This is a genomic window from Thermus igniterrae ATCC 700962, from assembly GCF_000376265.1.
GTDB lineage: Bacteria > Deinococcota > Deinococci > Deinococcales > Thermaceae > Thermus > Thermus igniterrae.
Genome location: NZ_AQWU01000068.1, coordinates 1 through 54,170, shown reverse-complemented (window position 1 = coordinate 54,170; position 54,170 = coordinate 1). Strand labels below are relative to the sequence as shown.

53 protein-coding genes, 1 tRNA gene and 1 pseudogene (1 of these 55 running past the window's edge) are annotated in these 54,170 nt (G+C 70.0%); 31 read left to right on the top strand and 24 right to left on the bottom strand.

Annotated features, from left to right (window positions below; translation table 11 throughout):
* Positions 1-1,238 carry the 5' portion of an ATP-binding protein gene (locus B128_RS0108930; RefSeq protein ID WP_026175147.1) on the bottom strand. 298 nt of this gene lie to the left of the window's left edge, so 1,238 of the gene's 1,536 nt are visible here — the first part of the coding sequence; its start codon is at positions 1,236-1,238; the stop codon falls past the left edge of the window.
* 213 nt (positions 1,239-1,451) lie between these two features.
* Here B128_RS0108930 and B128_RS0108925 point away from each other — a divergent pair, with 213 nt between their 5' ends.
* The 6 genes from B128_RS0108925 to rlmN are packed head-to-tail and all read left to right on the top strand — an operon-like array spanning position 1,452 to position 6,018.
* Positions 1,452-2,786 carry an ammonium transporter gene (locus tag B128_RS0108925; protein ID WP_018111930.1) on the top strand — a complete coding sequence of 445 codons (1,335 nt, stop codon included), beginning with the start codon at positions 1,452-1,454 and terminating at the stop codon, positions 2,784-2,786.
* Positions 2,783-3,133 (top strand): P-II family nitrogen regulator, encoded by a 351-nt coding sequence (locus B128_RS0108920; protein ID WP_018111929.1) that lies wholly within the window; start codon positions 2,783-2,785, stop codon positions 3,131-3,133. The genes B128_RS0108925 and B128_RS0108920 overlap by 4 nt, the downstream gene beginning before the upstream one ends.
* Positions 3,134-3,137: 4 nt before the next feature.
* Positions 3,138-4,040: an HrcA family transcriptional regulator gene (locus B128_RS0108915; protein WP_018111928.1), complete on the top strand. Its 903-nt coding sequence runs from the start codon at positions 3,138-3,140 to the stop codon at positions 4,038-4,040.
* Positions 4,030-4,701, top strand: coding sequence for a molybdenum cofactor biosynthesis protein (locus tag B128_RS0108910; RefSeq protein ID WP_018111927.1), 672 nt, complete (start codon positions 4,030-4,032; stop codon positions 4,699-4,701). Before B128_RS0108915 ends, B128_RS0108910 begins: the two co-directional genes overlap by 11 nt.
* The gene (locus tag B128_RS0108905) at positions 4,698-4,925 is read left to right on the top strand and encodes a hypothetical protein (RefSeq protein WP_018111926.1); all 228 of its coding nucleotides are present in this window, start codon (positions 4,698-4,700) and stop codon (positions 4,923-4,925) included. Before B128_RS0108910 ends, B128_RS0108905 begins: the two co-directional genes overlap by 4 nt.
* Positions 4,926-4,932: 7 nt before the next feature.
* The gene (rlmN, locus tag B128_RS0108900) at positions 4,933-6,018 is read left to right on the top strand and encodes a dual-specificity RNA methyltransferase RlmN (RefSeq protein WP_018111925.1); all 1,086 of its coding nucleotides are present in this window, start codon (positions 4,933-4,935) and stop codon (positions 6,016-6,018) included.
* Here rlmN and B128_RS0108895 read toward each other — a convergent pair.
* Positions 5,987-7,150 carry an acyl-CoA dehydrogenase family protein gene (locus B128_RS0108895; protein ID WP_018111924.1) on the bottom strand — a complete coding sequence of 388 codons (1,164 nt, stop codon included), beginning with the start codon at positions 7,148-7,150 and terminating at the stop codon, positions 5,987-5,989. The two genes, rlmN and B128_RS0108895, sit on opposite strands and share 32 nt — an antisense overlap.
* Positions 7,151-7,254: 104 nt before the next feature.
* On the opposite strand from B128_RS0108895, the gene B128_RS0108890 reads away from it, so the two are divergent.
* Positions 7,255-7,956: a Clp1/GlmU family protein gene (locus B128_RS0108890; protein WP_018111923.1), complete on the top strand. Its 702-nt coding sequence runs from the start codon at positions 7,255-7,257 to the stop codon at positions 7,954-7,956.
* On the opposite strand, the gene leuS is transcribed toward B128_RS0108890, so the two are convergent.
* The 4 genes from leuS to proB form a co-directional block, all read right to left on the bottom strand.
* Complete coding sequence (gene leuS, locus B128_RS0108885; protein WP_018111922.1) at positions 7,934-10,570, bottom strand: leucine--tRNA ligase; 2,637 nt, start codon at positions 10,568-10,570, stop codon at positions 7,934-7,936. The two genes, B128_RS0108890 and leuS, sit on opposite strands and share 23 nt — an antisense overlap.
* A gap of 129 nt (positions 10,571-10,699) precedes the next feature.
* Complete coding sequence (locus tag B128_RS0108880) at positions 10,700-11,482, bottom strand: YhjD/YihY/BrkB family envelope integrity protein (protein ID WP_018111921.1); 783 nt, start codon at positions 11,480-11,482, stop codon at positions 10,700-10,702.
* Positions 11,483-11,494: 12 nt separating this feature from the next.
* Positions 11,495-12,736, bottom strand: coding sequence for a glutamate-5-semialdehyde dehydrogenase (locus B128_RS0108875; RefSeq protein WP_018111920.1), 1,242 nt, complete (start codon positions 12,734-12,736; stop codon positions 11,495-11,497).
* 68 nt (positions 12,737-12,804) lie between these two features.
* Positions 12,805-13,914 (bottom strand): glutamate 5-kinase, encoded by a 1,110-nt coding sequence (proB, locus tag B128_RS0108870; RefSeq protein ID WP_018111919.1) that lies wholly within the window; start codon positions 13,912-13,914, stop codon positions 12,805-12,807.
* Between the two features lie 60 nt (positions 13,915-13,974).
* Here proB and B128_RS12350 point away from each other — a divergent pair, with 60 nt between their 5' ends.
* Positions 13,975-16,095: a M66 family metalloprotease gene (locus B128_RS12350; RefSeq protein WP_018111918.1), complete on the top strand. Its 2,121-nt coding sequence runs from the start codon at positions 13,975-13,977 to the stop codon at positions 16,093-16,095.
* Here the strand turns inward: B128_RS12350 and B128_RS0108860 are convergent.
* Complete coding sequence (locus tag B128_RS0108860; RefSeq protein ID WP_018111917.1) at positions 16,063-16,284, bottom strand: hypothetical protein; 222 nt, start codon at positions 16,282-16,284, stop codon at positions 16,063-16,065. The two genes, B128_RS12350 and B128_RS0108860, sit on opposite strands and share 33 nt — an antisense overlap.
* A gap of 44 nt (positions 16,285-16,328) precedes the next feature.
* Between B128_RS0108860 and B128_RS0108855 the strand changes: the two genes are divergently transcribed.
* Positions 16,329-16,405 (top strand) — tRNA-Arg (locus tag B128_RS0108855).
* A 39-nt stretch (positions 16,406-16,444) separates the two neighbouring features.
* On the opposite strand, the gene B128_RS0108850 is transcribed toward B128_RS0108855, so the two are convergent.
* Entirely contained in the window at positions 16,445-17,668 is a 1,224-nt protein-coding gene (locus tag B128_RS0108850; protein WP_018111916.1) for an MFS transporter, read from the bottom strand.
* A gap of 32 nt (positions 17,669-17,700) precedes the next feature.
* Between B128_RS0108850 and B128_RS0108845 the strand changes: the two genes are divergently transcribed.
* A complete protein-coding gene (locus tag B128_RS0108845) occupies positions 17,701-18,264 on the top strand; it encodes a cob(I)yrinic acid a,c-diamide adenosyltransferase (RefSeq protein WP_018111915.1) in 564 nt (187 codons plus the stop codon).
* 4 nt (positions 18,265-18,268) lie between these two features.
* Here the strand turns inward: B128_RS0108845 and B128_RS0108840 are convergent, their stop codons facing one another.
* Positions 18,269-18,553 (bottom strand): hypothetical protein, encoded by a 285-nt coding sequence (locus tag B128_RS0108840; RefSeq protein WP_018111914.1) that lies wholly within the window; start codon positions 18,551-18,553, stop codon positions 18,269-18,271.
* A gap of 55 nt (positions 18,554-18,608) precedes the next feature.
* Here B128_RS0108840 and B128_RS0108835 point away from each other — a divergent pair, with 55 nt between their 5' ends.
* From B128_RS0108835 to B128_RS0108795, 9 genes are read left to right on the top strand one after another with little or no spacing between them, the layout of a single operon-like run.
* A complete protein-coding gene (locus tag B128_RS0108835) occupies positions 18,609-19,328 on the top strand; it encodes an ATP-binding cassette domain-containing protein (RefSeq protein WP_018111913.1) in 720 nt (239 codons plus the stop codon).
* Positions 19,325-20,503, top strand: coding sequence for an ABC transporter permease (locus B128_RS0108830; protein WP_018111912.1), 1,179 nt, complete (start codon positions 19,325-19,327; stop codon positions 20,501-20,503). Before B128_RS0108835 ends, B128_RS0108830 begins: the two co-directional genes overlap by 4 nt.
* A gap of 10 nt (positions 20,504-20,513) precedes the next feature.
* Positions 20,514-21,377, top strand: a complete 864-nt coding sequence (locus tag B128_RS0108825) for an SPFH domain-containing protein (protein WP_018111911.1) — start codon at positions 20,514-20,516, stop codon at positions 21,375-21,377.
* A gap of 9 nt (positions 21,378-21,386) precedes the next feature.
* Entirely contained in the window at positions 21,387-21,572 is a 186-nt protein-coding gene (locus B128_RS0108820; protein ID WP_018111910.1) for a type II toxin-antitoxin system antitoxin, read from the top strand.
* Positions 21,538-22,047, top strand: coding sequence for a hypothetical protein (locus B128_RS0108815; protein ID WP_018111909.1), 510 nt, complete (start codon positions 21,538-21,540; stop codon positions 22,045-22,047). Before B128_RS0108820 ends, B128_RS0108815 begins: the two co-directional genes overlap by 35 nt.
* Positions 22,044-22,829 carry a CPBP family intramembrane glutamic endopeptidase gene (locus B128_RS0108810; protein ID WP_018111908.1) on the top strand — a complete coding sequence of 262 codons (786 nt, stop codon included), beginning with the start codon at positions 22,044-22,046 and terminating at the stop codon, positions 22,827-22,829. The genes B128_RS0108815 and B128_RS0108810 overlap by 4 nt, the downstream gene beginning before the upstream one ends.
* Positions 22,830-22,838: 9 nt before the next feature.
* Positions 22,839-23,660 carry an RNase adapter RapZ gene (gene rapZ, locus B128_RS0108805; protein WP_018111907.1) on the top strand — a complete coding sequence of 274 codons (822 nt, stop codon included), beginning with the start codon at positions 22,839-22,841 and terminating at the stop codon, positions 23,658-23,660.
* Positions 23,641-24,861 (top strand): gluconeogenesis factor YvcK family protein, encoded by a 1,221-nt coding sequence (locus B128_RS0108800; protein ID WP_018111906.1) that lies wholly within the window; start codon positions 23,641-23,643, stop codon positions 24,859-24,861. Before rapZ ends, B128_RS0108800 begins: the two co-directional genes overlap by 20 nt.
* An 8-nt stretch (positions 24,862-24,869) precedes the next feature.
* Entirely contained in the window at positions 24,870-25,568 is a 699-nt protein-coding gene (locus B128_RS0108795; RefSeq protein ID WP_018111905.1) for a glucodextranase DOMON-like domain-containing protein, read from the top strand.
* Here the strand turns inward: B128_RS0108795 and B128_RS0108790 are convergent.
* The 3 genes from B128_RS0108790 to B128_RS0108780 are packed head-to-tail and all read right to left on the bottom strand — an operon-like array spanning position 25,565 to position 29,100.
* Positions 25,565-25,885 (bottom strand): DUF3208 domain-containing protein, encoded by a 321-nt coding sequence (locus B128_RS0108790; RefSeq protein ID WP_018111904.1) that lies wholly within the window; start codon positions 25,883-25,885, stop codon positions 25,565-25,567. The two genes, B128_RS0108795 and B128_RS0108790, sit on opposite strands and share 4 nt — an antisense overlap.
* 5 nt (positions 25,886-25,890) lie before the next feature.
* Positions 25,891-26,970 carry an alanine racemase gene (alr, locus tag B128_RS0108785; protein WP_018111903.1) on the bottom strand — a complete coding sequence of 360 codons (1,080 nt, stop codon included), beginning with the start codon at positions 26,968-26,970 and terminating at the stop codon, positions 25,891-25,893.
* 12 nt (positions 26,971-26,982) lie between these two features.
* Positions 26,983-29,100: a primosomal protein N' family DNA-binding protein gene (locus B128_RS0108780; protein ID WP_026175145.1), complete on the bottom strand. Its 2,118-nt coding sequence runs from the start codon at positions 29,098-29,100 to the stop codon at positions 26,983-26,985.
* Between the two features lie 20 nt (positions 29,101-29,120).
* On the opposite strand from B128_RS0108780, the gene B128_RS0108775 reads away from it, so the two are divergent.
* From B128_RS0108775 to B128_RS0108755, 5 genes are read left to right on the top strand one after another with little or no spacing between them, the layout of a single operon-like run.
* Positions 29,121-30,170 (top strand): MFS transporter, encoded by a 1,050-nt coding sequence (locus tag B128_RS0108775; protein WP_018111901.1) that lies wholly within the window; start codon positions 29,121-29,123, stop codon positions 30,168-30,170.
* 15 nt (positions 30,171-30,185) lie between these two features.
* Positions 30,186-30,845 carry a DUF5639 domain-containing protein gene (locus B128_RS0108770; protein ID WP_018111900.1) on the top strand — a complete coding sequence of 220 codons (660 nt, stop codon included), beginning with the start codon at positions 30,186-30,188 and terminating at the stop codon, positions 30,843-30,845.
* A gap of 42 nt (positions 30,846-30,887) precedes the next feature.
* Positions 30,888-31,946 carry a phenylalanine--tRNA ligase subunit alpha gene (gene pheS, locus B128_RS0108765; RefSeq protein WP_018111899.1) on the top strand — a complete coding sequence of 353 codons (1,059 nt, stop codon included), beginning with the start codon at positions 30,888-30,890 and terminating at the stop codon, positions 31,944-31,946.
* The gene (gene pheT / locus B128_RS0108760; RefSeq protein WP_018111898.1) at positions 31,943-34,291 is read left to right on the top strand and encodes a phenylalanine--tRNA ligase subunit beta; all 2,349 of its coding nucleotides are present in this window, start codon (positions 31,943-31,945) and stop codon (positions 34,289-34,291) included. The genes pheS and pheT overlap by 4 nt, the downstream gene beginning before the upstream one ends.
* Before the next feature lie 27 nt (positions 34,292-34,318).
* Positions 34,319-34,780, top strand: a complete 462-nt coding sequence (locus tag B128_RS0108755; protein WP_018111897.1) for a hypothetical protein — start codon at positions 34,319-34,321, stop codon at positions 34,778-34,780.
* Here the strand turns inward: B128_RS0108755 and pfkA are convergent.
* The 5 genes from pfkA to B128_RS0108730 form a co-directional block, all read right to left on the bottom strand.
* Positions 34,757-35,725, bottom strand: coding sequence for a 6-phosphofructokinase (pfkA, locus tag B128_RS0108750; protein WP_018111896.1), 969 nt, complete (start codon positions 35,723-35,725; stop codon positions 34,757-34,759). The two genes, B128_RS0108755 and pfkA, sit on opposite strands and share 24 nt — an antisense overlap.
* The gene (gene rsmI / locus B128_RS0108745; protein ID WP_018111895.1) at positions 35,722-36,519 is read right to left on the bottom strand and encodes a 16S rRNA (cytidine(1402)-2'-O)-methyltransferase; all 798 of its coding nucleotides are present in this window, start codon (positions 36,517-36,519) and stop codon (positions 35,722-35,724) included. Before rsmI ends, pfkA begins: the two co-directional genes overlap by 4 nt.
* A gap of 1 nt (position 36,520) precedes the next feature.
* Complete coding sequence (locus tag B128_RS0108740; protein ID WP_018111894.1) at positions 36,521-37,018, bottom strand: TFIIB-type zinc ribbon-containing protein; 498 nt, start codon at positions 37,016-37,018, stop codon at positions 36,521-36,523.
* Between the two features lie 76 nt (positions 37,019-37,094).
* Positions 37,095-37,622 carry an inorganic diphosphatase gene (locus tag B128_RS0108735; protein ID WP_018111893.1) on the bottom strand — a complete coding sequence of 176 codons (528 nt, stop codon included), beginning with the start codon at positions 37,620-37,622 and terminating at the stop codon, positions 37,095-37,097.
* Positions 37,623-37,632: 10 nt separating this feature from the next.
* A complete protein-coding gene (locus tag B128_RS0108730; RefSeq protein ID WP_026175144.1) occupies positions 37,633-38,262 on the bottom strand; it encodes a glycerophosphodiester phosphodiesterase in 630 nt (209 codons plus the stop codon).
* Between the two features lie 20 nt (positions 38,263-38,282).
* Between B128_RS0108730 and B128_RS0108725 the strand changes: the two genes are divergently transcribed.
* Genes B128_RS0108725 through B128_RS0108715 form a run of 3 tightly spaced genes read left to right on the top strand, consistent with a single transcriptional unit; the run spans position 38,283 to position 41,267 of the window.
* The gene (locus B128_RS0108725) at positions 38,283-38,939 is read left to right on the top strand and encodes a YcxB family protein (RefSeq protein WP_026175143.1); all 657 of its coding nucleotides are present in this window, start codon (positions 38,283-38,285) and stop codon (positions 38,937-38,939) included.
* A complete protein-coding gene (locus B128_RS0108720) occupies positions 38,912-39,220 on the top strand; it encodes a ComEA family DNA-binding protein (RefSeq protein ID WP_018111891.1) in 309 nt (102 codons plus the stop codon). The genes B128_RS0108725 and B128_RS0108720 overlap by 28 nt, the downstream gene beginning before the upstream one ends.
* Entirely contained in the window at positions 39,207-41,267 is a 2,061-nt protein-coding gene (locus B128_RS0108715) for a DNA internalization-related competence protein ComEC/Rec2 (RefSeq protein WP_018111890.1), read from the top strand. Before B128_RS0108720 ends, B128_RS0108715 begins: the two co-directional genes overlap by 14 nt.
* Here the strand turns inward: B128_RS0108715 and B128_RS0108710 are convergent.
* Genes B128_RS0108710 through mnmG form a run of 4 tightly spaced genes read right to left on the bottom strand, consistent with a single transcriptional unit; the run spans position 41,255 to position 45,350 of the window.
* Complete coding sequence (locus tag B128_RS0108710; protein ID WP_018111889.1) at positions 41,255-42,064, bottom strand: ParB/RepB/Spo0J family partition protein; 810 nt, start codon at positions 42,062-42,064, stop codon at positions 41,255-41,257. The two genes, B128_RS0108715 and B128_RS0108710, sit on opposite strands and share 13 nt — an antisense overlap.
* Positions 42,048-42,797 carry a chromosome-partitioning ATPase Soj gene (soj, locus tag B128_RS0108705; RefSeq protein ID WP_018111888.1) on the bottom strand — a complete coding sequence of 250 codons (750 nt, stop codon included), beginning with the start codon at positions 42,795-42,797 and terminating at the stop codon, positions 42,048-42,050. Before soj ends, B128_RS0108710 begins: the two co-directional genes overlap by 17 nt.
* Positions 42,791-43,519, bottom strand: a complete 729-nt coding sequence (gene rsmG / locus B128_RS0108700; RefSeq protein ID WP_018111887.1) for a 16S rRNA (guanine(527)-N(7))-methyltransferase RsmG — start codon at positions 43,517-43,519, stop codon at positions 42,791-42,793. The genes soj and rsmG overlap by 7 nt, the downstream gene beginning before the upstream one ends.
* Positions 43,520-43,547: 28 nt before the next feature.
* Positions 43,548-45,350: a tRNA uridine-5-carboxymethylaminomethyl(34) synthesis enzyme MnmG gene (gene mnmG / locus B128_RS0108695; protein WP_281166747.1), complete on the bottom strand. Its 1,803-nt coding sequence runs from the start codon at positions 45,348-45,350 to the stop codon at positions 43,548-43,550.
* Between the two features lie 51 nt (positions 45,351-45,401).
* Between mnmG and dnaA the strand changes: the two genes are divergently transcribed.
* From dnaA to pyk, 4 genes are all read left to right on the top strand, one after another.
* Positions 45,402-46,715, top strand: a complete 1,314-nt coding sequence (gene dnaA / locus B128_RS0108690) for a chromosomal replication initiator protein DnaA (RefSeq protein WP_018111885.1) — start codon at positions 45,402-45,404, stop codon at positions 46,713-46,715.
* Between the two features lie 298 nt (positions 46,716-47,013).
* On the top strand, positions 47,014-48,138 hold the full coding sequence (gene dnaN, locus B128_RS0108685; protein WP_018111884.1) for a DNA polymerase III subunit beta: 1,125 nt from the start codon (positions 47,014-47,016) through the stop codon (positions 48,136-48,138).
* A gap of 46 nt (positions 48,139-48,184) precedes the next feature.
* Positions 48,185-49,453 (top strand): phosphopyruvate hydratase, encoded by a 1,269-nt coding sequence (eno, locus tag B128_RS0108680; protein ID WP_018111883.1) that lies wholly within the window; start codon positions 48,185-48,187, stop codon positions 49,451-49,453.
* Complete coding sequence (gene pyk / locus B128_RS0108675) at positions 49,440-50,864, top strand: pyruvate kinase (RefSeq protein ID WP_018111882.1); 1,425 nt, start codon at positions 49,440-49,442, stop codon at positions 50,862-50,864. Before eno ends, pyk begins: the two co-directional genes overlap by 14 nt.
* On the opposite strand, the gene B128_RS0108670 is transcribed toward pyk, so the two are convergent.
* From B128_RS0108670 to B128_RS12345, 3 genes and pseudogenes are all read right to left on the bottom strand, one after another.
* On the bottom strand, positions 50,861-52,321 hold the full coding sequence (locus tag B128_RS0108670; RefSeq protein ID WP_018111881.1) for a phosphodiester glycosidase family protein: 1,461 nt from the start codon (positions 52,319-52,321) through the stop codon (positions 50,861-50,863). The two genes, pyk and B128_RS0108670, sit on opposite strands and share 4 nt — an antisense overlap.
* 44 nt (positions 52,322-52,365) lie before the next feature.
* Positions 52,366-53,796, bottom strand: coding sequence for an RNA ligase RtcB (rtcB, locus tag B128_RS0108665; RefSeq protein ID WP_026175142.1), 1,431 nt, complete (start codon positions 53,794-53,796; stop codon positions 52,366-52,368).
* A gap of 97 nt (positions 53,797-53,893) precedes the next feature.
* A pseudogene (locus B128_RS12345) lies at positions 53,894-54,170 on the bottom strand (hypothetical protein); the annotation flags it as partial.

Here is a 54,170-nt window from a genome sequence, read left to right as displayed (position 1 = left end):
GAGGCCTCCCCCACCCGGCGGAGGTGGGCCACGGCGATGAGGTGGTCCAGGCTAAAGGCCCCCAGGCGCTCCTGGGCCTCCGCCAGCTCCCGCACGAAGGCCTCGTCCAGCTCGGGGTTGTAGAGGATGAGGGTGAGGGCATCGGGGTAGAGGCGGTACTCCGGGGGCTCCTTGCCGTACTTGAGGAGGAGGCGGTACATCTTGTCCACCCCACTGCCCGCCCGCTCCACGTAGCCCAGGCGGTAGAGGGCCTCCGCCAGCCGGGGGTTGCGCCGCTTGGGGGGATGGCGGAGCACGTTCTCCGGGGTGATGCCCGGGGGGAAGCCCCCGGGGTTGGAGATCTCCAGACGGTCCGGGTGGTGGTGCACCTGGATGGCGTCGGGGCTGGCCCAGTCCCGGTGGACCAGGGCGTTGAGCAGGGCCTCGCGGTAGACCTCGGCGTCAAAATCCCAGACCTCGATGCGGAAAAGCCCCACGGTGAGGTAGCGCACCCGGTTGCGGGCCTGGATCAGGTCCCTAAGCCGTTCCAGGAGGGCGGGGATGGGGCGCAGGAGGTCCTCGCGGAAGCTGTAGCCCTCCGCCCCCTCGTGGAAATAGTAGCTCACCTCCGCCTGGGGCAGGAGGCGCCGCAGGGCCAGGGGGGTGCCCGCCAGCAGAAGCCCCGCCACCGTGGGCCTTTCCTCCCCCTCCACCCGCTCCAGGAGGCCCAGGGCGAAGAGGAGCTCCAGGTCGGGCAGGGCAGCCAGGTTGCTCCCCCGCTCCTCCAGGATGCGCCTAAGGCGCAGGACCTCCAGGGGGTCCAGGTCAGAGAGGCTGGCCGCCGGCAGGACCTGGGCGGTGAGGTCGGGCTCGGGCCGGGCCTCCCCCACCTTGAGCTCGGTGAGGCGTTTCCCGTCCCAGAAGGGCACCCGCCCCGGCCCCAAGGCGATGGCCGCGGGGCTTTGGGGCACGTGCAGGAGGAGCACCTTCCCCTCAGGGCCCTCCACGGTCTCCACGTAGGGCAGGAGGAGGCCCTGGGTGAGCTGGAAGAGGGCGTGGGTGATCTGCAGGGGGTGGATCTCCGCCGCCCCCAGCACCTTCCCCTCGGGGCTCACCCCCAGGAAGAGGGTGCCCCCGCGGTGGTTGGCCAGGCCCACGGCGTGCCGGGCCAGCTCCTCCGGGGAGAGGTCTGGGGGCAGGAAGAGGGTGCGTTCGTCCTGCCCGGCGGAAAGGCGTGCCTTCACTTCCTGCCACGTCACGGGCACCAGTTTACGGAAGCGGGGGTTGGGCACAGGAAAGCAACATTTGCAGATCGTCAAGACTTTTGCTGACATAAAGCAAGCTAACTCCTGACATTAAGCAGACAAATTGGCCATTTACTTGCGGCAAGTAAGGCTATTAATGGCAAGTTGACAAGTAAACTCTTGACATCTTGCACAGGCGGTTCTACCCTGGACGCCAAGGAGGTGGGTATGCGGCAGCTAAGAACCCTTAAAGGCATCGCGGCAGTGGGACTATCGGGGCTGGCCCTGGCGGAGGGGGTAGAGGGGGCGGCCACGGCCTGGATCCTGGTGTCCACGGCCCTGGTCTTCCTGATGACCCCGGCCTTGGCCTTCTTCTACGGGGGGCTGGTGCGCTCCAAGAACGCCCTGAACACCATGATGATGAGCTTCGCCGCCCTGGGCTTCGTGGGGGTGGGCTGGGCCCTCCTGGGCTACAGCCTGGCCTTCGCCGAGGGGAGCGCCTGGATCGGCGGCCTGGCCCACGCCTTCTTGCAGGGGGTGGGCCTCGAGGCCAAGGGCGCCATCCCCCACCTGCTCTTCATGGCCTTCCAGGGCACCTTCGCCATCATCACCGCCGCCCTGCTCACGGGGGCCCTGGTGGAGCGCATGCGCTTCCCCGCCCTGCTCCTCTTCCTCACCCTCTGGGGGCTTCTGGTCTACGCCCCCATCGCCCACTGGGTCTGGGGCGGGGGCTTTCTGGGCCAGCTGGGGGCCCTGGACTTCGCCGGGGGCACGGTGGTGCACATCAACGCCGGGGTGGCGGCCCTGGTGGGAGCCCTGGTCCTGGGGGCCAGGAAGGACTACGGCCGCCAGGCCATCCTGCCCCACAACGTCCCCTTCGTCCTCCTGGGGGCGGCCCTCCTCTGGTTCGGCTGGTTCGGCTTCAACGGGGGTAGCGCCCTGGCCGCAGGGGAAGGGGCGGCCCTGGCCTTCGTGAACACCCTCCTGGCCCCGGCGGCCACCCTGGTGGTCTGGAGCCTCCTGGACCTCCTGCGCACGGGCAAGGCCACGGCGGTGGGCCTGGCCACCGCCATCATCGTGGGCCTGGTGGCCATCACCCCGGCGGCGGGCTTCGTCTCCCCCGTCTCCGCCCTGGTCCTGGGGGCGGTGAGCGCCTTCCCCAGCTACTTCTTCCTCCTTTACCGGCCCCGGACCCGCCTGGACGACAGCCTGGACGTCTTCGGCGCCCACGGCATCGCGGGGATCACCGGGGCCCTCCTCACCGGCCTCCTGGCGGAGGAGGCCTGGGGCGGGGCCAAGGGCCTCCTCTTCGGCAACCCCGCCCAGCTGGGGGTGCAGGCCCTGGCGGTGGCCGTGGCCATGGCCTACTCCGCCCTGGGCACCTTTGTCCTCCTGAAGCTGGTGGGCCTCCTCACCCCCTTGCGGGCGGCGGCCAAGGAGGAGGCCACGGGGCTGGACATCACCCAGCACGGGGAGGAGGCCTACGCCAGCGGCGAGGGGGCCATCCTGGTCCTCTCCGAGAGCACCCCGCCCGCCCTTAAGCCCCTGGGAGGTAAGGCATGAAGCTCATCGTGGCCATCATCCGCCCGGAGAAGCTGAACGAGGTGCTGGAGTCCCTCTTCAAGGCCGAGGTGCGGGGGCTTTCCATCAGCCGGGTCCAGGGGCACGGGGGGGAGACGGAGAAGGTGGAGACCTACCGGGGCACCACGGTGAAGATGGAGCTCCACGAGAAGGTGCGCCTGGAGATCGGGGTCTCCGAGCCCTTCGTCAAGCCCACGGTGGAGGCCATCCTCAAGGCGGCCCGCACCGGGGAGGTGGGGGACGGGAAGGTGTTCGTCATCCCCGTGGAGAAGGTCTACCGCATCCGCACCGGGGAGGAGGACGAGGCCGCGGTCACCCCGGTACAATGAGGGTGTGACGGCCAGGCAGCGGGCCATCCTCCACCGGGTCGTAGAGGAGTACATCCGCACCAAAGCCCCCGTGCCCTCGGCCAGGCTGGCCGAGGGCCTGGGGCTTTCCCCGGCCCTCTGCCGCTACGAGCTCATCGCCCTGGAGGAGATGGGCTACCTCAGCAAGCCCCACGCCTCCGCCGGGCGGGTGCCCACCCGGCAGGGCTACCGCCAGTACTCCCTCTCCCTCCTCCCCCCCAAGCCCCTGCCCGAGTCCACCCGGGAGCGGCTGGAGCGGGCCCTGGAGGGGGCTAGGGAGCCCGAAGCCTTTTTGGTGAAGATGGCCGTGGGCCTTTCCGGCTACCCCGCCCTCCTGCGCCTCAGGCCCCGGAAAACCCCCCGGGTGCTCCAGGTCCACCTCTCCCCCCTGGAGGGGGGTATCCTGGCGGTCTTCGTCCTGGAGGGAGGGCGGGTGAAGGAGGCGCGGCTACCCCTCAGCCTTCCCCCCGAGCGGCTCCGCCAGGCGGAGGAGGCCCTCTCGGGCCCCCTCGAGGCCCTTCCCCCGGCCCCCAGGGGCCTCGAGGACCTCTTTGCCCACCTGGCCCGGGCCCTGGCCGCCGGCCTCTCCCTCACCTACCGCGAGGGTCTGGCCGAGGCCCTCAAGGAGCCCGAGGCCAAGGACCCAGGCTTCCTGGAACGCCTGGTGGGGGTCTACGAGTCCGGCCGGGAGGAGGTCCTCACCCCCCCGGGCCGGGTGGACGTGCGGGTGGGGGAGGTGGAGGGGCTGGCGCAGGTGCAGGCGGGCTTCCAGCGGGGGGAGTGGCTGGGGGAGATCGTCCTCCTGGGCCCCATGCGCATGCGCTACGCCGAGGCCCTCTCCGTGGTCCTGGGCCTCTCCCGGGTCTATACTGGGCAACATGCGGGTTGAGGTGCGGCTTTTTGCCCTCTACCGGGAAAGGGCCGGCCAGGAGCGGCTTTCCCTGGAGCTCCCCGAAGGAGCCCGGGTACGGGAGGCCAAGGAGGCCCTGGAGGGCCTCTTTCCCGGTTTGCGCCTGGAAGGGGGCATGGCGGCGGTGAACCAGGCCCTGGCGGGGGCGGACACCCCCCTGAGGGAGGGGGACGAGGTGGCCTTCCTGCCCCCCGTCTCCGGGGGACAGGACTCCTACGGCCTCACGGAGGGGCCTTTGGACCTCGAGGCCCTGGTGGCCTGGGCCACCGCCCCCGAGTACGGGGCGGTGGTGAGCTTCCTGGGCACCACCCGCAGCCCCAACCGCGGGGAGGAGGTGGCCTTTTTGGAGTACGAGGCCTACCCGGAGATGGCGGAAAAGGTTATGGCGCAAATCCTGGAGGAAATGCGCCAGCGCTGGCCCCTGGGCCGCATCGCCCTCTGGCACCGCCTGGGCCGGGTGGACCCCGGGGAGGCCTCCATCGCCATCGTGGTCTCCGCCCGGCACCGCAAGGAGGCCTTCGCCGCCTGTCAGTACGCCATTGACCGGGTGAAGCAGATCCTCCCCGTGTGGAAGAAGGAGTACCGCAGGGACGGGAGCTTCTGGGTGGAGGGCTTCAGCCCGGAGGAGCACCGGCTTTGACCTCCTTCACCGTCATCGCCGGCCTTCTCCTCCTCTTCCTCTTCGCCCTGCCCCTCCTCCTGGGCTTCCTCTCGGGAAGGGCCTACCGCCAGGGCCGGGGCCGGGTGGCCCTGGGGCTTTTCCTCTTCGGGGGCTTCGTGGGGCTTTGGGCAAGGCCGAGGCCCCTGGGCCTCCTCCTCCTCCTCCTGGGGCTCCTTTGGGGGTATGGGCGCCGGCGGCTATAATGGGGGGATGACCGGCGAGGCCCTGGCCCAAGGGCAGAGCACCACCCGGCCCATCCTGGAGCTTTTCCCCGAGGAGCTTCCCGGGGAGGGGTACCGCAAGGCGCAGATCGCCCACTGGCTCTACGCCCGGGGGGCCCTGGACTTCGCCGAGATGACCGACCTGCCCAAGGCCCTGCGGGAGGCCCTGGCCCGGGAGTGGCGCATCTCGGAGTTCGCCCTGGTGGAGGCCTACCCCAGCCAGGACGGGAGCGTCAAGTACCTCTTTACCCTCCTGGACGGGAAGAAGACCGAGGCCGTCTACATGCCCTACCAGAACCGCAAGACCGTCTGCCTCTCCAGCATGGTGGGCTGCCCCGCGGGGTGCACCTTCTGCGCCACCGGGGCCTTGGGCTTTGGCCGCAACCTCACCGCGGGGGAAATCCTGGCCCAGCTCCTGGCCATCGCCCACCACCAGGGCATCTCCCCGCGGGAGATCCGCAACGTGGTCCTCATGGGCATGGGGGAGCCCCTCCTCAACCTGGGGAACGTCCTAAAAGCCGTGCGCCTCATGCTCCACCCCAAGGCCCTGGCCATGAGCCCGCGGCGCATCACCCTTTCCACCGTGGGCATCCCCCGGGGAATCTACCGCCTGGCGGAGGAGGACCTGGGGGTGCGCCTGGCCCTCTCCCTCCACGCCCCCGACGACGAGACCCGCCGGCGGATCATCCCCACCGCCCACCGCTACCCCATAGCGGAGATCCTCGAGGCCGTGCGCCACTACTACGCCAAGACCAAGCGGCGGGTGACCTTTGAGTACACCCTCCTAAAAGGGGTGAACGACCACCCCTGGCAGGCCCGGCTCCTGGCCAAGCTCCTGAGGGGCATAAGCGCCCACGTGAACCTCATCCCCTTCAACCCCTGGGAGGGGGCGAGGGTGGCGGGCACGCCCAAGGCGGGCATCCTGGCCTTTGCGGAGGAGCTTAAGCGCCTGGGGGTGCCCACCTCCATCCGCTTCAGCCGGGGGCAGGACGTGGGGGCGGCCTGCGGCCAGCTGGCCCTCAAGGCCCCCCCCATCCTCACCCTCACGCCGACTCCAGAAGACGGCGGGCGATGATGAGCTTGAGGATCTCGCTGGTCCCCTCCCCGATGCGGGTGAGGCGGGCATCCCGCCAGTAGCGCTCCACGGGGTAGTCCTTCACGTAGCCGTAGCCCCCAAGGACCTGGATGGCCTCGTCACAGGCCTTGACCGCCACCTCGCTGGCGAAGAGCTTGGCCTGGGCGGCCTCGAGGGCATAGGGGCGGCCCGCATCCCTAAGCTCCGCCGCCTTCAGGTAAAGAAGCCGCGCCGCCTCCAGCTCCGTGGCCGCCTCCGCCAGCTTGAAGGAGACCCCCTGGTACTCGGCGATGGGCCGGCCGAAGGCCTCCCGCCCCTTGGCGTAGGTAAGGGCGAAGTCCAGGGCCGCCCGGCCCAGCCCCACGGCCATGGCGGCGATGCCGATCCGCCCCCCATCCAGCACCCGGAGCACGTCGTAAAAGCCCTTCCCCCGCTCCCCCAAAAGCGCCTCCGCGGGCACGAAGAGGTCCTCCAGGAGGAGCTGGGCGGTGTCGGAGGCGTTGAGGCCCAGCTTCTCCTCCTTCCTGCCCACCTTAAGCCCGCGCTCGGGGCGGAAAAAGGCGAAGGCGGAGATCCCCAGGTGCTTGCGCTCGGGGCCCGGGGGAGGGTCGGTGCGGGCCACCACCACGTAGACCCCGGCCACGCTCCCCTGGGTGATGAACTGCTTGGTGCCGTTGAGGCGGAAGCCCCCGGGGACCTCCTCGGCCTTGGTCTTGAGGGCGGCGGCGTCGGAGCCCGAGCCCGGCTCCGTAAGCCCCCAGGCCCCCAGAGCCTCCCCCGAGGCCAGCTTGGGCAGGAAGGCCTCCTTCTGGGCCTCACTCCCCGCCAGCAGGATGTGCCCCGTGGCCAGGGAGTTGTGGCTGGCCACGGTGAGGGCCAAAGCACCATCGTAGTAGGCGATCTCCTCCACCATGCGGGCAAAAAGCCGGGTGGAAAGCCCTGCCCCCCCATAGGCCTCGGGCACCGTGGCCCCGAAGACGCCGAACTGGGCCAGCTTCCGCACCAGCCCCCAGGGGAAAGCCCCCGTCCGGTCCCGCTCCGCCGCCCCCGGGGCCACCTCCGCCTTCAGAAACTCCCGCAGGGGCCCAAGCACCGCCCGCTCCTCCTGGTTCTCCTCAAACCAAAGGGCCATGGTGGGTTAAGTATAACACTTTCCTGCCCATAAGTAAAAATGCGTTATATCACAGAGCGAGGCCCCGTAGCAGGGGGCCTGGCCCCGGCCGTAAAGTCAGGAGGATGCTCCTCCTGGCCGGCCCTACGGACGTGGGCAAGACCACCCTGGCCCTCCGCCTCCTGGAGAAGGTGGGGGAAGGCTACCTTCTGGACCTGGACCCGGGGCAGGGGGCCCTGCCGGGGGCCTTCACCCTCTTCCACTACCGGCGGGGGGTCCTCACCCCCCTGCGCCGCTACCTCCTGGGGGCCCTCTCCCCCGCCGGGGTGGAGGCGCGGGCGGTGGTGGGGGCCCTGCGCTTAGCCCGCCTCATCCCCCCGGGAAGCCCTACCGTGGCCGATACCGACGGCTACCTGGACCCCGGCTTCCGCCTCCTGCAGGTGGAGGCCTTAGCCCCCACGGAGGTCCTCCTCCTGGGGGCAGAGGCCCTTCACCGGGCCCTGGCCTGGCGGCAGGACCTAAGGGTGCGCCTGGCCCCACCCCTTCCCGGGGCGCGGCGCAAGCGGGCCGCCGAGCGGCGCCAGAACCGCCTGGAAAGGCTTCTGGCCCACCTGCAGGAGGCTAGGCCCCGGGCCCTACCCCTGGAGGAAGGGGGGGCGGCGGAGGGGCTTTACGGCCTCCTGGACGGGGAGGGGTTTTTCCTGGGCTACGGCCGCCTTCTGGCCTGGGAAGCCGGGGAAGGACTCTTCCTCACCCCGGTGCGGGGGGAGGTGGCCAGGGTGGTGCCCACCCGGCTCCGCCTCCCTACCCCCGCACTACCAGGTTGAGGATTTTGCCGGGCACGTAGATTTCCTTGAGGACCTCCTTGCCCTCCAGATGGGCCTGGACGTTGCGCACCTTCTTGGCCTCCGCCAGGGCCACCTCCAGGGGGGCGTCCTTGGGGATGCGGATGGTGCCCCGCACCCGGCCGTTCACCTGGACCGCCACCTCCACCACATCCTCCTCCAGGGCCTTCTCGTCCAGCTCAGGCCAGCCCGCCTCAAAGAGGCTGTCGGGCCAGAACCAGTGCCAAAGCTCCTCGGCGATGTGGGGGGCGAAGGGGAAGAGCATCTGCAGGTAGTAGCGGAGGGCGGTGCGGTACACCGGGGTGACGGATCTTTCCTTGCGGTAGTCGTAGAGGGCGTTCAGGAACTCCATGAGGGCGGCGATGGCGGTGTTGAAGCGCAGGGCCTCGAGGTCCTCCGTCACCTTCTTCAAGGTGGCGTGGAGCTTGCGGTAAAGGGCCAGGTCCGCCCCCTCCAGGGCCTCCGCCTGGAACCGCCCCGAGGTGGCGGCCAGGGCCTCCCGGTCCTCGGCCACCCGGCGCCACACCCGGTTGAGGAAGCGCCAGGCCCCCTGCACCCCCTCCTCAGTCCAGACCATCTCGTTTTCCGGGGGGGCGGCGAAGAGGATGGTGATGCGGGCGATGTCCGCCCCCTCCTCCTTCACGAAGGGCCCCACCATGACCCCGTTGCCCTTGGACTTGCTCATGACCGCGGGCTTCCAGAGGTGGAGGGTGCCGTCGGGGTGGGGCCTGAGCTCGGCCCCCATCTTCTTGAGGGCCTCCAGGGAAAGCTCCCGCTCGGAAATCTCCAGCTGGATGCGGGTGGGCTCGGGCAGGCGCACCACCTCCCCCTCCACCTCCACGGGGCCGAAGTCCGTCCAGGCCATGACCATGCCCTGGGTGAAGAGGCCCCTAAAGGGCTCCTCCACCTCCACCATCCCCAGGTCGTGGAGGAACTTGGTGAAGAAGCGGCTGTAGAGGAGGTGCAAGACCGCGTGCTCCACCCCGCCGATGTACTGGTCCACGGGCATCCAGAAGGCGGCCTTCTCCGGGGCAAAGGGCAGGGCCTCGTTCTTGGGGTCGGTGTAGCGCAGGTAGTACCAGCTGGAGTCAAAGAAGGTGTCCATGGTGTCGGTGTCCCGCCGGGCGGGGCCACCGCACCTGGGGCAGTTGGTCTCGTAAAACTCGGGGTGGGCCTCCAGGGGGCTTTTCCCCTTGGGGCGGATGTCCTCCACGTCCTTCAGGTCGGGGAGGAGGACGGGCAGGTCCTCGTAGGGCACGGGCACCACCCCGCAGGCCGGGCAGTGGACCATGGGGATGGGGGTGCCCCAGTAGCGCTGGCGGCTGATGAGCCAGTCCCGCAAGCGGTAGGTGATGCGCGCCCTACCCAGGCCCCGCTCCTCCAGCCAGGCGATGACCTTGCGCTTCCCCTCCTCGCTGGGGGTGCCGTCAAAGGGGCCGGAGTTCACCATGACCCCCGGGGCCTCGTAGGCGGCCTCCAAGGGCTCGGGCAGGGGGTCGCCGGGGCGCTCAATGACCTTGCGGATGGGCAGGCCGAACTTCTTGGCGAACTCAAAGTCCCGCTGGTCGTGCCCGGGCACCCCCATGATGGCCCCGGTGCCGTAGCCATAGAGCACGTAGTCGGCGGTCCAGATGGGGATGCGCTCCCCGGTGGCCGGGTTCAGGGCGTAGGCCCCCAGGAAGACCCCGGTCTTCTCCCGGCCCTCCGCCTGGCGCTCAATCTCCGTCTTGCGCTTGGCGGCCTCCACGTAGGCCAAGACCTCCTCCCGGCGCTCGGGGGCCGCCAGGGCCAGGGTGAGGGGGTGCTCCGGGGCCAGGACCATGAAGGTGGCCCCGAAGAGGGTGTCGGGGCGGGTGGTGAAGACGGCGATGCGCTCCTCCCTTCCCTCCAGGGGGAAGTGGATCTCCGCCCCCTCGGAGCGCCCAATCCAGGCCCGTTGCATGGCCTTCACCTTCTCGGGCCAGTCCAGGCCCTCGAGGTCCTCCAGGAGGCGGTCGGCGTAGGCGGTGATGCGCAGGTACCACTGCTCCAGCTCCCGCTTCTCCACCGGGGTGTCCTCGTGCCGCCAGCACCGGCCCTCCACCACCTGCTCGTTGGCCAGCACCGTCTGGCACTTGGGGCACCAGTTGACCAGGCCCCGCGCCCGGTAGGCCAGGCCCTTTTCCCACATCTTCAGGAAGATCCACTGGTTGAAGCGGTAGTAGTCGGGCTCGCAGGTGGTCACCTCCCGGTCCCAGTCGTAGAGGATGCCCATGAGCTCCAGGCTCTCCTTGGCCTGGCGGATGTTCTGGTAGGTCCAGTCCCGGGGGTGGAGGCCGAACTTGAGGGCGGCGTTTTCCGCGGGCAGGCCGAAGGCGTCCCAGCCCATGGGGTGGAGGACCTGGTAGCCCTGGACGCGGCGGAAGCGGGCCAGGACGTCCCCCATGGTGTAGTTCTTCAGGTGGCCCATGTGCAGGTCCCCCGAGGGGTAGGGGAACATGACCAGCACGTACTGCTTCCCCTTCTTCCCGGGGACCTCCTGGGCCCGCATGAAGCCCTTCTCCTTCCAGAAGCGTTGCCACTTAGGCTCTATGGCGTGGGGGTTGTACTTTTCCATTCCCGTCCTCCCCAAAAAAGCCCCTTCCCCGAGGGGAAGGGACGGCCAGGCCCCTCCCCGCCTCAGGGGTTTAGCCTGGCCCGGCGCATAAGCCTATCCTACCCCCTTGGGCACCCGGGCGGAAAGGCGTCATTCCTGCAACACCCGGGCCACCACTGCCCCCAGGAGGAGGGCCCAGAGGACCAGGTATAGCCCCAGAAGGACCAGGACGAAGCCCGCCAGGGGGCCATAGAGGAGCTCGTACTGGGAGCGGGGCAGAAGCCTGGGAAGCCCCAAGCGCACCCCCTCAAAGAGGAGGGTGGCCACCCCCGCCCCGGCGCTCAAGGGGAGGAGGGCGCGAAACCGGCCCAGGCCCCCGAAGAAGGCGTAGGTGAGGAGGAAGAGGGAAAAGGCGGCGAAAAGGGGGAGGAAAAACTCCAAGGGGGAGAGGAGGCCTCGCCACTCGGAGGGAAGGAAGCGGAGGAAAAACCCCAGCCCCAGGCCCAAAAGGGCCAGCAGGATGAGCCCCAGGCCCAGGAGAAAGGGCATCAGGAGGCCAAAGAGCCGGTGGCGAAGCCCGGGGGGCCGGCCGAAGATGAGGCCCAGGGCATAGCTCAGGGCGGCGAAGAAGTTGCTCCCTGACCACAGGAGGAGAAGGCCGCTGGCCAGGGTAAGGGGAAAGGCGGAGCGGGTGAGGAAGCGGAGGAGGTCCTCCGCCAGCTCGGGCCGGGCGGGAAAAAGGGACTGGGTGAGGGCCGCCACCCCTTCCAGGAACTCCCCCTGCAGGGCGCCGTTGCCCGCAAGGAGGAGGCCGAAAACCCCCACCAGGAGGAAGAGGAGGGGCATGAGGGAGAGGAGGGCGTAGTAGGCCAAGGCGGCGGCGAAGAAGGGCACGTGGGCCTGGGCGTAGAGGCCAAGGAGCCGCCTAAGCAAGCGCTGCCCCCATCAGGCCCGCTCCTGCCCTTCCCCCAGGGCCACCCACTTTAAGGTGGTGAGCTCCAGAGGCCCCATGGGGCCGTAGGCGTGGAGCTTGGAGGTGCTGATGCCGATCTCCGCCCCCAGGCCCAGCTGGAAGCCGTCGTTGAAGCGGGTAGAGGCGTTCCAGAGGACCAGGCTGGCGTCCACCTCTTCCAGAAAGCGCCAGGCCGCCTTTGGGTCCTCGGTGCAGATGGCCTCGGTGTGGCGGGAGCCGAAGCGGGCGATGTGGTCCAGGGCCTCCTCGAGGCCCGAGACCACCTTCACCCTGAGGATGAGGTCCAGGTACTCCCGGTCCCACTCCTCCTCCTGGGCGGGGACGGCCTCCTTAAGAAGGGGCAGGGCCCGGGGGCAGGCCCTGAGCTCCACCCCCTTGGCCCGCATGGCCGCCTCCAACTGGGGCAAGAAGGCCTCGGCCACCTCCTCGTGGACCAGAAGGGCCTCGAGGGCGTTGCACACCGCCGGACGCTGGGTCTTGCCGTTCAGGGCCAGGCGGAGGGCCATGTTTAGGTCAGCCCGCCGGTCCACGTAGAGGTGGTTTACCCCCTTGGCGTGGGCCAGCACGGGCACGCGGGCCTCCCGCTGCACCAGCCGGATGAGCTCCTCCCCTCCCCGGGGGATGAGGAGGTCCAGAAGCTCCAGCCGGCACATGGCCAGGATGGCCTCCCGGTCCGTGGTGGGCACCAGGGTGACCGCCTCCTCGGGAAGGCCCGCGGACCGCAGGGCCTGGTGCCAGAGGCCCACCAGGGCCTGGTTGGAGCGGAAGGCCTCCTTCCCCCCCCGGAGGAGCATGGCGTTTCCCGCCTTGAGGGCCACGGCCACCGCCTCCACCGTGGCCCCGGGCCTTGCCTCGTAGATGAAGCCGATGAGGCCCAGGGGCACCCGCATCCGCCCCACCCGGAGCCCGTTGGGGCGCCGGCTCAGGGCCTCTATGCGCCCTAAGGGGTCGGGCAGGGCGGCTATTTGCCGCAGGCCCTCGGTGAGGGCCTTCAGGTCCTTTTCCCCCAGGGCCAGCCGGTCCAGCTTGGCCCGGGAAAGCCCCGCTGCCTCCGCCGCCCCCAGGTCCTCGCGGTTGGCAGCCAGCACCTCCTCCCAGCGGGCCTCCAGGAGGTCCGCCATGGCCAACAGGGCCCGGTCCCGCTCCCCCTTGGCGATCTGGGGAAGCCGCGCCCGCGCACCTTCTGCAAGCCTCCTCAGGACATCCTCCGCCATTTCCCCTCTTAACCCCCTTCCCTAAGAAGCATCTTGATGGCGGCCTCTCCCCGGGTACAAGCCGGGGCTCAGGCCTCCTCCTTCAGGGCCAGGTGGTCGCGGTGGACCACCTCCTCCGTGTAGCGGTAGCCCAGGACCTCCTCTATCTCGGCGCTCTTCCGCCCCCGGATGCGCTCAATCTCCTCCGAGGCGTAGTTGGCCAGGCCCACCCCCACCTCCTCCCCCGCCTCGCTGAGGAGGCGCACCGCCTCCCCCCGGCCAAAGCGGCCCCGCACCGCCTTAATCCCCGCGGGGAGGAGGCTTGCCCCCCGCTCCTTAAGGGCCCGCACCGCCCCCGCGTCCAGGACCAGCTCACCCCTGGGACGCAGGAGGCCAAGGAGCCAGGCCTTCTCCCCCCGGTAGCGCCTCTGGGCGTGGAAGTAGGTGCCCAGGGGGGCTCCCGCCAGGGCCTCGAGGAGCACACCAGGCCGCCTTCCGGGAAGGAGCAGGGTGGGGATGCCCACCCGGCCCGCCAGGCGGGCCGCCAGGAGCTTAGAGCGCATTCCCCCGCTACCCAGGGGGTTCCCAGCCCCCGCATGGGCCAAGACCTCCTCCACCCGGGCCACCTCGGGGATGGGGCGGGCGGAGGGGTTTTGCTTGGGGTCGTCCTCGTAGAGGGCGTCCACGTCGGAAAGGAGCACCAAAAGCCCTGCCCCCACCAGGGCGGCCACCCGGGCGGAAAGCTGGTCGTTGTCCCCGAAGCGGATTTCCTGGAAGGCCACGGTGTCGTTCTCGTTGATGACGGGCAGGGCCCCCAGCCGGAGGAGGGCCTCCAGGGTGGCCTTGGCGTTCAGGTAGCGCTCCCGGGCCGCCAGGTCCTCGGCGGTGAGGAGGACCTGGGCCACCTGCAGGCCGTGGTCCAGGAAGACCTCCCGCCAGGCGGCCATGAGGAGGGGCTGGCCCAGGGCGGCCAAGGCCTGCTTCAGGGGCATGTCCTGGGGCCGGGGGAGGCCGGTGGCGGCCATGCCCGCCGCCACCGCCCCTGAGGAGACCAGGACCACCTCCCGCCCCGCCTGCCGCAAGGCCGCCACCTGGCGGGCAATCTCCCCCATGGCCCCCCGGTCCAGGCCAGAAGGCCCTGCCAGAACGGCGCTTCCCACCTTCACCACCAGGCGTTTGGCCGCGAGTCCAGGCCGCATTGAACCTCAGGATAACAGCCTCTCATCCAAGACCCCATGCCACCTGCTAGGGTGGGTGGGATGGCCCGTTTGGCGAACCTCCTCGCCCTGGCCCTGGTTCTCCTCGCCGCTTGCGAACAAGCCTCCCCCAACCAGCCCCCCCGGCTTCTGGTCTTTCAGGCAACCCCCGTGGAAGGGGAAGTTCCCCTCAAGGTGCACTTCACCTGGAACGCCCAAGACCCCGAAGGGGCTCCTCTCACCTGCACCCTCAGGCCAGAAGCAGGGGTCCAGCTACGGCTTTCTCCCTGTGACCAGGGGTATACCTATACCTACGCTAACCCCGGGGAACACACGGTGGGCCTCGAGGTCCAAGACCCCCGGGGGGCCACCGCCCAAAGGCAGATCCAGGTAAGGGTCAGGCCCAAAAGGGACTTCACCCTCGCCCTCAACCCCACCAGCCTCACCGTCCAGCAGGGCGCCCAGGGCACCACCACCCTGACCATCACCCCCCAACACGGCTTCACCGGCACGGTGAACCTCAGCCTGGTGGGGGCCCCCAGCGGAGTAAGCCTCTCCCCCACAAGCCTGAACGTCTCGGGCCCCAGCCCGGTAAACCAGACCCTCACCCTCAGCGTGGGAAGCAGTGTAACCCCCGGCACCTACAACCTTAAGGTGCGGGCCACCGCAGGCAGCCTGGCCAGGGAAGCGGACCTCCCCCTCACCGTGAGCCCCTCCTCTTCGGTGAACCTCCGCATTGCCAAGGCCGAGTGGGGGCAGACGGTTTTGAAGGAGAGCCTGCGCCTGGTGGCGGGCAAGCCTGCCCTCCTGCGGGTGCACCTCCTGGCCAGCCCAACCCCCCTCTCCTTGGGCCAACCCCTCTCGGGGGCGGTCTACCTGAACAGCACCTTCCAGGGCAACCTCACCTTCGCCTGCCCAAGCCCCATCCCCACGGCCACAGACCCCGGGAACCTGGCCACCACCTGCAACGCCACCCTTCCCAAGGAGTGGGTGGCCCCCGGGCTTCGGGTGGAGTTGCGGGCCGACCCGGCCAACCAGGTGGCGGAGACGGATGAGACCGACAACGCCCTTTCCTTAAGCCCCAGCCTGGGGGCGGGCACTGTCCTCCACCTTACCGTGGTCCCCGTAGTGCACCAGGGACAGAACGCTTCCATACCCACCTTTGCCGAGACCCTCTGGCGCATCTGGCCCCTGAAGGAGATTTCCTTCACCCAGCGGGCTCCCTACACCTTCTCGGGCACCCTGAGCAGCAACGACAGCAGTGGCTGGAGCCAGCTTCTGAACGAGCTCCGCCTCCTGCGGCAGCAGGACGGGAGTGGCCGCTACTACTACGGCTTCGTGCGGGTTTCCTACACCTCGGGCATCGCCGGCATCGGCTATATCGGCTTCCCCGTGGCCGTGGGCTGGGACTACCCCCAAAGCGCCCCAACGGTCATGGCCCACGAGCTGGGGCACAACTTCGGCCGGGGACACGCTCCCTGCGGTGTCTCGGGGGATCCCGACTATCCCTACCCCAATGGCCGCATCGGCACCTGGGGCTACGACCTGGCCAGTGGCACCCTCCGCAACCCGGGCCAGTTCTACGACCTCATGAGCTACTGCAACCCCGTCTGGATCTCCGACTACAACTACGAAAAGGCCCAGGCCTTCCTGGAGACGAACCCCCCACGCCCCCAGTCCCTGGCCGAGGAAGGACTCCTCCTTTCGGGGCGCATCCAGGGGGATGAGGTGGTCTTCAACCCACCCCTCCTCACCCGGGCCCTGCCCGAGGGGGAGCCCTCCTTCTACCGCTTGCGGGCAAATGGCCTCGAGGTCCCCGTCTACACCCTCCTGGACTCCGAGGGCACCCTGCACTTCCAGGCCCGGCTACCCAAGGGCACCTGGGGCCAGCTGGCCCTCTTCCGGGGAAACACCCTCTTGAAGGAGTTCTCCCCGCCCCTCCTGCCCCAGGCGGAGCCCCAGGTGGTGCTGAGGGAGGAGAACGGCTTCCTCTGGGTGCGCTGGACGGTCTACCCCTTCCTCTCCCTCTTCCACCTGGCCGGGGACGGCACCCGCACCCCCTTGGGCCTCTGGCACCGGGGTGGGGAAAGCCGCTTCCTCCTAGAGGGCCTGCCCCCTGGGGGGAGTTTTGAGGTCCAGCTCTCCGACGGGCTAAACGTCCTGACCCTGCGCTTCCCCCGCTAGGCGGAAGCGCCCTTCCCGGTAGACCACCCGCCCCTCCCGGCGAAGCCGCACCAGGAGGGCGAAGAGGGTAGCCTTGCCCAGGCGGGGGAAGAGGGGCTTGAGGCGGGCGTGGAGGCCATCCAGGGTCTCTTCCTCCCGAAGGAGCGCCAGGACGTGGGCTTCCAGACGGGCTTCCCGCACGCCCTTCATTATTGACAAGCCCCCCCTGGCCGTGCTACCTTAGGGTTCGGCTTGGGCCCGTAGCTCAGTTGGATAGAGCGGCTGACTACGGATCAGCAGGTCAGGGGTTCGAATCCTCTCGGGCCCGCCAAAGGCCGACACCCTGGGGCTAGCCCCAGGGTTCATTTTTTCAGGAGGCCAGGGCCGCCGGCCGGCGCAGGCCCAGGGAGAGCAAAGCCGCTCCCAAGCCCAGCCCCCCTGCCAGGAGGAAGGCCAGGGTGTAAGTCCCCAGGGCATCCCGGGCCACCCCACCGCCCCAGGCGGCCAGGGCCGCCCCCACCTGATGGGCGGCGAAGATCCAGCCATAGACGGTGCCCACGTTCTGGCGTCCGAAGCTGTCCGCCGTCAGGGCCACCGTGGGGGGTACGGTGGCGATGTAGTCCAGGCCGAAGACCACGGCGAAGAGGAGCATGGCCTCGAGGGTGTCGGCAAAGGGCAGGAAGAGGAGGGAAAGCCCCCTAAGCCCGTAGAAGAGGGCCAGGAGAAGCCGGGGGTCGTACCGGTCCGTCAGGTAGCCGGAAAGCAGGGTGCCCACGAAGTTCAGCCCCCCCACCACCGCCAGGAGGCTCGAGGCCACCGTGGGGGTGAAGCCACAGGAGACGGCATAGGGGATGAAGTGCACCCCCACGATGCCGTTGGAGGTGGCCCCGCAGAGGAAAAAGGTGCCGGCCAGGAGCCAGAAGGTGCGGGTGCGCACCGCCCGCCCCATCACCCCTACCTCCGCCCGAGGGGGCATGGGGGGCATCCCGGCAGGGGCCCCCAGGGGCCTCAGACCCAGCTCCCCGGGGTGGTCTTTCAGGAAGAGGAGGACCGGGATTAGGGCCAGGAGGGAAACCCCGGCCATGAGGGCGCTGGCCTCCCGCCAGCCCGCCCCCGTGGCCCAGGCCACCAGGGCGGGGATGAAGACGAGTTGCCCCGCGGAGGTGGCCGCCCCGAAGACCCCCGTGACCAACCCCCGGTGCCGCACAAACCAGCGGTTGGCCACCGTGGCCCCCAGGACGCTCCCCACCACCCCGGTCCCCACGCCGCCCAGCACCCCCCAGAGGAGGTGGAGCTGCCAGAGTTCCCCCATGAAGGCCCCTAGCCCCAGGCTCAGGGTCATGAGGCTCAGGCCGAAGAGGGTGACGCGCCGGGGACCGTAGCGGTCCATGAGGTGGCCGCTCAAGGGAGCCCCCAAGCCGTAGAGGACCAGGCCCAAGGCGGTGGCCAGGGAGATGCTCCCCATGGCCCAGCCCAGGTCCCGGTGGACGAACTGGATCAGGGCCCCGGGCACCGAGCGGTGGCCAGCGGCCACCAAGACGGCCAGGGCCGCCACCGCCACCACCGCCCAGCCGTAGAAGAACCCAGGGCGCATTCCCTCAGGATACACCCCCCTAGAATGGGGCCATGAAGATTTACACCAAGACCGGGGACGCAGGGGAAACCGGCCTCTACGGGGCCGAACGGGTGGTGAAGGCCCACCCCCGGGTGGAGGCCTACGGCACCGTGGACGAGGCCAACTCCGCCATCGGCCTGGCCCGGAGCCTCCTGCCCAAGGAGCACCTGGACCTCCACGATCTCCTGGAGCGCATCCAGAATGCCCTCTTTGACCTGGGGGCCGACCTGGCCACCCGCATGGGTAGCCCCTACGAGAAGAACATCGCCCGCATGGACGCGGAGGACGTGGAGCACCTGGAGGGGCTCATTGACCGCTACATGGGGGAAAGCCCTCCCTTCCGGGGCTTCATCCTCCCCGGGGGGCACCCGGCGGCAGCCGCCCTGCACCTGGCCCGCACGGTGGTGCGCCGGGCCGAGCGCAAGGTGGTGGCCTTAAGCCGGGAGGAGCCGGTGAACCCAGAAACCCTCCGCTACCTGAACCGGCTTTCCGACCTCCTCTTCGTCCTGGCCCGGGTGGTGAACACCCGGGAGGGGGTGCGGGAAGAGGAGTGGCTGGTCAAGAAGCGGCGCTAGAGGCCTAGGGCCAGGGCTTGCCGTACACCCGCACCTCGGCCCCGGGAAAGGCGGTTTCCAGGAGGTCCTTGAGGAAGAGGGCCGCGGTGGGCAAAAGCCCCCCGCAGGGACCTTCCATGTAGAGGAAGAGGTAGCGGGGGCGCCGGGGGGACTGGGAGAAGCCCAGGCAGCCCTCGTATTCGGGAAAGTACTCGTAGAAAAGCTCCAGGAGGTCCTGCACCAGGTCGTGGGCCTCCGGCAGGGCCTCGATGGAGCTCTGGGGCTTGACCCAGAAGGTCATGGCCTTCATCCAGCTTCCATTATGGCCTTGACCGCCCGGGCAGGGTGTGATATCATTAAGATATATGATTGAAGCCGCAGGCCTGACCAAAGCCTACAGGCACCATCTGGCGGTGCAGGACCTTACCTTCACCGTGGGTCCCGGGGAGGTCTACGCCCTCCTGGGCCCCAACGGGGCGGGCAAGACCACCACCTTGCGGATGCTGGCCACCCTGGTGCGGCCCACCCGAGGGGAGGCCCGGGTGGCGGGGTTTGACGTGGGGCGAGAACCCCTGGAGGTGCGCCGCCGCCTGGGCCTGGTGAACGGGGGGATGCGGGTCTACGACCGGCTCACGGGGCGGGAGGTGCTGGCCTTCTTCGCCGGGTTTTACCGCCTCGAGGGCCGGGCCTTCCGGGAGGCCCTGGACTGGGTGGTGGCCCTTTTGGACATGGAGGAGACCCTGGAAAAACAGGTGATGGAGATGTCCACGGGCATGCGGCAAAAGGTGGTCATCGCCCGGGCCATCCTCCACCGCCCCCCGGTGCTCCTCCTGGACGAGGCCACCTCCGGCCTGGACATCTTCGCCCGGCGGGCCCTTCTGGACTTCGTGAAGGCCTACCGGGACCTGGGCCACACCATCCTCTACTCCACCCACGTGATGAGCGAGGCCGAGGAGCTGGCGGACCGGGTGGGGTTTTTGCACCAGGGAAGGCTGGTCTATGAGGGCACCAAGGCCGAGGCCCTGGCCATGGGCGGGGGCAGCCTGGAGCGGGCCTTCGTGCAGAAGGTGCGGGAGGTGGCATGAAGGACGTCTACCGGGTTTTCTGGAAAGAACTCCTGCAGGTCTTCCGCGACCGCAAGCTCATCTTCTCCACCCTGGTGCTCCCGGTGCTCCTGATGCCGGTCTTCATGTTCGGGCCCAGCCTGCTCATGGGGAGGCTACTCCAGGGGGCGGCGGCCAAAACCCAGGAGGTGGCGGTGGCCGGCCTGCCGGAGGAGGCCCTGAAGGCCCTGGAGGAGGCCAAGCTGGCCCCCAAGCCGAGCCCCGACCCCCAGGAGGCCGTGCGGAAAGGGGAGTTCCCCGTGGGGGTCCTTTACGAAGAGGGGCGCTACCGCATCTACGCCCGGCTTGCAGGGGGGATCTCCGAGGGCCAGGTGGCGGCGGGCAAGGTGCGGGAGGCCCTGGAGGCCCTAAGGATGCGCAAGGTGGCGGAGGAGCTTGCCCGGCGCCAGGTGCCCAAGGAGGTGCTCACCCCCTTCCAGGTGGAGCTCCTGGATGCCTCCCCCGAGCGGGAGAAGGCCGGGGGGATTTTGGGCTTCCTCCTCCCCTTCTTCCTCATCACCTTCATCCTCTCGGGGGGGCAGGTGGTGGCGGTGGACGCCACCGCGGGGGAGAAGGAGAAGGGCACCCTCGAGGCCCTCCTCATGGCCCCCGTACCCCTCCTCCACCTGGCCCTGGGCAAGACCCTGGCCGCGGTGGCCATGGCCCTCCTCTCGGGGGTGGCGGGGCTCCTCGGCCTGGCCCTGGGGGGGGCGTGGGCCGCCCGCACGGGGGCGGGCCTCCTCACGGAGACCGGCCAAACCCTGGAGCTGGGGGGACAGGTGGCCTTGGATGCGGGAAGCTTTCTGGCCCTGCTGGTCTCGGCCTTCCTCCTGGCCCTCCTCATGGGGGCGGTGATGGTGAGCGTGGGGCTTTACGCCCGCAGCTTCAAGGAGGCCCAGAGCTACATGAGCCCCCTCATGCTCCTGGCCATTTTGCCCCTCATCTTCCTGCAGTTCCGGGGGCTGATGACGGTGCAGGACTGGCACCACCTGCTGCCCCTCTTCAACGTGGCCCTGCTCATGGACGCCCTGCTGAAGGGAAGCGCCACCCCCTGGCAGACCGGGCTCACCTGGGGCTCCACCCTGGTCTACGCCCTTTTGGCCCTGGTCTTTGCCGTGCGGGTCTTCGCCCGGGAAGAGGTGGTCTTCCGGAACTGAGGAGGCCAGTATGCGCGAGATAAGGGAGTTTTCGGCGTGGCGGACGAGTGGATTTCTGGCCCTGGGGCTTTTGCTCCTGGCCCTCCTCTGGCTGGGCTGGGCGGTGTACGGGGGAATACGGGAACGAGAGGTCTTTTACCTCTGGCACCTTCTGGGAAGCCTCCTGGCCCTGGGGCTTCTGGCGGGCGGCCTCTTCACCGTGCAGCCCAACGAGGCCGTGGCCCTGGTCTTCTTCGGCCGGTACGTGGGGAGCGTGCGGGAGGAGGGCTTTCACTACGCCAACCCCCTGGCCCTGCGCCGGCGGGTCTCCTTGAGGGTGCACAACTTCACTTCCGACCGCCTCAAGGTGAACGACGCCCAGGGCAATCCCATTGAGATCGCCGCCGTGGTGGTCTGGCGGGTGGTGGACACGGCCCAGGCGCTTTTCCAGGTGGAAAACCACCAGACCTTTGTGGCCATCCAGTCGGAAGCGGCCATCCGGGCCCTGGCCAGCCGCTACCCCTACGACGCCGAGGGCAAGTCCCTACGGGGCAACCCCGAGGAGATCGCCGAGGAACTGAAGGCCGAGGTGCAGGAGCGGCTCAAGGTGGCCGGGGTGGAGGTGCTGGAGGCCCGGCTCACCCACCTGGCCTACGCCCCCGAGGTGGCCCAGGCCATGCTCCGCCGCCAGCAGGCCCTGGCGGTGGTGGCGGCCCGCAGGCTCATCGTGGAGGCGGCGGTGGGAATGGTGAAGGAGGCCCTTTTGGGCCTCGAGGCGGAAGGCATCGCCCTGGACGAGGAGCGAAGGGCGGCCATGGTGAACAACCTCATGGTGGCCCTGGTCTCCGAGGCCCAGGCCCAGCCGGTGGTGAACGTGGGCACCCTTTACACCTAAGGGCAAGCGGTGAGGGAGGAGAAGAAGCGGCTCCTCTTGCGGCTGGACCCCAGGCTCTACCGGGTCCTGGAGCGGTGGGCCCAGGACGAGCTCCGAAGCGTCAACGCCCAGATTGAATACCTCCTGAAGGAGGCCGCCAAGCGGGCGGGGAGGTGGAAGGATGAGGCTAGCCCCGAGGAGGGACGGGAACCCTAGGCCCTTCTTCCTGGGCCTCCTGGCCCTTACCCTCCTGGCCACGGCAGGAGGGATGCTCCTCCTGGCTTGGGAAACCCCAGAGGCCCTTCCCCTCCTCCTGGCCCTGGCCCTCCTGGAGCTCCCCATCCTCATAGGCCTCTTCCTCTGGCTCTCCCGCCTCCCCCAGGAGCTTTACTACGAGCTCCAGGGCCCCACCCTCACGGTCCACTTCCCCTTCGGCAAGCGCCTGGTGCACCGCTCCCAGGTGGCCGAGGTGCGGCCTATAGCCTACGCCCTCCCCTGGTGGACCCGCCGGGGGGAGAGCGCCATGCCCGGCTACCACCGGCGGCGGTGGCGGCTAGGGGGAAAACCGGTGGAGGTCTACGTGGGGGCCCGGCGGGGGGAGGGGGTGCTCCTGGTGCTAAAAAGTGGGGAAGGGCTTCTCCTGAACCCGGAAGACCCCAAGCCCCTCTTGCGCTGGAAGGAGGAAGCGTGAAGGCCATCTACTGGACCTTTGGCCTTTCCTGGGGGGCCTATCTTCTCTTCTACCTCCTGGGCGGAGGCCTGGAGGCCGCGCCCCAGGCAACCCTCTTTGGCCTCCTCTACATGTGGATTCCCGGCCTGGTGGCCCTCTACTTTGCCCGCCGGGAAGGGGTATCGCTTGGCCTATCCCTGAGGCCCAACCGTTTCTGGCTTTTCGCCTGGCTCTTTCCCGTGATCCTCACCCTCCTCTCGGTGCCCCTAAGCCTCCCCTTTGCCCCCTGGCGGGGGCTTCTTGACCTTTACCAGGGGCTTCCGCCGGAGGCCGCCGCCTTGCCCGAACCCCTTTTGCTCCTCCTCGTCCTCCTCTCCGCCCTTTCGGCCGGGGCCACGGTGAACCTCTTGGCCGCCTTGGGGGAGGAACTCTTTTGGCGGGGCTACCTATGGGAGCGCCTGCGGGAGCGCGGCTTCTGGCCGGCCAGCCTGGAGATGGGCTTTTACTGGGGCCTTTGGCACGCCCCCCTGGTCTTGGCCGGCCACAACTACCCCAGGGAGCCCCTCCTGGGGGTGCCCATGATGATCCTCTTCACCCTCCTCCTCACCCCAGCCCTTCTCTGGGTGCGGGAGCGGGGAGGCTCGGTGCTGGCGGCCGCCCTCCTCCACGGTACCCTGAACGCGCTGGCCGGGCTCTCCCTCCTCCTGGTGGAGCGCACCCACGACCTCCTGGTGGGGGTGGTGGGGCTCCCGGGGCTTTTTGGGATGGCCCTCTTCAACCTCTGGCTGCGGCGGCGGGTATAGTCAGGTAGGATGCGCTTTCTGGTGCTCACCGGGCTTTCAGGAGCGGGAAAGACCACGGCCAGGGGCTTTTTGGAGGACCTGGGCTACTTCATGGTGGACAACCTGCCCCCAGGGCTTTGGAAACCCCTCCTGGAGGAGCTTTCCCCCCGGGGGGTGGCGCGGGCCGGGGTGGTCCTGGACGCCCGGGCCCTGGCCTTCCTCGAGGGGCTGGAGGAGGTCCTGGAGGAACTCAAGCCCACGGTGCTCTACCTCGAGGCCCGCCCCGAGGTGCTCCTGCGCCGCTACAACCTCACCCGCCGCCTCCACCCCCTGGGGGCGGGCAACCTGATGCGGGAGATCGGGGAGGAGCGCAAGGCCCTGGGCCCCCTGCGCGCCCGGGCCCACCTGATCCTGGACACCTCCGAGCTCACCCCCCGGGCCCTGAAGGAGGCCCTGGTGCGCTTCCTGGGGGAGGAGGCGGGCTTCGTGGTGCGCCTCATCTCCTTCGGCTTCAAGTGGGGCCCCCCGCAGGAGGCCGACCTGGTCCTGGACGTGCGCCCCCTGCCCAACCCCCACTACGACCCCGGGCTACGCCCCAAGACCGGGCTGGACCCCGAGGTGAGGGCCTACGTCTTCCAGGAGGCCCAGGAACCCTACTACCGCGCCCTCCTGGCGGTGGCGGGGCTGGCGGCGGAGGGGGCCAGGCAGGAAGGCCGGGCCTTCTACACCGTGGCCGTGGGGTGCACCGGGGGGCGGCACCGGAGCGTGGCCGTGGCGGAAAGGCTGGCCGAGGAGCTTTCCGGGCGTTTCCGCGTGGAGGTGAGCCACCGGGATGTGGAGAAGGAAGCCTAGGCTCCTCTACCCCTCCTCCCTGCGCTGGCTCTACCCGGGAATGCGGGTGAAGCGCTTTGCCCTCCTGGCCCTCCTGGGGCTTTTCCTCTTCGGCCTGGGCCTGGCCGAGGCCCTCCCCCCTCTGGGCCTTGGGGCCGCCTGGCCCCTTCTCCTCCTCCTGGGGGGTGCCCTTGCGGTCCTTGGCGTTTTGGCCATGAACCGCAGCATGCTCTCCGCCTTCACCGCCCCCGAGGAGGTGCCCGAGAGGGTCTACGTGCGCCGGCGGCTGGAGCTTGGCCCCCACATCGTGGCCTTCGGGGGGGGTACGGGGCTTTCCCGGGTGCTAAGGGGCCTCAAGGAGCACACCGCCAACACCACGGCCATCGTGGCCGTCACGGATGACGGGGGCTCCACCGGGCGCTTAAGGCTCTCCTACGGCCTGCCGGCGGTGGGGGACCTGGTGGACTGCCTCTCCGCCCTCTCCGACCACCCCGCCCTGCCCGGGCTCCTGGCCTACCGCTTTGACCGGGGGGAGCTTTTGGGCCACACCTTCGGCAACCTCTTCCTGGTCACCCTGAACCAGGCCTCGGGGGACTTCGCTGAGGCGGTGCGCCAGGCCAACGCCATCCTGAACCTAAGGGGCCAGGTCCTCCCCGCTACCCCCGAGGCGGTGCGCCTCAAGGCCCGCTTCCTAGACGGGCAGGAGGTGGTGGGGGAGGTGGCCATCCGCAAGCAGGGGGGGCGGATACGGGAGATCCTCCTGGAACCCGAGGCCCAGGAGGTGATGCCCGAGGCCCTGGAGGCCCTGCGCCGGGCGGAGCTTCTGGTCCTGGGACCAGGAAGCCTCTACACCAGCGTCATCCCCAGCTTCCTGCCCGGGCCCCTGCGGGAGGCCCTGGCCCGGGCCAAGGCCCCCCTGGTCTACGTGGTGAACCTGATGACCGAGCCGGGGGAGACCGAGGGCTATACCGCCTACGACCACTACAAGGCCGTGGCCTACCACCTGGGGCGCCGGCCCGAGATCGTGCTGGTGCACACGGCCCCCATCCCGGAGGAGGTCCTGGCCCGCTACGCCCAGGAGGGGCGCCACCCCGTGGCCTTTGACCCCCGGCCCTTCGCCCTGGATGGGGTGCGGGTGCTGACGGGGGACTTCCGGGAGGAAGGCCCCTTGGCGCAGCACGACCCGAAGAAGCTGGTGCGGGCCCTTCTGGGGCTGGTATAAAGGTGGGCGTGCTTTTCCTCTTCCAAGACCCCCTGGGAGACGACAAGGGCCTGGCCCACCTCTACCCCCAGGCGGCCCTCTTCCGGGAGGCAGGGGAGGGGTATGCGGATCTCCTGGCCCTGGAGGGGGTGGAGCGGGAGGGGCGCCTGGTGCTCCGGGTGCGCCTGGCCCGCTACCCCAATCCCCTGGAGGGCCCCTTGGGCTTCAGCCTGGCCACGGTGGCCCTGTGGCTGGACACGGGGGAAGGGGGGGAGGAGGAGCTCCTCCCTGGCCTCAGGACCCCCTCCGGCCAGGGCTGGGAGGCGGCCTACCGCCTCACGGGCTTCGGGGGGGAGAGGCGCACCCCCCAAGGGGAAAGGGCTCCGGTTCCCGCCTGGCGGGAGGGGGAGTGGGTGGTCCTGGACACGGGCCTTCCCCCCGGGCCCTACGGGATCTACGGGGTCGTAGGCCTCTTTGACCCCTTTGCCCCGGACTACCTGCGCCCCACGAGCCCCGAGGGGAGCCCCTGGACCCTGGGGGCTCCCCCGGGAAGCCCCCCGGTGGTGGACCTCCTCGCCCCCAATCCCCTAGACCAGGTGGAGGCCTACCAGAAGGGGGTGCTAAAGCCCCTCCGGCCCAAGGGCTTCACCCTGCGCAGGGAAAGCCTCTGGGCCTTTGCCCTGGGCGGGGTCTCCCTCTTCCTCGCCTTCCTGCTCCGCCGGCGCTAGAGGGGGCGGAGGTCTTCCAGAAGAAGCCAGCCCACCCCGGGGGGCAGGTCCTGGAGAAGGGCCTGAAGGGCCTCGGCTACCGCCTCCGCCTGGGGCTTGAGGGCCTCGAGGGGCTCTTCGGTGAGGACCAAAAGGGTGAGCTGGTAAAAGCGCTGGCTGGCGGTGGGGGTGCCGTCCTCAAAGTGGGGCACGGGAGGGGGCACCTCGTCCAGGAGAAGCCGGGCTCCCTGAACCGCCTGGGGCAGGAAGGCCCTTGGGTCCAGGGCGGCCTCCTTGGGGTGCCAGAGGTAGCCCTGGAAAAGCCGCACCGCCTGCATGGGGGCTAGCTTACCTCCTCCAGGACCTCCCCTTCCAGCAGGTAGCGGCGGGGAAGCCTCCGGGAGAGGTGGACGGCCACCTCGTAGGGGATGGTGCCCCGGGCCTGGGCCCAGGCCAGGAGGCCTGTGGGGCCAAAGTCGGGAGAGAGGACCTCAAACGTGGCCTGAAGGTCCACCGGCCGCGGCAGGAGGACCATGGTCTGGTCCATGGAAAGCCGCCCCGCCACCGGGCAGAGGATGCCCTCCGGGCCCCGCACCTGGGCCACCGCCCCGCGGGGAAGCCCGTCCGCATACCCCACGGGGAGGGTGGCAAGCCATTCCCCGCCCCGGGCCACATACTCCCCCCCATACCCCACCCGGTCCCCCGGACGAAGCCGCTTCACCAGGGTGGGCCGGGCCAGCATGCGCAGGATGGGCCTGAGGCCAAAGCCGGGGATGAGGCCGTAGAGGCCAAGACCCACCCGCACGTTCTCCCCCCCGTGGAGGAGGAGGCCATGGGAGTTCTCCAGGTGGTAGAAGTACCCCTCCCCCAGGGCCCTTTGCACCTCCTGAAAGCGCCGCCGCTGCACCTCCACGAAGCCGGCCTCCTCCCCGGCGGTGGCCAGGTGGCTGTAGACCCCCTCCACCCTCACCCCCAGGGCCTCCACCGCCCTTAAGGCCTCCCGGGCCTCCTGCCAGGGAAAACCCACCCGGTTCATGCCGGTGTCCACCTTGAGGTGGGCCCTGGGGACGAGGCCCAGGGCCTTGGCCCGACCGGCCAGGGCTTGGGCGGCCTCCAGGGTGGAAAGGGTGGGCACAAGCCCCAGGCGCAGGGCCTCCTCGGCCTCGAGGGGATGGAGGCTTCCCAAAAGGAGGATCTCCCCCTCCACCCCCCCCTGCCTTAGGGCCCGTCCCTCGGCCAGGGTGGCCACGGCCAGGCGGCCCGCTCCCTGCCTCACCAGAAAACGGGCCAGGGGCAGGGCCCCATGCCCGTAGGCATCGGCCTTGAGCACGGGGATCACCTCTCCCCTGGCCCGCTCCTTCAACAGGCGGAGATTATGGAGCAGGGCCCCCAGGTCCACCTCTATCCAGGCCCTGGCCTCCATGGGAGCATGGTATCAGTCCTCCAGAAGCCCCACGAAGCGGTGGGGATCGGGATCCAGCTTGAAGCGCCGCCGGTCCAAAAGGGAAAGGAGCTGGGCCAGGCGCTCCGTGCTCCCCCGGAGGAGGAGGTGGTACACGTACACCCCCTTGACCCGGGGCACGGGGGCGGGGGCGGGCCCCAGCACCTCCCCTTCCCGGGCCACCCCCCTGAGGGCCTCGAGGAGGGCATGGGCTGTCTCCAGGGCCTGCTCCTCCTTGCGGTGGGCCACCTCCAGCTTCACCATGCGCACCTTGGGGGGGTAGTCCAGGGCCTCCCGCAGGGCCTTTTCCGCCCAGAGGAAGCGTTCCACGCTCCCTTCCAGGAGGGCCTGGTGGACGGGGTGTTCGGGGGTGTAGGTCTGCAGGGCCAGAAGGGGCCTGCGCCCCGGCCGGAGCTCCGTGAGGGCCCAAAGCAGGCGGTGGTAGCGCTCGGCAGCCCGGAAGTCGGCCTCAAAGAGGAAGCCGTCGGCATAGGGCACGAGGACCAGGGCCAGCTCGGGCAGGACGGGGCCCCGGAGGAGGGCCGTGGTCCCCACCACCACCCCGGGCTGGCCCTGGAGGAGGGGGGTGAGGTCGTCCTTGCCATCTTTGGCGTAGCGGTAGACGGGCAGGCTAAGCCGGCGGCGAAGCTCCTCCCCAAGCCACTCCAGCCCCGGCCCCCGGGGCTCCAGGAGGGGGGAGGCGCACTGCGGGCAGAGGAGGGGCGGGGCCTCCTGGTGGCCGCACTGGTGGCAGAGGAGGACGCCCCGGCCCTCCTTGTGGTAGCGGAGGGGCAGGGCGCACTCGGGGCAGCTGGGCTTGTACCCGCAGTCGGCGCAGAGGAGGAGGGCGCTATACCCCCGCCTGGCGGAAAGGACCACGGCCTGGCGCCCCTTGGCCTCCACCTGCCCGAGAAGGGCCAGGGCCCGCCCCGTAAGGGGGAAGCCCCGCTCCCGCCGGAGGTCCAGGAGGAGGACCCGGGGTTGGGGCACGGGAAAGGTGAGGCCGGGCCGCTCCAGCACCTCTACCGCGGGCACCAGGGAGAGGTAGGTAAGGGGGACGCCGAGGAGCCGGGCCCGGAGCTCCGCCAGGGGAGGCACGAAGGCCCGGCTCCCCGAGGGAAGCTTGTAGCTTTCGCTCCCCTCCTCCACCACCACCAGGCCCTCAGGGGTGAAGGGAAGGAGAAGCCCCCCGTAAGTGGCGAATACCAGCCCCCCGGGGTCCCGGAAAAGGGCCTCCCGGGCCTCCGGGGAAAGCCCCCCATGGTAGGGCCTGGCCTCAGGGAAGTGCTCCAGAAAGCGTTCCAGCAGGCTTACCTCGGGAAAGAGGACCAGGTGGCTTCCCCCCGCCACCAACCCCTTGAGGAGGCGGAGCCTCTCCCAAAGCCTCCCTCCGTTCAGCCGCTCGGGGCGCTCGGGCAGGAAGAGGGGCTCCAGGGGCCTCCCCGGGCGGGGGGGCTCCTGGCGCGGCCCGTAGCCGATGTAGCCCTCCTGGAGGAGGCGCTTGACCCGGGCCACCCCCACCCCGGCGGCCCGGGCCAACGCGGCCAGGCTCTCCGCCTGGCCCAGCTCCCAGAGCACCCTCAGCACCCGGTCCAGGGTGGGGTCCGGGTGGGCCTCCTTGAGGGGCCGGAGCACCCGCCTGGCCTCCTTGAAGGCCACCTCCTCCTCCAGCACCCCCGCCTCCCGCAGGTGGTCCAGGAGCTTGGGGTCAAAGCCCCGGGCCTCCTGCCACTGGGTGAGGCCCTCCAGCCCCCGGGGGAGCACCTTGGGGTCCGCCCCTGGGTAGAGGCGCACCCGGTGGCGCAGCTGGGGAAAGGGGGGGAGAAAGTCGGCCAGCACCTGGCCCAGGGGGGCGAAGAGGTAGCGGGCAGCCTCCTCCAGGAAAAGGATTTCCTGGGGGCGGAGGTAGGGCTTCCGGTCCAGGTAGGCGATGGCGTGGCGCAGGCTGGGGCCCGGCCGCTCCCCTTCCCCCACCACCACCCCCACCCGCACCTCCCCCCGCCAGGGCACGGCCACCCGCCGCCCCAGGGCCTCCTCCCCCTCCTGGCCCAGGGGGGGCAGGTAGCTCATGGGGGGCAGGGGCAGGGGGAGGGCCACCTGGAGCACGGGCATACAGGCCTAGGATAAGGGGGATGCGCTGGGCGGTGGTCCTCTCCGGGGTGGCCCTGTATAGCGCCCTCTACGCGGTGGTCCCCCTCCTCCCCCTCCTGGAAGGCCTCTTCCGCGCACCCCCGGGGGCCGCCGGCCCGGGCATGGGCCTGCCCCTCCTCCTTTTGGTCCTCCTCTCCCCCCTGGTGCCCAGGCTTCCCCTGCCAGCAGGGGTCCTCTTGGGCGGGGGCCTCCTCCTGGTGGGGGTGGGCGGGGTGCTGGGGGCTTTGAGCCCAAGCCTCCTCCTCTGGACGCTTGCCCGCCTCCTCCAGGGGGTGGGGGCCGCCTTGGTCCCCGCCCTGGCCATCGCCCTGGTGCCCCTCCTCTTTCCCCGGCGCGCCCTGGAGATGGCGGGGGTCTACATGGCGGGAAACGTCCTCGGGGGGGGGCTTGGCCGGGTGCTGGCAGGGCTTCTGGCCGAGGGGGTGGGGGTGCGGGGGGCCCTTTGCCTCCTCTCCCTACCCGCCCTCCTGCTGGGCCTTTTGGTCCTCCGGGGGCCCAGGGGGCTTCCCGCCCTGGGCCAGCCCCGCTACGACCTCACCGCCTTTCCCCTCTACCTGGTGGGGGGGATCCTCCTCTTCCTCAACCTCTTCCTGGCCAACCTCCTCCCCTACCGCCTCCTGGAGCTGGGCTTCCGCCCAGCAGAGGTAGGGCTGGTCTACCTGGCCTACCTCTTCGGCATTCCGGGAAGCGCCCTCTCCGGACTCCTGGCCAGGCGGCTGGGGGCGGTGGCCAGCTTCCGCCTGGCCTTCATGCTGGTCCTCCTGGGGCTTGGGCTACTGCTCCTCCCGCCTCCCCTTTTGGTGGTGGGCTTCGTCCTGCAGATGGCGGCCCTTTTCACCGCCCAGAGCTTGGCCTCGGGGGCGGCCGGGCGGCGGGGGGCGGGGGTGAGCGGCACCTACGTGGCCAGCTTCTACCTGGGGGGGACCTTGGCGGGGCTACTCTACCCCCTCTTCCTCCACAGCTTCCCCCTGGCGGTGGGCCTGGGGATGGCCCTGGCCCTCCTGGCCCTTCTGCTTGCCCCCCTGCGGTAGGGGTACCATACCCCCATGGAGCTCCACGCCGCCGACCAGTACCTGGTGGTCCCCGGGGAGGCGGGGCTTTTGGAGGTGTACGGGCATCTGGCGGGCACCGGGCTTTTCCCCCCCTTCCCCCCGGTGGCCCTCCCAGGGGGGGTGGGAGGGCTGGTGGCTCGGGGGGGCTTCGCCCAGACCTTTTTCTTCCCCGCGGAGGTCCTGGGCCTCACCTTCCACACCCCCAAGGGGCGGGTGGTGCGGGCGGGGGGGGTGGTGGTGAAGAACGTCCAGGGCTACGACCTGGTGCGGCCCTTTGTGGGGAGTTTTGGGCTTTTGGGGGAGGCCTTGGAGGTGGTCTTCCGCCTGCGGCCAGGCCGGGCTTCCGCCTTTTTGCGCCGGCCCTTTTCCGGAAGCTTCCCCGACCTCTCCCCCACCCCCCGCTTCCTCTTCGCCCTTCAGGAAGAGGGAGGGGAGTGGCTTTACGCCTACCACTTTGGTTCGGAGCGGGAGGTGGCCCGGTTTCGGGAGGCCTTCGGGGGAGAGGCAGTGGAGCCTTTGGACCTCCGCCCCCTCTTCCCCCGGGGCATGGGGGTGGGGGAGGGCCCTTTGCGGGACCTGCGCTTCGCCTGGAAGGACGGCGGGGAGGCTCCCGAACCCCCTGCCCCCTTCCGCCTCCTGGCGGAGGTCCTTTAGCCCCCTTCGCCCCAAAGGCCCATCCGGGGTATCCTCTAGGGGATGCAGGATTGGGAACGGGAAGCCTTAGACGCCATCAAAAAGGCCCAGGACCTCGAGGCCCTGCGCGCGCTCAAGGCCCGCTACCTGGGGAAAAAGGGCCTCCTCACCCAGGAGATGAAGGCCCTGGCCGCCTTGCCCCTGGAGGAGCGGAGGCAACGGGGCCAGCAGCTAAACGCCCTTAAGGAAGCCCTGGAAGGCGCCCTGGAGGCCAGGGAAAAGGAGTTGGAAGCCGAGGCCCTGCGGAAGGCGCTGGAAAGCGAGCGCCAGGACGTGAGCCTCCCGGGGGTGCGCCTCTTCGCGGGGGGGCTTCACCCCATCACCCTGATGGAGCGGGAGCTGGTGGAGATCTTCCGCGCCCTGGGGTACCAGGCGGTGGAGGGCCCGGAGCTGGAGAGCGAGTTCTTCAACTTTGACGCCCTCAACATCCCCGAGCACCACCCCGCCCGGGACATGTGGGACACCTTCTGGCTGGAAGGGGCGTTCCGCCTCCAGGGCCCCGTGGGGGAGGAGGTGGAGGGAAAGCTCCTCCTGCGCACCCACACCTCCCCCATGCAGATCCGCTACATGGTGGCCCACACCCCCCCCTTCCGCATCGTGGTGCCCGGGCGGGTCTTCCGCTTTGAGCAGACGGACGCCACCCACGAGGCCGTCTTCCACCAGCTGGAGGGGCTGGTGGTGGGGGAGGGGATCACCATGGCCCACCTCAAGGGGGCCATCTACGAGCTGGCCCAGGCCCTCTACGGCCCCGAGTCCCGGGTACGCTTCCAGCCCGTCTACTTCCCCTTCGTGGAGCCGGGGGCCCAGTTCGCCATCTGGTGGCCCGAGGGGAGGAAGTGGCTGGAGCTGGGCGGGGCGGGGATGGTCCACCCCAAGGTCTTCCAGGCGGTGGACGCCTACCGCAAAGCGCTCGGCCTCCCCCCCGCCTACGAGGGGGTGACGGGCTTCGCCTTCGGGTTTGGGGTGGAGCGGCTGGCCATGCTCCGCTACGGCATCCCCGACATCCGCTACTTCTTCAGCGGCCGGCTGAAGTTCCTGGAGCAGTTCCGGGGGGTCTTATGAGGGTGCCCTTCTCCTGGCTGAAAACCTACCTACCTGAACTGGAAGGCCCCGAGGTCCTGGAGGAGCGCCTGGCGGGCCTAGGCTTTGAGACGGACCGCATGGAGCAGGTCTTCCGGATTCCCGAAGGGGTGGTCTTCGCCCGGGTCCTGGAGGCCCACCCCATCCCCGGCACCGGCCTGAAGCGCCTGGTGCTGGACGCGGGCCAGGTGGTGGAGGTGGTCTCGGGGGCGGAAAACGCCCGTGCAGGAATCGGGGTAGCCCTGGCCCTGCCCGGCACTGAGTTGGAAGGCCTCCGGGTAGGGGAAAGGACCATCCAGGGGGTGCGCTCCTTCGGCATGGCCCTCTCCCCCAAGGAGCTTGGGGTGGGGGAGTACGGCGGGGGGCTTCTGGAGTTTCCCGAGGGGGAGCTTCCCCCTGGCACCCCCCTGGCGGAGGCCTGGGCGGAGGAGGTGGTGCTGGACCTGGAGGTGACCCCCAACCGCCCCGATGCCCTGGGGATTCTGGGCCTGGCCCTGGACCTCCACGCCCTGGGCTACGCCCTCCAGTTGCCCGAGGTGCGGCTGGAGGGAGAGGAGGTGCCCATCCCCTTTGGCCTCCGGGTGGCGGACCCCGGGGCTGCCCCCCACTTCACCCTGGCCTACGCCTTCGGCCTAAGGGTGGGGCCAAGCCCCCTATGGCTCCAGCGGGCCCTCTTCGCCGCGGGCATGCGCCCCATCAACAACGTGGTGGACGTGACCAACTTTGTGATGCTGGAAAGGGCCCAGCCCATGCACGCCTTTGACCTGCGCTTCCTGGGGGAGGGCATCCTGGTGCGCCGGGCCCAGCCCGGGGAAAGGCTTCGCACCCTGGACGGGGTGGAGCGGACCCTCCACCCCGAGGACCTGGTGATCGCCGGCTACCAGGGGGAAAAGAGCTTCCCCCTGGGGCTTGCCGGGGTCATGGGGGGGGCGGAAAGCGAGGTGCGGCCCGACACCCCGGCCATCGCCCTGGAGGTGGCCTGCTTTGACCCCGTGGCCATCCGCAAGACCGCCCGGCGGCACGGCCTGCGCACGGAGGCCAGCCACCGCTTTGAACGGGGGGTGGACCCCCTGGGCCAGCTCCCCGCCCAGCACCGGGCCCTAGGCCTTCTCCAGGCCCTGGCGGGGGCCAGGGTGGCCAAGGAGATCCTGGAGGCGGGAAGCCCCGAACCCCCCGCCCCCATCCCCTTCCGCCCCGAGTACGCCAACCGCCTCCTGGGCACCGCCTACCCCGAGGAGGAGCAGTTAGCCCTTCTAAGGCGCCTGGGATGCCGGGTGGAGGGGGAAGGCCCCTACCGGGTCACCCCCCCTAGCCGCCGCCTGGACCTCAGGCTGGAGGAGGACCTGGTGGAGGAGGTGGCCCGCCTCAAGGGCTACGAGACCATCCCCCTGGCCCTTCCCGCCTTCTTCCCCGCCCCCGACAACCGGGGGGTGGAGGCCCCCTACCAGCGGGAGCGCCGCCTAAGGGAGGTCCTGGCGGGGCTTGGGTTCCAGGAGGTCTATACCTACAGCTTCCTGGACCCGGAGGACGCCCCCCGCTTCCGCCTGCCCCCCTTCCCCCTGCGCCTGAAAAACCCCCTGAGCCCGGACAGGGCCGCCCTGAGAACCCACCTCTTCCCCGGCCTCCTCAAGGTCCTACGGGAGAACCTGGCCTTAGACCGCCCCGAGCGCGCCCTCCTCTTTGAGGTGGGCCGGGTCTTCGGGGTGGCCGAGGGGCGGGTGGAGGAGAAAACCCACCTGGCAGGCCTCCTCTTCGGCCAGGGGGTGGGGCTCCCCTGGGGGGAGGGGCTTTCCGGCTACCCCCTCCTCAAGGGGCTCCTGGAGGCCTTCGCCGAGCGGCTGGGCCTGGAGCTTCGGGTGGAGGCCCACCCGTATCCCTTCCTGCACCCCGGGGTCTCGGGGCGGGTCCTGGTGGCCGGGGAAGCCAAGGGGTTTTTGGGCCAGCTCCACCCGGAGCTGGCCAAGGCCCTGGAGCTTCCCCCGGTCTGGCTCTTTGAGCTCTCCCTCCCCCTCCCGGAAGCCCCCTTCCGCTTTCACGACCCCTCCCGCTACCCCCTGGCCCTGCGGGACCTGGCGGTGGTGGTGCCGGAGGCCACCCCCTACGGGGAGGTGGAGAGGGCATTGCGGGAGGCGGCCGGGCCCCTTCTGGAGGGGCTTTCCCCCTTTGACCTCTACCAGGGACCCCCCTTGCCCCCAGGCGAGAAGAGCCTGGCCTTCCACCTGCGCTTCCGCCACCCCGAGCGTACCCTTACGGACGAGGAGGTGGAGGGGGTGATGCAGGAGGTGGTGGCCGCGGTGCGGGCCCGGGGCTGGCGCATCCGGGGATAGGCCCATTCCTTGCCGTAAACTGGGGCCATGCTCACCTGGGTGGACCTCCTGGCCCTCTTCAGCCTGGCCCTGGGCCTGGCCCTGGGCTACCGGGGGGGGCTTCCCTGGGCCTTCGCTGGGGCCGGGGTGCTCCTCTACCTCCTCCTGGCCCTCCTAGGGCTCTCCGGGCCGGGGTGGGCCCTGGGCCTGGGGCTCCTCCTGGGGATGCTGGCCAAGAGCCTGCCCCTGCCCCACCTCTCCCGGGGCCTCGAGGCCCTTCTGGGCACCCTGGGAGGTTTTCTCCTGGGGCTTTTCCTGGCCCTGGCCCTCTGGACGGGCTACCCCTGGGAACGGGCCCCCGGGGGGCTCCGCTACCCCGCGGTCAGCCTCCCCACCCCCATTTACCAGGGGGTGAGCCAGAGCCCCTTCGCCCGGAAGGTCTTCCGCCTGGCCTGGCAGACCCCCTGGCTGCGCAAGGCCCTGGCCCTAGAGGGCCAGCACCTGCGATAGGCGAAGCAGGCCGCGGGGGATGTCCTTCTTGCGCTCCACCGCCTCCCGCAGGGGGGTGAGCTTCACTTCCCCCGCCACCTCCCCCACCATGACCCCGCTGGTCCCCGCGGCCAGGGTCTCTACCGCCGCCGCCCCCAGGCGGCTGGCCAGGATGCGGTCCTTGGCCGTGGGGCTTCCCCCCCGCTGGATGTGGCCCAGCACGGTGACCCGGGCCTCCATGGGCACGTGCTCCCGGATGGCCGCCAAAAGCCCCGCCGCCCCCCCAGGGTAAGCCCCCTCGGCCACCACCACGATGGAGCTGGTCTTCCCCCGGCGCTGGGACTCGAGGAGCCCCTCGGCGATGCGCCTGGGGTCCACGGGCTCCTCAGGCACAGCGATCACCTCCGCCCCCCCGGCTAGGCCCACGTCCAGGGCGATGAACCCCGCATCCCGCCCCATGACCTCAATGAAGAAGACCCGCTCGTGGCTGGCGGCGGTGTCCCGGATGCGGTCTATGGCCTCCAGGGCGGTGTTCACCGCGGTGTCAAAGCCGATGGTGTAGTCGGTGCCGTAGAGGTCGTTGTCTATGGTGCCCGGCAGGCCCACCACGGGGATGCGGTGCTCCTCCATGAGGCGCATGGCCCCGCGGAAGGTCCCGTCCCCCCCGATGGCCACCAGGCCCTCAATGCCCGCCTGGCGTAGCTTCTCCGCCGCCTTGGCCCGCCCCTCCTCCTCCATGAACTCCTGGCTCCTTGCGGTGAGGAGGATGGTGCCCCCCCGTTGCAGGATGTTGGCCACGTCCCGCACCCCCAGGGGCAGCATCTCCCCCAGGATCATGCCCGCATAGCCCCGGCGGATGCCGATGACCTCGAGGCCCAAAGCATAGGCCTGGCGCACCACCGCCCGGATGGCGGCGTTCATGCCCGGGGCATCGCCCCCGCTGGTGAAGACCCCAATGCGCTTCATATCTCCCCTCTTCCCTCCATGGCCAGCCGGTAGGCCTCGTTCCGGGGAACCCCCCTTTCCAGGAGGGCCCGGAAGAGGGCCTTGCCGGAAAGCCCCTTGGCCCTAAGCTCCTGCGCTAGCCTTGCCCCTTCTGGAGCCGGGGCCGCCTTGGGGCCCAGGACCACCACGAACTCCCCCCGAGGCTCCCGGAAGTGCTCCATGGCCTGCCCCAGGCTCCCCCGGAACACCTCCTCGTGCACCTTGCTGATCTCCCGGGCCACGGCCACGGGATGGTCCGGGCCGTAAACCTCCGCCAGGTCCTCCAGGGTCCTCTGCAGGCGGTGGGGGCTCTCGTAGAGCACGGCCGTCCTCCCTTCCCGGGCCAGGGCCAGCAAACGCTCCTTACGCTCCTTTCCCCCCTTGGGCAGGAAGCCCTCAAAGGTGAAGCGGTGGGTGGGCAGGCCCGAGGCCACCAGGGCGGGGATGAGGGCGGTGGGGCCAGGAAGCGCTTCCACCCGCCAGCCCCATTCTAAGGCCAGGCGCACCAGCTCAGCCCCGGGGTCGGAGATGCCCGGGGTGCCGGCGTCCGTGGCGTAGGCCACGTAGGCGTAGGGGGCAAGGAGCTCCCTGGCCCGGCCCACCGTGTGCTGGTCCAGGCGCAGGGTGGGGGTGGCGATCCCGTAGTGGCGGAGGAGAAGCCCGGTGCGCCGGGTGTCCTCGCAGGCCACCACCTGGGCCTCCCTGAGGACCCGGAGGGCCCTCAGGGTGATGTCCTCCAGGTGGCCAATGGGGGTGGGGACCAGGACCAGGTGCACGCTAGCGCAGGAAGGGGTCCAGAAGCGCCTTGGCCTCCCGGAAGGGGAACTCGTACACCGAGCCCGAGGGCAGGGTGAACTCCAGGAGGTCCCGCGCCCCCGGGAAGAAGATCCGGCGGAGAACCAGAGGCCCCTGGTCGCTTTCCAGGTGCACGGTCACGTAATCCGGCTCCAGGTTGGGCTCGTCCTCCACCTCCTTGGGGGGCTCCTCCCCTACGCCCTCCTCCAGGCGGCGCAGGGCCTCTGAGAGCTCGGCCCGGGCCACCCGCACCGCCTCCTCCAGGGTGCCGTCCGAGAAGGTGAGGACCACCTCCTCCCCCTCCCCATGGACGGAAAGCCCCCACAGGGCTTCCTCTTCCCCCTCCTCCGGGGCCTCCCAAACCTCCAGGCTGCCATCGGAAAGGAGGCGGAGGACCGCCCCGCAGGCCTCGCAGTCCAGGAGATCCCCCGCCTTGTACCCTTCCAGCTCCAGGGTTTCCCCGCACACCGGGCAGACCATAGGGCCTCCTCTAAGGCCCATTCTAAGCCCCTTTGGGCCGGGCCCTGCCCTTTGGGGTTTCTACTATGGGATTGGGTTAAGCACCGTAGCGGGCGATGCAGGCCTGGACCTCCTCCAGGGCCGCCTGCCGGTCCCGCCAGCCCGTGACCTTCACCCACTTGCCCTTCTTGGCCTCCAGGGCCTTGTAGGTCTCAAAGAAGTGCTGGATCTCCTGCTTGACCCCTTCGGGCACATCGGAGATGTCCTGGATGTGGTCCAGGCGCTGGTCCTCCGCCACCACCCCGATCACCTTGGCGTCCCCCCCCTTCTCGTCCTCCATGAGGAGGAGGCCCACCACCCGTACCTCCACCACCACCCCGGGCAGAAGGGGGTAGGTGGAGAGCACCAGGCCGTCCAGGGGGTCCCCGTCCTCCGCCAGAGTGGAGGGAATGAAGCCGTAGTCCCCGGGGTAGAACTGGGCTCCCGGCAGCACCCGGTCCAGTTTGATTACCCCCAGCTCGGGGTCGTACTCGTACTTGTTGCCCGAGCCTCGAGGCACCTCAATGACCATGTTCACCACCTGAGGCGCGCCCTTACCCACGGGAAGAGTCTTCAGGTTCGCCATAGCCCCCCCATTATACGAGCACCTCTGGAAAATCGCTCACCAAGGCGTCCACCCCCCAGGCGGCCAGGGCCTCCGCCTCCTCACGGCGATTCACCGTCCAGGCCAGGACGCGGTAGCGCGCCTTTAGGGCCCGCACGCCCTCCTCGGTGAGGAGGGAGGCCTCGGGGTGGACCCAGGCCACCCCCAGGCAGGGGGCGAGCTCCAGGGCCTCGGGCCTGTCGTAGAGGAGGCCCAGGGGGCCCACCCCCAGGCGCCTCAGGCGCACCAGGGCCAGGGGGTCAAAGGAGCTCACCCAAAGGCGCCCCGAGGGGTAGCGGGCCAGGAGCCGGGCCAAGGCCTCCTCCCGCCCATCGGTCTCCGGGGGGAGGCTTTTTAACTCCACGTTGATCCGGGCCTGGGGGAAGGCCCGAAGAACCTCCTCCAGGGTGGGCACATAGGCGGGAAGCTCCCGCCGGGAGAGGCGGGCGATGGGCTCCCCCTCCAGGACGAAGTCGTGGTGCACCACCAGGACGCCGTCCCGGGTGAGGTGGACATCCAGCTCAAACCCATCCAGGCCCGCCCCCAAAGCTTTTCTAAAGGATTCCAGAGTATTCTCCCGGGCCAGGTGGGGCGCACCGCGGTGGCCTAAGCGCAGGGGCACGGGCCAAGTATACTGGGAACATGGGCAAGTATGAAGCGGCCTTTTCCCGCCTGGGCGAAAAGGCCCTGGCGCAGCTGGAAGGCCCTGGCGGCTTCCTGGCCATCACCGAGACCCACCTGGTCCTGGTGGACGAAGGGGGTGTCCAGCGTCTGGAACTGGCCCGCATCCGCCGGGTGGGCCGGGGCGAGGCGGGTACCCTTCTGGTCCAGGGGGAGGAAAGCTCCCTGGTGGTCCCCCTGAAGGCCTTCCCGGTGGAGGAGCTGAAGGCCTTTCTGGAGGGTTTGAAGCCCCACGTAGCCCGGGCCCGCAAGGCCACGGCCACCCCTTCCCCCCTCCAGGGGCCAGGCCCCACCCGGGAGGCCAGGCCCCCCGAACCCCCCCCGCCTCCGCCCGAGCCCCCCAAGCCCCCGGTGTGGGAGGAGGAGGCGCCCCCCAAGCGGGCCTCGGTGGAGCTGGCCCCGGAGCCGGAGGCCCCCAGCCCTCCCAGCCCTAAGCCGGAGGGGAAGCGAAACCCTTTGGCCCTGCCCCTCAGGGTCCTCGCCCTCCTCACCCTGGGCTACACGGTGGCCTTCCTGGCCCTGAACCCCGGGGCGGACCCCTGGGTCCTGGCCGGGGTGGTCCTGGGTGGCCTGGGCCTGGCCCTGGCGGAGTGGTCCTTGGCTACCTCCTGGCGGTAGCCCTCCTGGGGCTTTGGGCCCTATGGCCCAAGGTGGTCCCCAGGCCTGCCCCGGTGCAGGTGGTGGCCATGGTGGAGGCCTCCTTTACCCCTCCGCCTCCGGAGCCCGTCAGCCTGAACACCGCCAGCCTCGAGGACCTCGAGGCCCTTCCCGGTATCGGCCCTACCCTGGCGCGCCGCATCCTGGAAGGGAGGCCCTACCGCCAGGTGGAGGACCTCCTGCGGGTCAAAGGGATTGGCCCTGCCACCCTGGAGCGCCTAAGGCCCTATGTCCGGCCCTGAGGCGGCTACCCGGCACCTCCCCTTGGGCCCAGGGGTAGGGCTTGGCCTGGGGGGGCTCCTGGGGGCCTGGGGGCTTCTTACGCCCTGGGCCCTTGGGCTTGCCCTCCCCCTCCTGCCCTTCTTCCGGCTTCCCCTCCTTCTGGGGCTAGCCCTGGTCCTCCTCCGGGGCCTCCTCCTTCCCCTGCCCGAACCGCCCCACGGCACTCGGCTTTCGGGGGAGTTTCGGGTGGTGGGAGGGTTCACCACCTGGGAGGGGCACCGGCTCCATGTGCGCCACTACCCACCCCTGGCGGACGGCCTCTACCGGCTCCGGGGCTACCTGGCCCCCCCTGAGGGAAAACGGAACCCTGGGAGCCTGGACGGACGGGCCTGGCTGCTGGCCCAGGGGGTACGGGGAGTGTTTCACGTGGAACGGGCGGAAGCCCTGGCCCCCCTGCCCGACCCCCGGGAGCCCTTGCGGGCGCGGCTGGCCCAGGGCCTTTCCCCGCCGGCGAAGGAAGTGGTGGAGGGGCTTGTTCTGGGGGACAAGGCGGGGCTGGAGGAGGCCTATGCCCGTTTCCAGCGCTCGGGCCTAGCCCACCTCCTGGCCCTCTCCGGCCTGCATGTGGGCTTCCTGGTGGGTAGCCTGGTCCTCCTCTATCCCTTGGGACGCTGGCGGTACCTCCTTGCCCTTTGCCTCCTTCCCTTCTACCTATGGCTGGCGGGCCCTAGCCCCTCCCTGGTGCGGGCCAGCCTCATGGCCGGCCTTTCCCTCCTGGGCCTCTTCCTGGGCCTGGGCGGGGCCGGGGTGCTCCAGGGCCTGGGGCTGGCCCTCCTCCTCCAACTCCTCCTCCGGCCGGAAAGCCTCCTCAGCCTGGCCTTCCAGCTCTCCCACCTGGCGGTGCTGGGCCTGGCCCTGGTTCTCCCCGCCCTGGGGCGGCCGAAGGGGGTCTTTGGGTACCTCTTGGGGGGCGTTGCCGCCTCCTTGGCCGCCCAGGCCTTTCTCCTCCCCCTCCTCCTGGACCGCTTCGGCTTCTTCCCCCTCCTTTCCCCCCTGATGAACCTCCTGGCCCTTCCCCTGGTGGCCCTCCTGGTGCCCCTGGGGTTTCTGAAGCTCCTCCTTGGGGGGCTCCTGGCCCTCCTGGTGGAGCCCCTGGCCCAAGGCCTTCTCCTCCTGGCGGAGGTGGGAAGCCGGGGGCCCCTCCTGCGCTGGGGGGAGATAGCCCCCGCGGGCTTCGCCCTCTACTACCTGGGCCTCCTTCCCCTCCTCCTCGCCCTCCACCGGCTTTTGCCCCCGAAAAGAGCCCTTCTCCTCAGCAGCCTGCCCGCCCTCCTAAGCCTCATCGCCGCCTGGCCCAAGCCCCTGGACCTTTGGGCCCTGGACGTGGGGCAGGGGGACGCCCTCCTTGCCCGCCTGGGCGGGGCCGAGGTGCTCGTGGATGGGGGCCGGCCAGAACAAGGAAGGCGGCTGGTGCGGGCCCTGGGGGCTTTGGGGGTGGAGGCCCTGGAGGTCCTGGTGGCCACCCACCCCGATGCCGACCACTACGGGGGCCTCCTGGAGGTGGTGGAGGAGGTCCCCGTGGGCCTGGCCCTCCTCTCCCCAGCCTTTGCCCCCGACCACCCCCTGGTGCGGGCCCTGAGGGCCAGGGGGGTGCCCATCCTGCACCCGGGGGTGGGGAGCCAGTTGCGGGTGGGGAAGGGCATGCTGGAAGTCCTCTGGCCCCCCGGAAAAACCGGGGTGGACGACCAAGACGGCCTGGTCCTCCTCCTGGACTTCGGCCGGGGAAAGGCCCTGCTTTTGGCGGACGTGCCCCAGCGGGTGGAGAGGCGGCTTGGGGTAGGCGAGGTAGAGGTGTTAAAGGTGAGCCATCACGGCTCGCGCACGGGCACGAGCCCCGAGCTCCTGGCCCAGGCCCGCCCCCGGGTGGCCCTCATGGGGGTGGGCCGCAACAACCCCTTCGGCCACCCCCACCCCGAGGTCCTGGCCCGGCTGGCGGAGGCCGGGGTGGCCGTTCACCGCACGGACCAGGAGGGGGCGGTGCGGGTGGTCTTCGGCTACGCCTGGTAGCCGAGCCGTTCCAGGAGGGCCTGCAGCTCCTCCAAGGAGCGGTACTGGATGACCACCCGCCCCCGCTTCCCCCCCACCACCTTCACCGGCAGGCCCAGGTGGCGGGAAAGCTCCAGGGAAAGGGGAGAAGGTTCCTTGGGGGCCCTGCGCTCCCTGGTAAGGCGCTCCGGCAGGGCCTCCGCCTGGCGCACGGAAAGCCCCTTCTCCAGGATCTCCCGCAGGCCCCAAAGCCGGTCCTCAGGGGCCAGCATCAGGAGGGCCCGGGCATGCCCGGCGCTGATCCGCCCCTCGTCCAGGGCCGCCAGGACCTCCTCAGGGAGCTGTAGCAACCTGAGGGCGTTGGCCACGGTGGAGCGGGCCTTACCCACCTTCCGGGCCACCTCCTCCTGGGTGAGGCCCATAGCCAGGAGGGCCTGGTAGCCCCGGGCCTCCTCCACTGGGGAGAGGTCCTCCCGCTGGAGGTTCTCCACCAGGGCCAGCTCCAGGGCCTCCTGGTCCGTGAGGTCGCGGACGAGGACCGGGACCTCCTCTAGCCCGGCCAGCTGGGCCGCCCGGAAGCGCCGCTCCCCGGCCACCAGCTCGTACCCCTCCCCTTTGGGCCGCACCAGGAGGGGCTGCAGGAGCCCCTTCTCCCGAATGGAGGCCGCCAGCTCCTCCAGGCCCTCCTCGGGGAAGCGCCGCCGGGGTTGCCGGGGGTTGGGGCGGATGGCGGAAAGGGGAAGCCGAACCACCCCCCCGCCCCCTTTGGGCAACAGGGCCTCGAGGCCCCTTCCCAGGCCACTAGGCTTCTTGGACACGGGCGATCACCTCCTCGGCCAGGCGGCGGTAGGCGTGGGCCCCCGGGGAGGTGGGGGCGTGCTGGGCGATGGTCTTCCCGAAGCTGGGGGCCTCGGCCAGGCGCACGTTCCGGGGCACCACCGTCCAGAAGACCTTCTCCCCGAAGTGGGCCCTAAGCTGGGCCTCCACCTGCTGGGAAAGCAGGGTGCGGCCGTCGTACATGGTGATGAGGATGCCAAGGAGGCGCAGGGAGGGGTTGAGGCGGCTCCGCACCTCGTCCAGGGTGGCCAGGAGCCCCGCCACCCCCTCCAGGGCGTAGTACTCCGCCTGCACCGGCACCACCACCCCCTGGGCCGCAGCCAGGGCGTTCAGCGTGAGGGGAGAGAGGCTTGGGGGGACGTCCAACAGGGTGAGGTCGTAGGCTTCGTCCTCCAGGACCTGGGCCAGGGCCCAGGGGGCCTCGGCCAGCTCCACCGTGGCCCCCACCAGCTCGGGGGTGGCGGGCAGGAGGTGGAAGCCGTCCACCGCCTGCACCAGCTCCGCCAAGGGCTCCCCCTGCAGGAGCTGGTATACCCCCCGTTCCGGGCGCAGGCCCAGCCCGCTGGTGGCGTTCATCTGGGGGTCCAGGTCCACCAGGAGCACCCGTTTGCCCATGCGGGCCAGATAGGCGGCCAGGTTGATGGCCGTGGTGGTCTTCCCCACCCCTCCCTTCTGGTTGACCAGGGCGATCCGCCGCACCTTGGACCCTAGCATAAGGGATGCTTCTCGGGAACCCCCGGGCGACGGGGGAAGCGGGGCGGCGTGGGCGCCTCCTTGGCCAGGACCACCAGGTGCCGCTCCTCCAGGGCGAAGGGAAGCCTCAGGGCCCTTACCCCCTCAAGCCGCCCCCCGAGAAGGGGGAGGGCCTGGGGCAGGGGGGCGAGTTCCTCCGCCACCCTGGGCCCCTTCTGGGCCACCATGACCCCCCCTAAGGCCAGGAAGGGAAGGCCCAGCTCCGCCAGGACGCACAGGGGGGCCACCGCCCGGGCCACCACCCGCCCGTAAACCTCCCGGTGTTCCGGGCGGTGGGCCAGGGCCTCCGCCCTCCCCCAAAGGGGCAGGGCCCCCTTCAAGCCCAGGGCGTGCACCGCCTCTTCCACGAAGGCCACCTTCTTTTTGGTGGCGTCCAGGAGGGTGATCTCCAGCTCCGGGCGCACGATCTTGAGGGGAAGGCCGGGAAAGCCCGCCCCCGTGCCCAGGTCCAACACCCGCAAGGAGCCTTCCCAAAGGGGCAGGACCAGGAGGGTGAGGGAGTCCAGGAAGTGCTTGAGGACCACCTCCTCCTCGGTGCGCAGGGCGGTGAGGTTTACCCGGCGGTTGGCCTCCATGAGGAGGTCAAAAAGGCGGGAGAAGGCGGGGAGGTGGGCCTCGAGGTCCAGGCCCAGGGCCCTGCCCCCCTCCAGGAGGAGAGCCGCCCCCTTGGGGCTCAGCCCCATCCCCACCCCCGGTGTTTCCCGTGAAACATCAGGAAAGCCTCCGCAGGTGCACCAGGAGGGCGGTGAGGTCGGAGTCGCGGATGCCCGGGATGCGGGCCGCCTCGGCCACGGTGCGGGGCCGCACCCGGGAGAGCTTCTCCACCGCCTCCCGGGAGAGGCCAGCCACCCGGGGGAAGTCCAGCCCCTCGGGGATGGGGTGGGCCTCGAGGTCCCGCATCTTCTGGCGCAACCGCTCCTGCCGCTCAATGTAGCCCGCGTACTTGGCCCGGATCTCCACCTGCTCCGCCTCCTCGGGGGCGAGGGGGTGAGGGGGTGGGAAGCGCTTGGCCAGCTCCCCGTAGGTGTTCCCCGGACGACGGAGCCACTGCAGGCCGCTCACCCCCTCCACCCGCAAGGCGGCAAGCCGTTCCAGCTCCGCCGCCACCCGGCGGTACTTGGCCTCCACCCGCTCCAGGTCCTCCTTGGGCCGCAGGCCCCAGGCCACCGCCAAGGGGGTAAGGCGCTCATCGGCGTTGTCCGCCCGGCAGAGGAGGCGGAGCTCCACCCGGGAGGTCATCATGCGGTAGGGCTCGTCCGTGCCCCGGCCCACCAGGTCGTCCACCATCACCCCGATGTAGCCGCTCTCCCGGGAAAGGTGAACCTCAGGGAGGCCCAAAGCATACCGGGCGGCGTTCAGGCCCGCCAGGAGGCCCTGGGCCGCCGCTTCCTCATAGCCGGAGGTGCCGTTCACCTGCCCAGCGCTGAAAAGCCCGGGCAGGAAGCGGGACTGGAGGCCCCGGGTGAGCTCCCGAGGGTCCAGGCTGTCGTACTCCACCGCGTAGGCGTAGCGCTGGATCACCGCCCGAGAAAACCCGGGGAGGCTCCGCACCATCTCTTCTTGGAGCTCGGGGGGCAGGCTGCTGGAAAAGCCCTGGAGGTAGACCTCGCTGGTGGCCAGGCCATCGGGCTCCACGAAGAGGAGGTGGCTCTCCTTGTCGGCAAAGCGCACCACCTTGTCCTCAATGGAGGGGCAGTACCGTGGCCCGATCCCCTCAATGTCCCCGGCGTAGAGGGGGGAGAGGTGCAGGTTTTCCAGGATCAGGCGGTGGGTCCTCCCGGTGGTACGGGTCTGCCAGGTAGGGAGCCGGTGGGCGTGGGGCCCGGGGTTCCCCGTGAAGCTTCCCGGGGGCACCTCCGGGGGGACCACCTCCAGCTCCCCGTAGTCCACGGAGTCCGCGCGGATGCGGGGAGGGGTACCGGTCTTGAAGCGGCGCAGGGTGTGGCCCACGGCCCTAAGGCTTTGGGAGAGGAAGCGGGCTGGGGGCTCCCCCTGCCTTCCTGCCGGCCGGGAACGGCGCCCGTACCAGACCACCCCGGAGAGGAAGGTGCCCCCGGCCACCACCACCGCCCGGGCGGGGATGCCCCGCCCGTCCACGGTGCGCACCCCAAGGAGCTTTCCCCCTTCCACCCAAAGGGCCGCTACCTCCCCCCGGATTACCTCAATGGGCCGCTCGGCCAGAATCTCCTGGGCCTTCAGGGCGTAGAGGTCCCGGTCCACCTGGACCCTTAGGCTCTGCACCGCCGGCCCCTTGGAGCGGTTCAGGACCCGGGTGTGGATGGCCGCGGCGTCCGCCGCCCGGCCCATGAGCCCCCCCAGGGCCACCAGCTCCGCCACCAGCTGGCTCTTGCCCGGCCCTCCCACCGCAGGGTTGCAGGGCATCATGCCCATGCGCTCAGGGTTCACGGTGACCAGGGCCACCCGCACCCCCAAGGCGGCCGCGGCCCAGGCCGCTTCCAGCCCGGCGTGCCCACCGCCCACCACCACCACGTGGTAGTCCATCCCACCCTCCACTTTACCAACCCCCTGGCGTAGAATGTTCCTCCGGAACGCTGGGGGGTAGCCTTGACCCACGAGGCAGTCTGGCAACACGTCCTGGAACACATCCGCCGCAACATCACCGAGGTGGAGTTCCACACCTGGTTTGAGCGGATCCGCCCCCTTGGTATCCAAGACGGGGTCCTGGAGCTGGCGGTGCCCACCTCCTTTGCCCTGGACTGGATCCGCCGGCACTACGCCGAATTAATCCAGGAGGCCCTGGCCCTCCTGGGCGCCCAGGGACCCCGCTTTGAACTCAAGGTGGTCCCAGGAACCGCCGTCCAGGAGGACATCTTCCAGGCCATCCCCCCTCCGGAGCCCAGCCAGCCCAAGCTCAACCCCAAGTACACCTTTGAGAACTTCGTGGTGGGGCCCAACAACTCCATGGCCCACGCCGCGGCGGTAGCCGTGGCCGAGTCCCCGGGCCGGGCCTACAACCCCCTTTTCATCTACGGGGGCGTGGGCCTGGGCAAAACCCACCTGATGCACGCGGTGGGCCACTCCGTGGCCAAGCGCTTTCCCCACCTCAAGGTGGAGTACGTGTCCACGGAGACCTTCACCAACGAGCTCATCAACGCCATCCGCGAGGACCGCATGACGGAGTTCCGCGAGCGCTACCGCTCCGTGGACCTCCTCCTGGTGGACGACATCCAGTTCATCGCCGGCAAGGAGCGCACGCAAGAGGAGTTCTTTCACACCTTCAACGCCCTCTACGAGGCCCACAAGCAGATCATCCTTTCCTCCGACCGCCCGCCCAAGGACATCCTCACCCTCGAGGCCCGCCTCCGGAGCCGCTTTGAATGGGGCCTTATCACCGACATCCAGCCCCCCGACCTGGAGACCCGCATCGCCATCCTCAAGATGAACGCGGAGCAGCGGGGGCTCCGGATTAGCGAGGAGGTGCTGGAGTACATCGCCCGCCAAGTCACCTCCAACATCCGCGAGCTGGAAGGGGCCCTCATGCGCACCGTGGCCTACGCCTCCCTAAACGGAGTTGAGCTCACCCGGGCCGTGGCCGCCAAAGCCCTCTCCGACATCTTCGCCCCCCGGGAGAAGGAGGTGGACCCCCAGGAAATCGTGCGCAAGGTGGCCGAGCACTTCGCCCTCCGCCCCGAGGACCTCCTGGGAGGGGGACGCCGGAAGGAGGTGGTCCTGCCCCGGCAGATCGCCATGTTCCTGGTACGGGAGTTGACCCGCTCCTCCTTGCCGGAGATCGGCCAGCTCTTCGGCGGCCGCGACCACACCACGGTGCTCTACGCCATCCAGAAGGTCCAGGAGCTTTACGAAAGCGACCGCGAGGTGCAAGCCCTTCTTCGTACCCTCAAGGAGGCCCTGGCATGACCCCTGTGGATAACCTGTGGATAACCCTGTGGGTAAGTGGCCTTTTCCTGTGGATAAACCTGTGGACAAACTGTGGAAAACCCAGGGGGGTTTGGACCCTGTGGATAACTGGCCAGTTATCCACACGTTATCCACAAGGCCAAGCCAGTTATCCACAGGGTTTGTCCACAGGCCCTTTTCTCTCCAGGACGCAGTTTTCCCCTCCTTATCCACATATCCACAGCCCCTACTACTACGGCTACTATCTTTTTAAAGCTTTTAAAAATACCTTAGAAGCAGTAATAGGGAGGAACGAAAGATGAATGTAAGCTTTCCCAAAAACCTGCTATCCGAGCACATTGCCCTCCTAGAACGGGTGATTCCTTCCCGTAGCCCCAATCCCCTCTACACCTACCTGGGCCTGGGTCTGGCCCCAGGAACCCTGGTGCTCTTTGGCAGCAATGGGGAGGTGGACCTGGAGGTGCGCCTTTCCGCCCAGGTGAGCGGGCAGGGCCGCTTCCTGGTGCCGGCCCAGCCCTTCTTCCAGCTGGTGCGTAGCCTGCCGGGGGATCTGGTGGAGCTCAGCCTGGGCGCGGACCTGGAACTGGCCTCGGGCCTTTTCCGCACCCGGCTCAGCCTGGCCCCCACCGAGGGATACCCCGAGTTGCTCTTCCCCAGCTTTGAGGCCCCTTCCGAGTCCTATCCCCTCCAAACCCTTCTCGGGGTGGAAGACCTCTTCCGCACCCTACACCACGTGCGCTACGCGGCCAGCAACGAGGAGTACCGGGCCATCTTCCGCGGGGTCCAGCTGGAGTTCTCCGATAGAGGGGTGCGCGCCGTGGCCTCCGATGGCTACCGTCTGGCCCTTTACGACCTGCCCCGCCCGCAAACCTTTCAGAAGAAGGTGGTGGTCCCCGCCCGTAGCGTGGATGAGGTGGTGCGGGTGCTGCGCAGCGTGGGGACGGGGGAGGTGGCCCTGGCCCTGGGCCAGGGAACCCTGGGCCTGGCCGTGCGGGGGGACGGGGAAGGGCTTTTGCGCATGGCGGTGAGGCTTATGGAAGGGGAGTTTCCCGACTACGAGCGGGTAATTCCCAAGGAGTTCTCCCTGAGGGCCACCCTCGAGGTGGAGCCCTTCCGGGAAGCCCTCCGCCGGGTGAGCGTCCTGGCGGACCGGCAGAACCACCGGGTGGACCTCTTCTTCCAGGAGGGCAAGGTCCTCCTCTCCGCCGAGGGGGATTACGGCAAGGGCCAGGAGGAACTCCCCGTGCACCTGGAGGGGGCTCCCCTGGCGGTGGCCTACAACGCCCGCTACTTCCTGGAAGCCCTGGGGCCCCTCTCGGGCCAGGCGGGCCTTCTCCTTTCCGGTCCCACCAGCCCCAGCCTGGTGCGTCCCGTGGCCGAGGAGGCGGGGTACCAGGCGGTGGTGGTCCCCCTTCGGGTGTAAGCTCTAGGGTAGGGGGGCGTGAAGCGCTTCCACAAGGGAGGATCCCATGACCACGATCGTCAGCGTGAGGGCGCGGGAGGTGCTGGACTCCAGGGGCTTTCCCACGGTGGAGGCTGAGGTGGAGCTGGAAGGGGGGGCCCGGGGGCGGGCCATGGTGCCCTCCGGGGCCTCCACCGGCACCCACGAGGCCCTGGAGCTCCGGGACGGGGGGAGGCGCTACCTGGGCAAGGGGGTGCGCCGGGCGGTGGAGAACATCCAAGAGCGCATTGCCCCTGAGCTCATCGGCATGGATGCCCTGGACCAGGAGGGGGTGGACCGGGCCCTGTGCCAGCTGGACGGCACCCCCAACAAGGCCAACCTGGGGGCCAACGCCATCCTGGCGGTCTCCCTGGCCACCGCCCGGGCGGCGGCGGAGGCCCTGGGGCTTCCCCTCTACCGCTATTTGGGAGGAGTCCAGGGGGTGGTCCTACCTGTGCCCCTGATGAACGTCATCAACGGGGGCAAGCACGCGGATAACCGGGTGGACTTCCAGGAGTTCATGCTGGTGCCCGCGGGGGCGGAGAGCTTTGCCGAGGCCCTCCGCATAGGGGCCGAGGTCTTCCACGCCCTCAAGGGGGTGTTGCGGGAGCGGGGCTACAGCACCAACGTGGGGGACGAGGGGGGGTTCGCCCCCGACCTCAGGAGCAACGAGGAGGCGGTGGAGCTCCTCCTCCTGGCCATAGAGAAGGCGGGGTACACCCCGGGCCAGGAGGTGGCCCTGGCCCTGGACCCCGCCACCAGCGAGCTCTACCGGGACGGCCGCTACCACCTGGAGGGGGAGGGCAGGGTCCTCTCCTCGGAGGAGATGGTGGCCTTCTGGGCCTCCTGGGTGGAGAAGTACCCCATCCGCTCCATTGAGGACGGGCTGGCGGAGGACGACTGGGAGGGGTGGCGCCTCCTTACCCGGGAGCTGGGGGGCAGGGTGCAGCTGGTGGGGGATGACCTCTTCGTCACCAACCCCGAGCGCCTGCGCCGGGGCATAGAACAGGGGGTGGCCAACGCCATCCTGGTCAAGGTGAACCAGATCGGTACCCTCTCCGAGACCCTCGAGGCCATCCGCCTGGCCCAGCGCTCCGGCTACCGGGCGGTGATCAGCCACCGCTCCGGGGAGACCGAGGACGCCTTCATCGCTGATTTGGCGGTGGCGGTGAACGCCGGCCAGATCAAGACCGGCTCCCTCTCCCGCTCCGACCGCCTGGCCAAGTACAACCAGCTCCTGCGCATTGAGGAGGCGTTGGGCCAGGCGGCGCGCTTCCTGGGTTATGCGGCCTTTTAAGCGCACCAAGATTGTGGCCACCCTGGGCCCTGCCTCCGACACCAAGGAGGTCATCCGGGCCCTGGCCGAGGCGGGGGCCGACGTCTTCCGCCTCAACTTCAGCCACGGCACCCCTGAGGACCACCGGCGGCGGGTGGCCCTGGTGCGGGAGGTGGAAAAGGAGCTGGGCAAGACCCTGGCCATCCTCCAGGACCTCCAGGGCCCCAAGATCCGCATCGGCCGCTTCCGGGAGGGGCGGGTGGAGCTCAGGCCGGGCGCCCCCTTCACCCTCACCCGCCTCCCCGTGGAGGGGGATGAGACCCGGGTCTCCCTCACCTACAAGGGCCTTCCCGAAGACGTGGCTCCGGGCCAGGTCCTGCTCCTGGACGACGGCCGCATCCGGCTCCGGGTGGAGGGCGTGCAGGGGGACGAGATCCACACCCGGGTGGAGGTGGGCGGCCTCCTTTCCGACAGCAAGGGCATCAACGTGCCCGGGGCCGACCTTTCCATCCCCGCCCTCTCGGAGAAGGACATCCAGGACCTGGCCCTGGGGGCGGAGCTGGGGGTGGACTGGGTGGCCGTCTCCTTCGTGCGCACCCGGGACGACCTCCTCCTGGCCCGCCACTACCTGGCCCGCTACGGCTCCCGGGCCAAGCTCATGGCCAAGATAGAAAAGCCCTCGGCCGTGCACCGCTTTGAGGAGATCCTGGAGGAGGCCGACGGCATCATGGTGGCCCGGGGGGACCTGGGGGTGGAGATGCCCCTGGAGGAGGTGCCCATCGTGCAGAAGCGCCTCATCCTCCGTTGCATCGCCGCGGGGAAGCCGGTGGTCACCGCCACCCAGATGCTGGAGTCCATGGTGCACAACCCCAGCCCCACCCGCGCCGAGGCCTCCGACGTGGCCAACGCCATCTTTGACGGCTCCGATGCCGTGATGCTCTCCGCCGAGACCGCCGCCGGGGCCTACCCCGTGGAGGCCGTGGCCATGATGGCCCGGATCGCCGGGGTGGTGGAGTCCTCCCCCGAGTTCTTGCAGAAGCTCAACGTCCTCCGCCCCGCCCCCACCCCCACCACGCAAGACGCCATCGCCCAGGCGGCGGACGACGTGGTGGAGGCGGTGGGGGCCAAGGCCATCGTGGTCTTCACCGCCACGGGGAGCTCCGCCCGGCGCATCGCCCGCACCCGCCCCCAGGTGCCCATCCTGGCCCTCACCCCAAGCCCCGAGGTGGAACGGCAGCTGGCCCTGGTCTGGGGCGTCCTGCCCCACCTGGCCCCCGACCCCCAGGACACCGACGACATGGTGCGCATCGCCCTCAGGGAGGTGAAGCGCTTCGGCCTGGCCCAGGTGGGGGAGCGGGTGGTGATCGCCGCCGGGGTCCCCTTTGGCGTGCGGGGGACCACCAACCTCCTCAGGGTGGAGCGGGTGAGCTAGGGGTAGAGGGCCAGGGCGCTCACCACCGGCCGGGGCGTGCCCGAGTAGGGGTTGCGCAGGCGCCCCTTCACCCACAGCTGGGCTGAGCCGCCCCCGTCCATCCTGAGGGCGTTCCAGGCCCCCAGGGCGAGGAGACCCCGGGCCAGCACCCCGGGGGTGGTGGCCTCAGAGACCACCAGCCAGAGCCTTCCCTCGCGGGTCCAGGCCACCGCCGCCTGGGGGGCTACCGCCTGCAGGGGGCGGGGGTCTTTGAAGTTTTCCTGGGCGGGGTTGAAGGCGTACTGGCCCTCCCGGAGGAGGAGGGGGCCGGCCTCCAGGGCGTAGCGGAAGGGAGGGTCCAGCCGCCCGTAGAGGCTTACGGGGTCCCCCACCTGGAGGGGGAAGGGGGGGCTTCCCTTGGGGTAGGTGAGGGCCCAAGCCCCTGGGGGGAGTTCTGCGGGGGCAGGGAGGAGGGCCTGCACCCGGTCCCCCACCACCAGGGCCACCTCCTCCCCCTCCCGGCCCACGGGGCCCGGGGCGGTGTGGGCGGTGTAGCGGGCCCGGGAGGCATTCACCCCCACCCGCACCCGCTCCCCCCGGGGCCCGCCTACCACCGCCTCAAAGCGGGGTAGGCCCAGATAGAAGCGGAACTCGTCCCAAAGCAGGGCGGTGCGCCCGTAGGGGTAGGAGACCGTGACCCCATCCTGCACCCAAAGCCCGATGGGGGTGCCGGTCTTGGGGTCAAAGTAGCCCCCGTTGAGGACCGCCAGGGCCCCGGGGGCCAGGTCCTTGGGCAGGGCCCGTGTCCCCGGCCTCCCCACGGGGAGGAGCCTTCCCCTTTCCGCCTCCACCAGGTAAAGCCGCAAAGGCTCTGGGGTAAAGGCCCAGACCTCCCGGTAGCGCACCCCGGGGGCCAGGGGTTCCTCCACCTCGGGGGCCAAGGGGTAGAGGTCCAGGACAAGCCGCGGGGGGTCGGGAAGGGGGAAGAGCCGGTAGCGGAGGAGGCTTCCCGGGGCCAGGAGGCGCACCTCGGTCCCGCCAGGCAGCAGGCGGACCGCCGCCTGCACCCCCTGGGGCCAGGGGGCCTGGAGGAGCCTGGGGGCCAGGTAGGGGAAGAGGAGGTTGAGCTCCCCCCGCTCAAGTCCTTCCTGGGCTTGGCCCGGGTGAGGGGCACTCAGGTCTAGGACCAGGCGGAAGGCCCGCCCTTGCTGGCCGAAGCGCACCCCCACCTCCGGCACCCCGAAGTACCCCAGGGCCTTCAGGGCCTCGAGGGCCACCCTTTCCCCATCCGGAGGGGGGAGGCCTCCCTCCAGGGGCTCGGCCCAGCCCACCCCGGGCACGTAGACCAGGCGGAGCCCCGCCCCCTCGTACACCCAGGCCCCCCCTTCCTCGCGGAAGGCCAGGCCGAAGGTGCCCGCGGGGAGGAGGGTCTGGGCCAGGGCCGGGCCCAGGAGGAGGAGAAGGGCTAAAAGCCTCATCCCCCCATGAAAGCAAGGGGGGATGAGAGGGGGCTTAGCCCGGGTTAACCCTTGACCACGATCAGAGGGCGCAGGCGGGCCACCTTCCTGCCGATCCCCGCCCCCTGGACCGCCTCCACCACCACCGAGACGTCCTTGTAGGCCTCGGGCATCTCCTCGTCCACCGTGGCCCGGGTGGCGGCCCGCACCAGGATGCCCCGCTCCGCCAGCTCCTTCACCAGGTTCCGCTCCCGGGCCACCCGCTTGGCCTGGTGGCGGCTCATCTTGCGCCCCGCCCCGTGGCAGCTGGAGCCAAAGGAGACCCCCATGGCCTTTTCCGTGCCCACCAGCACGTAGGAGTAGCGGCCCATGTCCCCCGGCACCAGGACGGGCTGGCCCACGTGGCGGTATTCCTGGGGAATCTCCGGGTGGCCGGGGCCGAAGGCCCGGGTGGCCCCCTTGCGGTGGACCAGGACCCGCTTCCCCCGGTGCTCCTCAAACTTGGCGTTGTTGTGGGCCAGGTCGTAGAGCACCCTAAGCCCGTGCTCCCGGGGAGCGTAGCCCACCGCCTCAAAGGCCTCCCGCACGAAGTGGGCGATGAGCTGGCGGTTGGCGAAGGCGAAGTTGGCGGCGGCGGCCATGGCCTGCAGGTAGTCCTGCCCCTCAGGGCTTTGGATGGGGGCAGCGGCCAGCTGCTTGTCCACCAGCTCAATGCCGTAGCGGGGGGCCACCTTGAGGAAGCGCTCCACGTAGTCCTGGCACACCTGGTGGCCTAGGCCCCGGCTACCCGTGTGGATGAGCACGGTGATCTGGTTGGGGAAAAGCCCCAGGGCCTCGGCCGCCACGGGGTCGTGGATCTGGTCCACGTACTGCACCTCCAGGAAGTGGTTGCCGCTCCCCAGGGTGCCGATCTGGGGAGCCCCCCGTTCAAAGGCCCGCTCCGAGACCTTGTCGGGGTTGGCCCAGGGGAGGCGGCCCTCGGACTCGATGAAGCGGACGTCCTCAGGGTAGCCGTAGCCCCGCCGCACCAGCCACCCCGCCCCCTCCTTGAGGATCTCCTTGAGCTCCTTCTTGCTGAAGCGCACGTCCTTGCGCTCGCTCCCCACCCCCGAGGGTACCAGGCGGTAGAGGGCATCGGCCAGCTCCCGCTGCCGGGGGAGGAGCTCCTCTAGGGTGAGGTGGGAGGCCAGGAGCCGCACGCCGCAGTTGATGTCAAACCCCACCCCACCCGGGCTCACCACCCCGCCCTCCTCCGGGTCAAAGGCCGCCACCCCGCCGATGGGAAAGCCATACCCCCAGTGGATGTCGGGCATGGCCAGGGCCGGCTCCACGATGCCGGGCAGGGTGGCCACGTTCATGAGCTGTTGCAAGGAGGCGAAGTTTTCCGCCTCCAGGTCCTTCAGGATCTCCTCCGAGGCGAAGAAGACGGCGTCCACCCGCATCTTGCCCTGCTTGGGAATGCGGTAGGTGTAGGGGGCGATTTTCTCAAAGCGCATGGCGCCCTCCCAAAACAAAACCGCCGGGCTCTTGGGGCCCGGGCTCACCTTCAAGCTACCGCCGTATGCGGTATGCGTCAAGGATATGCGGGCTTGCCTAGTAAATTGCCTTGTACCCCGGAGGGGGCGGGAGAAGGGAGAGAAGAACCCTAAGGCCGTAGGCGATGAGCTCCAAAAGCGCCCGCGCCATGGCCGTCCAAGGCTTCCGCTCCCAAAGGTNCCCCCCACCCAGCCGCGTCTTCATCCCCCCAAACACCCCCTCCACCACCCCGCGAAACCGGTACACCTCGGGGTCCCACCCCTCCCGCGCCCGCACCCGCGCCTCCTCCCTGGCCTCGCCCCCGCCCCGAAGCCGGATCACCGGCCGCACCCCC

Coding starts and splice junctions, on each gene's coding strand:
- dnaN (WP_018111884.1), top strand. CDS start 47,014: ATGAATGTAAGCTTTCCCAAAAACCTGCTATCCGAGCACATTGCCCTC.
- pheS (WP_018111899.1), top strand. CDS start 30,888: ATGCAGGATTGGGAACGGGAAGCCTTAGACGCCATCAAAAAGGCCCAG.
- B128_RS0108875 (WP_018111920.1), bottom strand. CDS start 12,736: ATGGCGGAGGATGTCCTGAGGAGGCTTGCAGAAGGTGCGCGGGCGCGG.
- pyk (WP_018111882.1), top strand. CDS start 49,440: ATGCGGCCTTTTAAGCGCACCAAGATTGTGGCCACCCTGGGCCCTGCC.
- pheT (WP_018111898.1), top strand. CDS start 31,943: ATGAGGGTGCCCTTCTCCTGGCTGAAAACCTACCTACCTGAACTGGAA.
- soj (WP_018111888.1), bottom strand. CDS start 42,797: ATGCTAGGGTCCAAGGTGCGGCGGATCGCCCTGGTCAACCAGAAGGGA.
- B128_RS0108715 (WP_018111890.1), top strand. CDS start 39,207: ATGTCCGGCCCTGAGGCGGCTACCCGGCACCTCCCCTTGGGCCCAGGG.
- B128_RS0108735 (WP_018111893.1), bottom strand. CDS start 37,622: ATGGCGAACCTGAAGACTCTTCCCGTGGGTAAGGGCGCGCCTCAGGTG.
- B128_RS0108755 (WP_018111897.1), top strand. CDS start 34,319: ATGCTCACCTGGGTGGACCTCCTGGCCCTCTTCAGCCTGGCCCTGGGC.
- rapZ (WP_018111907.1), top strand. CDS start 22,839: ATGCGCTTTCTGGTGCTCACCGGGCTTTCAGGAGCGGGAAAGACCACG.
- leuS (WP_018111922.1), bottom strand. CDS start 10,570: ATGGAAAAGTACAACCCCCACGCCATAGAGCCTAAGTGGCAACGCTTC.
- B128_RS0108860 (WP_018111917.1), bottom strand. CDS start 16,284: ATGAAGGGCGTGCGGGAAGCCCGTCTGGAAGCCCACGTCCTGGCGCTC.
- B128_RS0108850 (WP_018111916.1), bottom strand. CDS start 17,668: ATGCGCCCTGGGTTCTTCTACGGCTGGGCGGTGGTGGCGGTGGCGGCC.
- B128_RS0108670 (WP_018111881.1), bottom strand. CDS start 52,321: ATGAGGCTTTTAGCCCTTCTCCTCCTCCTGGGCCCGGCCCTGGCCCAG.
- B128_RS0108920 (WP_018111929.1), top strand. CDS start 2,783: ATGAAGCTCATCGTGGCCATCATCCGCCCGGAGAAGCTGAACGAGGTG.
- rsmG (WP_018111887.1), bottom strand. CDS start 43,519: ATGGGGCTGAGCCCCAAGGGGGCGGCTCTCCTCCTGGAGGGGGGCAGG.
- B128_RS0108890 (WP_018111923.1), top strand. CDS start 7,255: ATGCTCCTCCTGGCCGGCCCTACGGACGTGGGCAAGACCACCCTGGCC.
- B128_RS12350 (WP_018111918.1), top strand. CDS start 13,975: ATGGCCCGTTTGGCGAACCTCCTCGCCCTGGCCCTGGTTCTCCTCGCC.
- proB (WP_018111919.1), bottom strand. CDS start 13,914: ATGCGGCCTGGACTCGCGGCCAAACGCCTGGTGGTGAAGGTGGGAAGC.
- B128_RS0108840 (WP_018111914.1), bottom strand. CDS start 18,553: ATGAAGGCCATGACCTTCTGGGTCAAGCCCCAGAGCTCCATCGAGGCC.
- B128_RS0108740 (WP_018111894.1), bottom strand. CDS start 37,018: ATGGTCTGCCCGGTGTGCGGGGAAACCCTGGAGCTGGAAGGGTACAAG.
- pfkA (WP_018111896.1), bottom strand. CDS start 35,725: ATGAAGCGCATTGGGGTCTTCACCAGCGGGGGCGATGCCCCGGGCATG.
- B128_RS0108725 (WP_026175143.1), top strand. CDS start 38,283: ATGGGCAAGTATGAAGCGGCCTTTTCCCGCCTGGGCGAAAAGGCCCTG.
- B128_RS0108925 (WP_018111930.1), top strand. CDS start 1,452: ATGCGGCAGCTAAGAACCCTTAAAGGCATCGCGGCAGTGGGACTATCG.
- rlmN (WP_018111925.1), top strand. CDS start 4,933: ATGACCGGCGAGGCCCTGGCCCAAGGGCAGAGCACCACCCGGCCCATC.
- alr (WP_018111903.1), bottom strand. CDS start 26,970: ATGGAGGCCAGGGCCTGGATAGAGGTGGACCTGGGGGCCCTGCTCCAT.
- B128_RS0108835 (WP_018111913.1), top strand. CDS start 18,609: ATGATTGAAGCCGCAGGCCTGACCAAAGCCTACAGGCACCATCTGGCG.
- B128_RS0108830 (WP_018111912.1), top strand. CDS start 19,325: ATGAAGGACGTCTACCGGGTTTTCTGGAAAGAACTCCTGCAGGTCTTC.
- rtcB (WP_026175142.1), bottom strand. CDS start 53,796: ATGCGCTTTGAGAAAATCGCCCCCTACACCTACCGCATTCCCAAGCAG.
- B128_RS0108800 (WP_018111906.1), top strand. CDS start 23,641: ATGTGGAGAAGGAAGCCTAGGCTCCTCTACCCCTCCTCCCTGCGCTGG.
- B128_RS0108895 (WP_018111924.1), bottom strand. CDS start 7,150: ATGGCCCTTTGGTTTGAGGAGAACCAGGAGGAGCGGGCGGTGCTTGGG.
- B128_RS0108910 (WP_018111927.1), top strand. CDS start 4,030: ATGCGGGTTGAGGTGCGGCTTTTTGCCCTCTACCGGGAAAGGGCCGGC.
- B128_RS0108775 (WP_018111901.1), top strand. CDS start 29,121: ATGCGCTGGGCGGTGGTCCTCTCCGGGGTGGCCCTGTATAGCGCCCTC.
- B128_RS0108790 (WP_018111904.1), bottom strand. CDS start 25,885: ATGCAGGCGGTGCGGCTTTTCCAGGGCTACCTCTGGCACCCCAAGGAG.
- B128_RS0108845 (WP_018111915.1), top strand. CDS start 17,701: ATGAAGATTTACACCAAGACCGGGGACGCAGGGGAAACCGGCCTCTAC.
- B128_RS0108780 (WP_026175145.1), bottom strand. CDS start 29,100: ATGCCCGTGCTCCAGGTGGCCCTCCCCCTGCCCCTGCCCCCCATGAGC.
- B128_RS0108825 (WP_018111911.1), top strand. CDS start 20,514: ATGCGCGAGATAAGGGAGTTTTCGGCGTGGCGGACGAGTGGATTTCTG.
- eno (WP_018111883.1), top strand. CDS start 48,185: ATGACCACGATCGTCAGCGTGAGGGCGCGGGAGGTGCTGGACTCCAGG.
- B128_RS0108815 (WP_018111909.1), top strand. CDS start 21,538: ATGAGGCTAGCCCCGAGGAGGGACGGGAACCCTAGGCCCTTCTTCCTG.
- B128_RS0108770 (WP_018111900.1), top strand. CDS start 30,186: ATGGAGCTCCACGCCGCCGACCAGTACCTGGTGGTCCCCGGGGAGGCG.